At 68.6% G+C, this 53,775-nt stretch carries 50 protein-coding genes and 1 pseudogene; 29 read left to right on the top strand and 22 right to left on the bottom strand.

Annotated elements, in window-relative coordinates; all coding sequences use genetic code 11:
- Positions 1–163: 163 nt before the first annotated feature.
- Positions 164–496 (top strand): annotated as a pseudogene (locus AvAM_RS01350) (tyrosine-type recombinase/integrase); the annotation flags it as partial.
- A 12-nt stretch (positions 497–508) separates the two neighbouring features.
- On the opposite strand, the gene AvAM_RS01345 reads toward AvAM_RS01350, so the two are convergent.
- Both AvAM_RS01345 and AvAM_RS01340 read right to left on the bottom strand, forming a co-directional pair.
- On the bottom strand, positions 509–838 hold the full coding sequence (locus tag AvAM_RS01345) for a helix-turn-helix domain-containing protein (protein ID WP_011805135.1): 330 nt from the start codon (positions 836–838) through the stop codon (positions 509–511).
- Positions 835–1,218, bottom strand: a complete 384-nt coding sequence (locus AvAM_RS01340) for a type II toxin-antitoxin system RelE/ParE family toxin (RefSeq protein ID WP_011805136.1) — start codon at positions 1,216–1,218, stop codon at positions 835–837. The genes AvAM_RS01345 and AvAM_RS01340 overlap by 4 nt, the downstream gene beginning before the upstream one ends.
- A gap of 154 nt (positions 1,219–1,372) precedes the next feature.
- Between AvAM_RS01340 and AvAM_RS01335 the strand changes: the two genes are divergently transcribed.
- From AvAM_RS01335 to AvAM_RS01325, 3 genes are all read left to right on the top strand, one after another.
- Positions 1,373–1,888, top strand: coding sequence for an ABC transporter substrate-binding protein (locus tag AvAM_RS01335; protein WP_227472698.1), 516 nt, complete (start codon positions 1,373–1,375; stop codon positions 1,886–1,888).
- Positions 1,889–1,992: 104 nt separating this feature from the next.
- A complete protein-coding gene (locus AvAM_RS01330; RefSeq protein WP_227472697.1) occupies positions 1,993–3,507 on the top strand; it encodes an aldehyde dehydrogenase in 1,515 nt (504 codons plus the stop codon).
- A gap of 47 nt (positions 3,508–3,554) precedes the next feature.
- Positions 3,555–4,610 (top strand): zinc-binding dehydrogenase, encoded by a 1,056-nt coding sequence (locus tag AvAM_RS01325; RefSeq protein WP_017404448.1) that lies wholly within the window; start codon positions 3,555–3,557, stop codon positions 4,608–4,610.
- Positions 4,611–4,710: 100 nt separating this feature from the next.
- Here AvAM_RS01325 and nadC read toward each other — a convergent pair whose 3' ends face one another.
- Entirely contained in the window at positions 4,711–5,568 is an 858-nt protein-coding gene (nadC, locus tag AvAM_RS01320) for a carboxylating nicotinate-nucleotide diphosphorylase (protein ID WP_103738775.1), read from the bottom strand.
- Between the two features lie 362 nt (positions 5,569–5,930).
- Between nadC and AvAM_RS01315 the strand changes: the two genes are divergently transcribed.
- The 12 genes from AvAM_RS01315 (at position 5,931) to AvAM_RS25575 (ending at position 18,527) form a co-directional block, all read left to right on the top strand.
- The gene (locus tag AvAM_RS01315) at positions 5,931–6,392 is read left to right on the top strand and encodes a bacteriohemerythrin (RefSeq protein ID WP_088167133.1); all 462 of its coding nucleotides are present in this window, start codon (positions 5,931–5,933) and stop codon (positions 6,390–6,392) included.
- Between the two features lie 44 nt (positions 6,393–6,436).
- Complete coding sequence (locus tag AvAM_RS01310; RefSeq protein ID WP_137745378.1) at positions 6,437–7,756, top strand: Rieske 2Fe-2S domain-containing protein; 1,320 nt, start codon at positions 6,437–6,439, stop codon at positions 7,754–7,756.
- 4 nt (positions 7,757–7,760) lie between these two features.
- Complete coding sequence (locus AvAM_RS01305) at positions 7,761–8,750, top strand: ABC transporter substrate-binding protein (protein WP_026062142.1); 990 nt, start codon at positions 7,761–7,763, stop codon at positions 8,748–8,750.
- Between the two features lie 32 nt (positions 8,751–8,782).
- The gene (locus AvAM_RS01300) at positions 8,783–9,760 is read left to right on the top strand and encodes a tripartite tricarboxylate transporter substrate binding protein (RefSeq protein ID WP_017404443.1); all 978 of its coding nucleotides are present in this window, start codon (positions 8,783–8,785) and stop codon (positions 9,758–9,760) included.
- Positions 9,761–9,769: 9 nt separating this feature from the next.
- Positions 9,770–10,747, top strand: a complete 978-nt coding sequence (locus AvAM_RS01295; RefSeq protein WP_017404442.1) for a PDR/VanB family oxidoreductase — start codon at positions 9,770–9,772, stop codon at positions 10,745–10,747.
- Positions 10,744–11,922: a Gfo/Idh/MocA family protein gene (locus tag AvAM_RS01290; RefSeq protein ID WP_026062141.1), complete on the top strand. Its 1,179-nt coding sequence runs from the start codon at positions 10,744–10,746 to the stop codon at positions 11,920–11,922. The genes AvAM_RS01295 and AvAM_RS01290 overlap by 4 nt, the downstream gene beginning before the upstream one ends.
- Positions 11,923–12,134: 212 nt before the next feature.
- Positions 12,135–13,028 (top strand): LysR family transcriptional regulator, encoded by an 894-nt coding sequence (locus tag AvAM_RS01285; RefSeq protein WP_229883141.1) that lies wholly within the window; start codon positions 12,135–12,137, stop codon positions 13,026–13,028.
- Positions 13,029–13,207: 179 nt separating this feature from the next.
- Entirely contained in the window at positions 13,208–14,182 is a 975-nt protein-coding gene (locus AvAM_RS01280; protein WP_026062140.1) for a tripartite tricarboxylate transporter substrate binding protein, read from the top strand.
- A gap of 9 nt (positions 14,183–14,191) precedes the next feature.
- Positions 14,192–15,361 carry an alpha-hydroxy acid oxidase gene (locus tag AvAM_RS01275; protein WP_059400358.1) on the top strand — a complete coding sequence of 390 codons (1,170 nt, stop codon included), beginning with the start codon at positions 14,192–14,194 and terminating at the stop codon, positions 15,359–15,361.
- Between the two features lie 675 nt (positions 15,362–16,036).
- Positions 16,037–16,540 (top strand): MarR family winged helix-turn-helix transcriptional regulator, encoded by a 504-nt coding sequence (locus AvAM_RS01270; RefSeq protein ID WP_017404454.1) that lies wholly within the window; start codon positions 16,037–16,039, stop codon positions 16,538–16,540.
- Between the two features lie 376 nt (positions 16,541–16,916).
- Positions 16,917–18,200, top strand: a complete 1,284-nt coding sequence (locus tag AvAM_RS01265; RefSeq protein ID WP_017404455.1) for a citrate/2-methylcitrate synthase — start codon at positions 16,917–16,919, stop codon at positions 18,198–18,200.
- A gap of 171 nt (positions 18,201–18,371) precedes the next feature.
- Positions 18,372–18,527 (top strand): hypothetical protein, encoded by a 156-nt coding sequence (locus AvAM_RS25575; protein ID WP_158276426.1) that lies wholly within the window; start codon positions 18,372–18,374, stop codon positions 18,525–18,527.
- Positions 18,528–18,543: 16 nt separating this feature from the next.
- On the opposite strand, the gene AvAM_RS01260 is transcribed toward AvAM_RS25575, so the two are convergent.
- The 4 genes from AvAM_RS01260 to AvAM_RS01240 all read right to left on the bottom strand — a co-directional run bounded on the left by AvAM_RS01260 (position 18,544) and on the right by AvAM_RS01240 (position 24,481).
- Entirely contained in the window at positions 18,544–19,593 is a 1,050-nt protein-coding gene (locus AvAM_RS01260) for an alpha/beta fold hydrolase (protein ID WP_199227645.1), read from the bottom strand.
- A 575-nt stretch (positions 19,594–20,168) separates the two neighbouring features.
- Positions 20,169–21,671 (bottom strand): aldehyde dehydrogenase family protein, encoded by a 1,503-nt coding sequence (locus AvAM_RS01250; protein WP_017404458.1) that lies wholly within the window; start codon positions 21,669–21,671, stop codon positions 20,169–20,171.
- A complete protein-coding gene (locus AvAM_RS01245) occupies positions 21,668–23,476 on the bottom strand; it encodes a thiamine pyrophosphate-binding protein (protein WP_059400360.1) in 1,809 nt (602 codons plus the stop codon). The genes AvAM_RS01250 and AvAM_RS01245 overlap by 4 nt, the downstream gene beginning before the upstream one ends.
- Before the next feature lie 12 nt (positions 23,477–23,488).
- On the bottom strand, positions 23,489–24,481 hold the full coding sequence (locus AvAM_RS01240) for a tripartite tricarboxylate transporter substrate binding protein (RefSeq protein WP_026062146.1): 993 nt from the start codon (positions 24,479–24,481) through the stop codon (positions 23,489–23,491).
- A 925-nt stretch (positions 24,482–25,406) separates the two neighbouring features.
- Here AvAM_RS01240 and AvAM_RS01235 point away from each other — a divergent pair.
- From AvAM_RS01235 to AvAM_RS01210, 6 genes are all read left to right on the top strand, one after another.
- Positions 25,407–26,528: a porin gene (locus AvAM_RS01235; protein WP_026062147.1), complete on the top strand. Its 1,122-nt coding sequence runs from the start codon at positions 25,407–25,409 to the stop codon at positions 26,526–26,528.
- A gap of 908 nt (positions 26,529–27,436) precedes the next feature.
- Complete coding sequence (locus tag AvAM_RS01230; RefSeq protein WP_059400362.1) at positions 27,437–28,414, top strand: tripartite tricarboxylate transporter substrate binding protein; 978 nt, start codon at positions 27,437–27,439, stop codon at positions 28,412–28,414.
- A 21-nt stretch (positions 28,415–28,435) separates the two neighbouring features.
- On the top strand, positions 28,436–28,960 hold the full coding sequence (locus AvAM_RS01225; protein WP_017404464.1) for a cupin domain-containing protein: 525 nt from the start codon (positions 28,436–28,438) through the stop codon (positions 28,958–28,960).
- A 119-nt stretch (positions 28,961–29,079) separates the two neighbouring features.
- A complete protein-coding gene (locus tag AvAM_RS01220; protein ID WP_017404465.1) occupies positions 29,080–29,871 on the top strand; it encodes an amidohydrolase family protein in 792 nt (263 codons plus the stop codon).
- A gap of 55 nt (positions 29,872–29,926) precedes the next feature.
- Positions 29,927–30,928 (top strand): tripartite tricarboxylate transporter substrate binding protein, encoded by a 1,002-nt coding sequence (locus AvAM_RS01215; protein WP_017404466.1) that lies wholly within the window; start codon positions 29,927–29,929, stop codon positions 30,926–30,928.
- Between the two features lie 13 nt (positions 30,929–30,941).
- A complete protein-coding gene (locus AvAM_RS01210) occupies positions 30,942–31,679 on the top strand; it encodes an aspartate/glutamate racemase family protein (protein WP_017404467.1) in 738 nt (245 codons plus the stop codon).
- A 155-nt stretch (positions 31,680–31,834) separates the two neighbouring features.
- Here the strand turns inward: AvAM_RS01210 and AvAM_RS01205 are convergent, their stop codons facing one another.
- The 9 genes from AvAM_RS01205 to AvAM_RS01165 form a co-directional block, all read right to left on the bottom strand.
- The gene (locus AvAM_RS01205) at positions 31,835–32,836 is read right to left on the bottom strand and encodes an aldo/keto reductase (protein ID WP_017404468.1); all 1,002 of its coding nucleotides are present in this window, start codon (positions 32,834–32,836) and stop codon (positions 31,835–31,837) included.
- Positions 32,837–32,914: 78 nt separating this feature from the next.
- A complete protein-coding gene (locus AvAM_RS01200; RefSeq protein ID WP_059400363.1) occupies positions 32,915–33,874 on the bottom strand; it encodes a Gfo/Idh/MocA family oxidoreductase in 960 nt (319 codons plus the stop codon).
- Positions 33,875–33,914: 40 nt separating this feature from the next.
- Complete coding sequence (locus AvAM_RS01195) at positions 33,915–34,787, bottom strand: class III extradiol dioxygenase subunit beta (protein ID WP_059400364.1); 873 nt, start codon at positions 34,785–34,787, stop codon at positions 33,915–33,917.
- Position 34,788: 1 nt separating this feature from the next.
- Positions 34,789–35,238 (bottom strand): protocatechuate 4,5-dioxygenase subunit alpha, encoded by a 450-nt coding sequence (ligA, locus tag AvAM_RS01190; protein WP_059400365.1) that lies wholly within the window; start codon positions 35,236–35,238, stop codon positions 34,789–34,791.
- Positions 35,239–35,250: 12 nt separating this feature from the next.
- Positions 35,251–36,171, bottom strand: a complete 921-nt coding sequence (locus AvAM_RS01185; RefSeq protein ID WP_059400366.1) for an amidohydrolase family protein — start codon at positions 36,169–36,171, stop codon at positions 35,251–35,253.
- Complete coding sequence (locus tag AvAM_RS01180) at positions 36,168–37,100, bottom strand: DUF1932 domain-containing protein (protein ID WP_017407889.1); 933 nt, start codon at positions 37,098–37,100, stop codon at positions 36,168–36,170. The genes AvAM_RS01185 and AvAM_RS01180 overlap by 4 nt, the downstream gene beginning before the upstream one ends.
- Before the next feature lie 11 nt (positions 37,101–37,111).
- On the bottom strand, positions 37,112–37,795 hold the full coding sequence (ligK, locus tag AvAM_RS01175; RefSeq protein WP_059400367.1) for a 4-carboxy-4-hydroxy-2-oxoadipate aldolase/oxaloacetate decarboxylase: 684 nt from the start codon (positions 37,793–37,795) through the stop codon (positions 37,112–37,114).
- Position 37,796: 1 nt separating this feature from the next.
- Entirely contained in the window at positions 37,797–38,831 is a 1,035-nt protein-coding gene (locus AvAM_RS01170) for an amidohydrolase family protein (protein WP_059400368.1), read from the bottom strand.
- 33 nt (positions 38,832–38,864) lie between these two features.
- Entirely contained in the window at positions 38,865–39,524 is a 660-nt protein-coding gene (locus AvAM_RS01165; RefSeq protein ID WP_017404923.1) for a substrate-binding domain-containing protein, read from the bottom strand.
- A 125-nt stretch (positions 39,525–39,649) separates the two neighbouring features.
- Here AvAM_RS01165 and AvAM_RS01160 point away from each other — a divergent pair, with 125 nt between their 5' ends.
- The 3 genes from AvAM_RS01160 to AvAM_RS01150 all read left to right on the top strand — a co-directional run bounded on the left by AvAM_RS01160 (position 39,650) and on the right by AvAM_RS01150 (position 42,761).
- Complete coding sequence (locus tag AvAM_RS01160) at positions 39,650–40,561, top strand: LysR substrate-binding domain-containing protein (protein WP_017404924.1); 912 nt, start codon at positions 39,650–39,652, stop codon at positions 40,559–40,561.
- A gap of 331 nt (positions 40,562–40,892) precedes the next feature.
- Positions 40,893–42,059, top strand: a complete 1,167-nt coding sequence (locus AvAM_RS01155) for an ABC transporter substrate-binding protein (RefSeq protein WP_026062255.1) — start codon at positions 40,893–40,895, stop codon at positions 42,057–42,059.
- Positions 42,060–42,464: 405 nt separating this feature from the next.
- Positions 42,465–42,761 carry a hypothetical protein gene (locus tag AvAM_RS01150; protein WP_017404926.1) on the top strand — a complete coding sequence of 99 codons (297 nt, stop codon included), beginning with the start codon at positions 42,465–42,467 and terminating at the stop codon, positions 42,759–42,761.
- Between the two features lie 55 nt (positions 42,762–42,816).
- On the opposite strand, the gene fahA is transcribed toward AvAM_RS01150, so the two are convergent.
- The 5 genes from fahA to AvAM_RS01125 all read right to left on the bottom strand — a co-directional run bounded on the left by fahA (position 42,817) and on the right by AvAM_RS01125 (position 49,472).
- Positions 42,817–44,139 carry a fumarylacetoacetase gene (gene fahA, locus AvAM_RS01145; protein WP_017404927.1) on the bottom strand — a complete coding sequence of 441 codons (1,323 nt, stop codon included), beginning with the start codon at positions 44,137–44,139 and terminating at the stop codon, positions 42,817–42,819.
- Complete coding sequence (gene hmgA / locus AvAM_RS01140; protein ID WP_026062256.1) at positions 44,136–45,422, bottom strand: homogentisate 1,2-dioxygenase; 1,287 nt, start codon at positions 45,420–45,422, stop codon at positions 44,136–44,138. The genes fahA and hmgA overlap by 4 nt, the downstream gene beginning before the upstream one ends.
- A 95-nt stretch (positions 45,423–45,517) precedes the next feature.
- On the bottom strand, positions 45,518–46,654 hold the full coding sequence (locus AvAM_RS01135) for a porin (RefSeq protein ID WP_017404929.1): 1,137 nt from the start codon (positions 46,652–46,654) through the stop codon (positions 45,518–45,520).
- Positions 46,655–46,820: 166 nt separating this feature from the next.
- Positions 46,821–47,816, bottom strand: coding sequence for a tripartite tricarboxylate transporter substrate binding protein (locus tag AvAM_RS01130; RefSeq protein WP_017404930.1), 996 nt, complete (start codon positions 47,814–47,816; stop codon positions 46,821–46,823).
- A 39-nt stretch (positions 47,817–47,855) separates the two neighbouring features.
- On the bottom strand, positions 47,856–49,472 hold the full coding sequence (locus tag AvAM_RS01125) for an FAD-dependent oxidoreductase (RefSeq protein ID WP_017404931.1): 1,617 nt from the start codon (positions 49,470–49,472) through the stop codon (positions 47,856–47,858).
- A 92-nt stretch (positions 49,473–49,564) separates the two neighbouring features.
- Here AvAM_RS01125 and AvAM_RS01120 point away from each other — a divergent pair, with 92 nt between their 5' ends.
- From AvAM_RS01120 to AvAM_RS01110, 3 genes are all read left to right on the top strand, one after another.
- Positions 49,565–50,455 carry a LysR family transcriptional regulator gene (locus tag AvAM_RS01120; protein WP_108499579.1) on the top strand — a complete coding sequence of 297 codons (891 nt, stop codon included), beginning with the start codon at positions 49,565–49,567 and terminating at the stop codon, positions 50,453–50,455.
- Between the two features lie 353 nt (positions 50,456–50,808).
- Positions 50,809–51,129 (top strand): hypothetical protein, encoded by a 321-nt coding sequence (locus AvAM_RS01115; protein WP_103738494.1) that lies wholly within the window; start codon positions 50,809–50,811, stop codon positions 51,127–51,129.
- Positions 51,126–51,410 (top strand): DUF2798 domain-containing protein, encoded by a 285-nt coding sequence (locus tag AvAM_RS01110; RefSeq protein WP_017404933.1) that lies wholly within the window; start codon positions 51,126–51,128, stop codon positions 51,408–51,410. Before AvAM_RS01115 ends, AvAM_RS01110 begins: the two co-directional genes overlap by 4 nt.
- Positions 51,411–51,456: 46 nt before the next feature.
- On the opposite strand, the gene AvAM_RS01105 is transcribed toward AvAM_RS01110, so the two are convergent.
- Positions 51,457–52,596 carry a citrate/2-methylcitrate synthase gene (locus tag AvAM_RS01105; RefSeq protein WP_137745377.1) on the bottom strand — a complete coding sequence of 380 codons (1,140 nt, stop codon included), beginning with the start codon at positions 52,594–52,596 and terminating at the stop codon, positions 51,457–51,459.
- A gap of 153 nt (positions 52,597–52,749) precedes the next feature.
- Between AvAM_RS01105 and AvAM_RS01100 the strand changes: the two genes are divergently transcribed.
- A partial coding sequence (locus AvAM_RS01100) for a DUF4158 domain-containing protein (RefSeq protein WP_137745376.1) occupies positions 52,750–53,775 on the top strand: 1,026 nt, incomplete at its 3' end.

The following is a 53,775-nucleotide window of genomic DNA, read 5'->3' as shown; positions in this document are numbered from 1 at the left end:
ATCCCCAAAAACGTTGTGTGCCAACCCTGCATCGTGAACCTCAAAAGTGGGAGGCCACCATACCCGTTTACAAAGCGAACAGGAAAGTCAATGAAATCAACGGTCTACCCAGACCACCCCCGCGCCAGTGCTAGCTTTGCGTACCGTCACTTATTGCACTGAAAACGAGGAGACCCCCATTGGCAGCCTCGATCAAGAGAGTACAGCGGGCATCACCGCGACGCGGCTGTGGAGTGTGATGCGACGCTTTTTCACAAAGGTCGCCGAAGTCATTGAGAAGGACAGCCCGGCCACGGCCGAGAAACTGCGCCGTGCCAGCCCACATTGGATGCGCCACACCCATGCTACGCATGCATTGGCGCGCGGGGCCGAATTGACCACCGTGCGCGACAACCTGCGGCACGCATCGATTTCGACGACCTCAATCTACCTGCACGGCGACGAGGTTAAGCGGGCGCGGGAGATGGGGGAGGCTTTCGCAGCCCGGCGATCTTGACGGGTCGCAGCGTCAGGCGAACTGCAGCTCGATCTTACCGGCACGCCGCCGTACTGGACCGACCACGATCTTCACGTCATGCCCCAGCTTGGCCACCAGTTCCAGCAGCTTCGCCTCGCTGACCCCGCGAAACTGGCCGCGCGTGATGCGGGAGATCTTGGACTGATCGATTTCCAGCAGCGCGGCGGCTCCCTGTTGCGTCAGGCGTCGCGCCTTGATGGCGCGGGCAATCTCAGCCGCGAGCTGCGACTTGCGCTGCATTTCCGCAGCGTCGGCATAGCCCAGGTCCGCGTAGACGTTGGTGCTGCCTTCTTCGATGGTGATGTGGCTGTTCTGGCTCATCGCTTTACTCCTTGCTTTGCTTGCCAAGCCTCAAAATCCTGCACCGCAGCCTTCAGCCGTGCCTTGATCAGGTCCAGGTCCTCCTTCGGCGTCTTGATGCCGCTCTTGGACTTCTTCTGAAAACAGTGCAGCACATAGACCCAGCCCGCGAACTTGACCGTGTAGACCGCCCGGAACGTGTCGCTCCGGAAATCCTCGACCACTTCCAAAACCGCGGCGGAACCAAACCCGCTCAGCGCCTTGGCGTCCGGGTGCTTGCCACCGGCTTGCGCCAGGTCGATCGCATGGCCGAACACGTCTTGGACGTCCTCGGGCATTCCGTCCAGATCCCGCTTGGCCGAGCCGACCCATTTGAGCGGTTTGCGCGGCTGGGTGGACATTAGTGGTGATTATGCCAATTTAGGCATAGACCGTCAAACCGAACTGAGCCCGGTGGGACGATGGCGGTGACATCTGATGAAAGGGAGCCGCAACCCTCAAAGCGCACCAATCTGCACGCAAAGGACGGCGCGCCGGAAATTCAGATATTCACAAGTGGTTGTTTTTGAAAGAACTTTTTTCGCGAAGCGCACCAATTTGCACGGAAAGTACGATCACCCCTTCACGGCCTTCACGCTGGACCAGCTCAACCTGCCGAGCCTGCAGGCCGCGGGCGTGAAGGGCGTGCTTGGCTCGGAAACAGCCGACTTCTGGGCGGCGGACCTGGACAACGCCGAGAACAAGCGCTTCGTCAAGGAATTCAATGCCAAGTACGGCCGCCTGCCGTCGAACTACGCCGCGACGTCCTACGACATGGTCACGCAGCTGAAGGCCGCCGTGGACGAACTGGGCGGCAACACCAAGGAAGCCGCGAAGCTGAGCGCGGCGCTGCGCAAGGCGGCCTACCGGTCCGTTCGCGGGGTCCAGTACCGGATCGGAAAGAACGGCTTCCCGGTCGACCGGTTCGTCGCGGTCGAAGTCGATGGAAGCGGACCCGTCTGGAGCCTCAAGTCCAAGGAGGTCGTGCTCGAGGGCACGGCCGATCCGCACCTGGCGGCTTGTCCGCTGTAGGCGAGAGGCGGCCGTGCCCGGTCGGGTGGCGCCGCCGCGCGGCGCGCCCCCGCAAGGGCCGCCCGTGTCCACCCCGTTTGTTCAGAAAGAGGATCCGAGCCACCATGTCGCAGTCAACTTCGCTGCCGAATCACGAGATGGGCGCCCGCAGCTACGGCCTGCACATTGCCGGCGAGGCCGTCGCGGCCGAGCCGGGACGTACCTTCGAGTCCTTCAACCCCACGACCGGGCGGCGCTGGGGCGACTTCGCCATCGCCGGCGCCGACCAGGTGGACCGGGCGGTGACGGCGGCCGCCAAGGCATTCCGCGGCCCCTGGTCCCGCATGTCCGCGACCGAGCGCGGCCGGCTGCTGATGCGCTGGGGCGACGCGATCGCGGAGAACGCGATGCACATCGGCGCGCTCGAGGCGACGCAGAACGGCAAGCTGGCCTCGGAGATGCAGACCCAGGCGCGCATCGTGCGCGACTGGCTCTGCTACTTCGGCGGCATGGCCGACAAGATCGAGGGCGCGGTCATTCCGGTCGCGCAGACGTCGGTGCTCAACTACACGCTCAAGGAGCCCCTGGGCGTGGTGGCCGTCATCGTGCCCTGGAACTCTCCGACGCTGCTGATGATCGAGTCGGCCGCGCCCGCGCTCGCCGCGGGCAACACCATCGTCGTCAAGCCCAGCGAGGTGACGTCGGCCTCGGCGATCGAGATCGCCCGGCTGGCGGAAAGCGTCGGCATCCCCCCCGGCGTCCTCAACGTCGTGACGGGGCTGAGGGAAACCGGGGAGGCGCTCGTCGGACACCCGCAGGTCCGCAAGATCTCCTTCATCGGCAGCACGGACGTGGGACGGGCCATCGCCGCCGAGGCGGGCAGGAAGCTCGTCCCGTGCACGCTCGAGCTGGGCGGCAAGAGCCCGAACATCGTCTTCGAGGACGCCGACATCGACCGCGCGGAAATCGGGGTGCTGGCCGGGATCTTCGCGGCGGCGGGCCAGACCTGCGTGGCGGGCTCGCGCGCCTACATCCACCGCCGCATCTACGACGAACTGGTCTCCCGCCTGGTGCGGCGGGCGGGCCGGATCGCGGTCGGCGACCCGCTGGCGCAGGCCACCCAGATGGGGCCCGTCGCGAGCAAGGCCCAGCTGGACAAGGACCAGGCCATCGTGCGCGAGGCCGTGGCCGCAGGGGCCAGCGTGCTCTGCGGGGGCGAACGCCTGGCGGTGCCAGGCTTCGACGGCGGCTACTTCTTCGCGCCCACGATCCTGGGCGGGGCGGATGCGGCCAATCCGGTGATCTGCAAGGAGGTCTTCGGGCCGGTCCTCGCGGTCATGCCCTTCGAAGACGACGACGAGGTCCTCGCCCTGGCCAACGATTCGGAGTTCGGGCTGGCCGCGGGGGTGTGGACCAAGGACTTCCGGCGCGCGCACCTGATGGCGCGGCGGCTCGAGGCGGGAACGGTCTGGCTCAACACCTACCGCACGCTGGCCTTCAATTCGCCCTTCGGCGGCTACAAGTCCAGCGGAATCGGGCGCGTCAACGGCACCGAGGCCGTGAACCACTACCTGCAGACCAAGAGCGTCTGGTGCGAGCTCGGCGACGAGGTGCGCGACCCGTTCGCCTTCAAGGCCTAGGCACCCTCCCGGCCGCACAGCCACAGATCCATCGCATAGGAGCCACGATGAGAGGTGTCGTATTTCCCGGGAACCGCAAGATCGAGTACCTCGAGGTGCCGGACCCGACGCCCGGGCCGCTGGACGTCGTCATCGAGATGAAGGCGTCCGGCATGTGCGGCACCGACCTGCAGAACTACCGCAGGCCGCTGGACCAGCCTGCCTACATGCCATCGCTGATCGGCCGCCCGCCCATCGCCGGCCACGAGCCCGCGGGCATCGTCTGCGCGGTCGGTTCGGCCGTGCCGGCGCAGCTCGCGCGGGTCGGGCAGCGGGTCATGGTGCACCACTACCAGGGCTGCAACGCCTGCGCGCACTGCCGCACCGGCTGGCAGCAGCTGTGCCGCAACGTCCAGCCGATGGTGCGCGTGTACGGCAACAACGACGACGGCGGCCACGCGCCCTACCTGAAGGTGCCGGCGAACACCGTGGTCACGCTGCCGGATTCGCTGAGCTTCGAGGCCGGCGCGGCGATCGCCTGCGGAACCGGCACCGCCTACCAGGCGCTGCGGCGCATGCACCTGTCCGCGGCAGACACCATCGCCATCTTCGGGCAGGGGCCCGTCGGCCTGTCGGCCACGCAGTTCGCGCGGGCCATGAATGCGCGCGTCATCGCCATCGACACGAACGAGCAGCGGCTCGAGCACGCACGCCGACTGGGCGCCGACGTGGCCTTCGCCCCGTCGGGCGACGGCGATGTCGCAGAAGCCATCCTGGAGCTGACCGGCGGGCAGGGCGTCGACAAGTCGCTGGAGACCTCGGGGGCGGCATCCGCGCGCAGCGCGGCCATCCGTGCGGCCAAGACCTGGGGGACCTGCTGCTTCGTCGGCGAGGGCGGCGAGGTGCGCATCAACGTCAGTCCGGAGCTGCTGCGCCGCCAGATGACGGTCATGGGGTCGTGGACGTTCTCGACGACCGGCCAGGCCGAGTGCGCCGCCTTCGTCGCCGCCAAGGGGCTCGACGTCGGCCAGCTGTACACCCACCGCTGGACGCTGGACCGGGCCGAGGAGGCCTACCGGCTGTTCGACCAGGGCGTGGGCGGCAAGGGCGTGTTCCTGCTCTGATGGCGGCGGGGCGCCGGTACCGGGGGCGTATGCGGGCCACGGCCCGGCGCACGGGCCCGTCCGGTCGCCGGCATGCGCGCCGACGCGACGCGGTCCCGGCTCAGGCCTCCAGCGGCCGCTCGCTGAAGCGCATCGAGAAGTCGACGGCCGTCACGTCCTTGATCAGCGCGCCCACGGAGATGCGGTCGACGCCGGTCTCCGCGTAGGCCCGCAGCGTCTCGAAGGTGACGCCGCCGGAGACCTCCAGGCTGCAGCGGCCCTGGGCCAGCCGCACCGCTTCACGGACGGTCTCCAGGGGCATGTTGTCCAGCAGCACCATGTCCACGCCCGCGTCGAGCGCTTCCTGCAACTGCCGCAGCGTCTCGACCTCCACCTGGATGAAGGCCACGCGGCCCTTGAGCGCCTGCGCCGCGCGGAACGCGGCCGTCAGGCCGCCCGCTGCCGCGATGTGGTTCTCCTTGATCAGGACGGCGTCGTACAGGCCCATCCGGTGGTTCTGGCCGCCGCCGCAGCGCACGGCGTACTTTTGCGCGGCGCGCAGGCCGGGGATGGTCTTGCGCGTATCTAGGACGGCCGCGCGCGTGCCTTCGACCACCTTGACATAGCGGGCGGTCTTGGTCGCCACGCCGCTGAGCGTCTGCAGGAAATTCAGGCAGGTGCGCTCCGCGGTGAGGAGCTCGCGCGCCACGCCTTCGATCACCACGACGGCCTGCCCGGGCACGCAGGTGCCGCCATCGGGTACGCGCCAGTCGGCCCGCGCCGTCGGCGCCAGGCGGTGCAGTATCTCCTCGACCCAGGGCCGGCCGCAGACGACCGCCGCCTGGCGGCACGTGATGGTGGCCGTGGCGCGGGCGGTCGCCGGGACCAGTTCCGCGGTCAGGTCTCCCGGGCCGACATCCTCGTCCAAGGCACGCTCGACGTCCTGGTGCACCTGCTTCAGAAACTCTCTCTCACTCACGTTCAATCCTTTTTGTTCATCCTGGGGAGGCCGCGTCCCGGCGCGGCCGTGCCGCCTGTGCTTGCGTGGGCCGGCGGAGCGCCAGCCACCGGGGCCACCGGCGCCGGAGCATGGCTTGCGGCCTCACCTCGCTCATGCGCGCGACTGGAGGAGACGTTTGCCCGTCGGCCGAACCGGTGCGCACGCACGCACACGCACCGCCATGCGTACACATCGAGTCCGAGTTTACAAAATTATTAGAGACCAAATGATTCTAGGGAAACCCCGTAGGGAAAACCGTTGCCCGGATCAACGTGTGCCCCTAAAATCATTAGGCGAATAACAAAACGGGGCACCGCCAGACGGTGCCCGCATTCCCCGCCATGAACCCCACTGAAACCTCGGCGCCGATCTGGTCAGACTCGCTACTGCTCGGGCATGCGGCGATCGATGGCGAGCACGAGCAACTGGCCGAGCTGATCGAGCGCATGCGGTGCGCCGCCGCGCCCGAGATGGCGCAGGCGCTGGACGCGGTGCTCCAGCATGCGGCCTCGCACTTCGCGGCCGAGAACGAGTTGATGCGCACGACGGCGTTTCCGCCGCGCGACTGCCACATCAGCGAGCACGAAGCGGTGCTGTCCACGCTGCGCGGCGTGCGTGCCCGCCTGGCGCGCGGGGAGGTCGAGGTGGCCCGCCGCGTGGCGGACGAGCTGGCGGCCTGGTTTCCGCCCCACGTCCAGCACCTCGACTCGGCACTCACCCATTGGCTCTGCAAGCTGCAGCACGGCGCCAAGCCCGTGGTGCTGCGCGTGGGCCGAAAGCCCGAGGCCGCCCTGGCCTGCTAGTTCAACCCCCCTGAAGCAACCACCACTAGAGATGAGATGACATCATGATGACTCACGAAGAGAACGAACTGCTTTGCCGCGTCGAAGGCGACGCCCCGATGGGACGCCTGATGCGCCGCCACTGGATGCCCATCTGCCTCGTGGAAGAGGTGATCGAACCCGACGGCACGCCGGTGAAGGCGCGGGCGTTCGGCGAGGACCTTGTGGTCTTCCGCGACAGCGACGGCCGGGTCGGCGTCATGGATGAGTACTGTCCCCACCGTCGCGCGTCGCTGGTCTACGGCCGCAACGAGGAGGGAGGGCTTCGCTGCCTCTACCACGGCTGGAAGATGGACGTCGACGGGAACGTGCTGGAGATGGCTTCCGAGCCGGCTTCGAGCGGCATGGTCGACAAGGTCAAGCACACCGCGTACCCCACCAAGGAATGGGCTGGCATGGTGTGGGCCTACATGGGGCCCAAGGAGACCATGCCCGAATTCCAGCCGCCGCCGTGGGCGCCGACGGCGGACACGCGGGTGAGCATCGCGAAAGTGCTGCTGCCGTGCAACTGGGCGCAGATCCTCGAGGGTGCCATCGACTCCGCGCACAGCTCCAGCCTTCACTCCTCCGACATGGTTCCTGCGCGCGTGGACGGCGCGAAGGCCACGGACAAGACCTGGCTGCGCCCGTCCACCGACAAGGCGCCGCGCATGCAGGTGCAGCGCACCGGCTTCGGCTTCCGCTATGCCGCGCTGCGCCGCCCGATCACGAACGCCGCGGAGAACGACTACGTGCGCTCGACGGTGTTCGTGGCACCGGCCACGGCCCTGATCCCGCCCAACAACCTCTACAACGTGGCCAACATCAACGTGCCGATGGACGACACGAGCACGGCGTTCTATTTCATCGCCTGGGGCCACCCGTCGCAGACGCCGGAGACCGACACCTGGCGCAAGTTCCTGCGCCAGACGGTGGGTGTCGACCTGGACCAGAACTACCGCCCCCTGCGCAACGAGGCGAACAGGTTCTGGCAGGACCGCAACGCCATGAAGGCCGGCAACTTCACGGGCATCACCGGCTTCCCGAACCAGGACGTGGCGATGTGGCTGACCATGGGCGCCATCGCCGACCGCACGCATGACCGTCTGGGCGCCAGCGACTTGGCGATCGTGGAATTCCGCAAGCAGATGCTCGAGGCCGTGCAAGCCTTCGACCAGGGGGCGCCTGCCATCGGCACCGGCGCCGAGGCGGCCACGCCGGCCGTCTGCTCCTTCCAGGCCATCGTCCCCAAGACGACCGACTGGCGCACCTACGAGACCCGCTATGTCTGGCTGGACGGCGAAAACCGTCCCGAGTTCGAACCCTCCTATTCCGTGAAGTCCTGATCCCGTGAGCAAACTCCAACTCTCCGTCGCCATGGGCGACTACGACCGCACCCGCGCGCTGTTCGACGGCCGCGTTCAGATCGACGGCGTCGATCCCGTGTACATGCTCCTCAATCCCGAGGAGATGTTCTTCCGGGCGATGCGTAGCGTCGATTTCGACATCACCGAGCTCTCGTTCTCCAGCTACCTGGTGAAGCACTCGCGGGGCGAGTGCCCTTACATCGCGCTACCGGTGTTTCTCTCGCGGGCGTTCCGGCACACGTCGATCTACGTGCGCAAGGACCGCATCCGCGAGCCGGCCGACCTGAAGGGCAAGCGCATCGGCTTGCCCGAATACCAGCTCACCGCCAACGTGTGGGCGCGCGCGATCCTGCAGGACGACTTCGGCGTGCGCCCCTCCGACGTGACCTGGGTGCGCGGGGGCATCGAGACGCCGGGGCGGCCCGAGAAGGTCAAGCTGCAGCTGCCGGACGACGTCCGGATCGAGCAGGCGCCCGAGGGGGCGACGATCTCGCAGATGCTCGACCGCGGGGAGATCGATGGCTTCATGGCGCCGCGCCCGCCGAGCCGGTCGGCGCTCGCCAACCCGAACATCGGCTGGCTGTTCGACGACCCGACCGCGGTGGCCAAGGACTACTACCGGCGCACGGGCGTGTTCCCGATCATGCACGTGGCGGCCGTCAGGAAGGAACTCGCCGCCAAGCACCCCTGGCTTCCCGCCGCGCTCGTCAAGGCCTTCACCCAGTCCAAGGCCGCCGCGCTGGAGCTGCTGTCGGACACCTCGGCCACCAAGGTCACGCTGCCCTTCGTCGAGGAGCAGCTGCAGGCTGCCCGCGAGGCGATGGGGGACGACTTCTGGTCGTACGGCGTGGCGGCCTCGGCCAGGACGCTGGAGACCTTCGTGCGGGCCCACTACGAGCAGGGCCTGTCATCGCGCCACGTGCCGGTCAGCGAGCTCTTCCACCCCGCGACCTACGAGACCTACAGCATCTGATCCCGCACCACCCACAACTGGAGACACCCACCATGAAGCACAAGATCCCCGCCTGGCTGGTTGGCCTGGCCTGCATCGCCCAACTCGCATTCGGCTCCCTGGCCCATGCCCAGGCCTATCCGAGCCGCGCCATCAAGCTCGTCGTTCCCTATGCCGCCGGCGGCCTTCCCGACACGGTGGCGCGCATCATCGCCAAGTCGCTGGGCGATACGCTGGGGCAGGCGGTCTACGTCGACAACCGGCCCGGTGCGGGTGGCTCGGTCGCCGCCTCCGCGATCCTGCAGTCCCCGGCTGACGGCTACACGCTGCTGGTGACCGATGGGCCGATGCTGTCGATCACGCCGTTGATCAACAAGAAGATCACCTACGACGCGGCCAACGACTTCGTGCCGATCGCCCTCGTCGGCAAGGCCCCGCTGTTCCTCGCCGTCAACGCGAACGTCAAGGCGAACACGCTGGACGAACTCGTCGCGCTGGCCAAGGCGAAGCCAGGGGGCCTCAACTACGGCTCCGCCGGCAACGGCAGCATCCACCACCTGACGATGGAGGCGATGAATGCAAGCCTGGGCATCTCGATGACGCACATTCCGTTCAGGGGCAGCGCCGTCTCGGTCCCCGCGATGATCGGCGGACAGGTGGACATGGTGTTCGCTTCGCCGCCGTCGCTCATGGGCTTCGTCAAGTCGGGCCAGGCGCGCCTTCTGGCCACCAATTCGACGACGCGTTCCCCGCTGGCACCGCAGATGCCTACCCTGGCGGAAAAGATCCCCGGCTTCGATTTCGCATTCACGGTCGCGGTGTTGGCGAAGACCGGTACGCCGAGCGAGGTCATCTCCAAGGTCAATGCCGAGATCAACAGGATCGTGAAGGTCCCCGAGGTCATCGAGCAGCTGCGCACTGCGGGCGTCGACCCGGCGGGCGGAACGCCCGAACAGCTCGCGCGGGCGCTGCGTGCAGAGAAGGCCCAGGTGACCGACGCCGCCGCGCGGGCGCAGCTGAAGGCCGAGTAGTCGCGCGTCATGACGCTCACCACACCCCAAACCCATTCCGACACGCAGATGCCGTTGCGCGTGGCGCGGATCCTCGACGTGGCGCGCGACATCCGCAGCTTCGAGCTGGTACAGCCCGATGGCAGCGAGCTGCCGCCGTTCACGCCGGGATCGCACGTCAAGGTCCAGGCCCCCAATGGCATGCTGCGCAAGTATTCGCTGTGCAACGATCCCGCGGAGCGCCACCGCTACGTCATCGCCGTCAAGCGCGATCCGGAGGGGCAGGGCGGCTCGCTCTCCATGCACGAGGAACTGCATGAGGGCGATACGCTGCCCACGTCGCTGCCTTCGAATGCCTTCCCGCTGGTCGAGAACGCCAAGGGCTACCTCTTCGTCGCGGGCGGCATCGGCATCACCCCGATCCTGTCCATGATCCGCTCGTTCGGCGAACTGCCGCCGGCACCGTGGAAGCTCATCTACCTGACGCGCTTTCCCGAGACTGCGGCCTTCCGCGAGGAGCTCGGCGCCCCCGAGCTCAAGAGCCGCGTGCGGATCCACCACAGCCACGGGGACCCCGCGCGCGCCTTCGACCTCTGGCCGGTGCTGGAGAAGCCCAACACGGCCCACGTGTACTGCTGCGGCCCGCGCGCGCTGATGGAGGCGGTGCGCGACATGACGGGCCACTGGTCGCCGGCCAACGTGCACTTCGAGAGCTTCAACGAGGGCGGGGGCGTGCGGCCCGACGACAAGCCCTTCTTGGTGAAGCTGGCCAGCTCAGGCGCGGCGTTCGAGGTGCCCGTCGGCAAGTCCATCCTGTCGGTCCTCCACGAGCACGGCTGCAACGCGGCGTCCTCGTGCGAGAGCGGCACCTGCGGCACCTGCCGCACGAAGCTGCTGAGCGGCGAGGCCGACCACCGAGACATGGTGCTGCTGCCCGAGGAGATGGACAGCCAGATCATGATCTGCGTCTCCCGGGCCAAGTCCGACGAACTGGTGATCGACCTGTGAACGCCGGCCGCCCACTTCGACTCGGCGTCGCCGGACTCGGCCGCGCCTTCACGCTCATGCTGCCCACGCTCCAGCGCGACGCGCGCGTGCGGCTGGTGGCGGCCTGCGACCCGCGCGAGCCGGCGCGCGAGCGCTTCGCGAGCGACTTCGATGCGCCGGTGTACCCGGACATCGAGGGCCTGGCGTCCAACCCGGACGTCGAGGCGATCTACATCGCCAGCCCGCACCAGTTCCACGCGGAGCAGGCGCGCATCGCCGCCCGGCACGGCAAGCACGTGCTCGTGGAAAAGCCCATGGCGCTGTCCCTCGGCGACTGCAACGCGATGATCCGGGACTGCCGGGACGCCGGCGTGCACCTCATCGTCGGCCACTGCCACAGCTTCGACACGCCGTACCTGCGCGCGCGCGAGATCGCCCTGGGCGGTGAGTTCGGGCGGGTGCGCATGATCCACGCGCTCAACTACACCGACTTCCTCTACCGGCCGCGGCGTCCCGAGGAGCTGCGCACGGAGGAGGGCGGCGGCGTGGTGTTCAGCCAGGCCGCCCACCAGGTCGACATCGTGCGCCTGCTGGCCGGCACGCGGGTCAGCCGGGTGCGCGCGATCACAGGCGACTGGGACCCCAGGCGCCCGACCCAGGGCGCCTATTCGGCCCTGCTGTGGTTCGAGGGCGGGGCGTTCGCCAGCGTCAGCTACAACGGCTACGGGCACTTCGACTCGGACGAATGGTGCGGCTGGATCGGCGAGATGGGCGCCGAGAAGTCGCCCGAGGCGTACGGCGCCGCGCGCCGCAAGCTGGCGACCGTGGGTTCGCCGGAGGAGGAGGCGCGCCTGAAGGCGGCCGGCACCTATGGCGGGCCCGGCTACGTGCCCGCGTCCGCGGGCGCGCCGCCGGCGTGGCACCAGCATTTCGGGCCGGTCGTGGTGTCCTGCGAGCGCGGCGATATCCGTCCGTTGCCCGACAGCGTCTGCGTGTACGGGGACCTCACGAAGGAGCGGCGGCCGCTGGGCCGGCCCGCGGTGCCCCGCTTCGAGGTCATCGACGAACTGTACGAGGCCGTGGTGAACGGGACCGCGCCGCTGCATGACGGCGAATGGGCGCGCTCCACGCTGGAGGTGTGCCTGGCGCTGCTCGAGTCGGCGGGCTCGGGCAAGGACGTGGAGCTGCTGCGCTGAGGCGGCGCCCTTGCGTGCGCCGTGGCGCTCCGCGTGCAGGCCGTGGCCGGAGAAGGCACCGGCGCGTGCGGGCCGCCGGGGGCGGTCCAGGCGCCACGGCCCGCACCTCGCGGCGGCCCGGATTTCATGGCGCGCCGCGCCAGACCGGGGAGATTCCCATCGATCCAGCCAAAGGGTAGGCCAAGATGCAACCGTCCCACGAGGACCTCAATTTGCTCGTCGTCTTCGAGGCGCTCATGGAGACCCGCAGCGTCTCCAAGGCCGGCGAGCGGCTGCAGCTGAGCCAGCCCTCGATGAGCCACGCGCTGTCGAAGATGCGCAAGGCGTTCGACGACCCCATGTTCGTGCGCGTCAAGAACGAGATGCAGCCGACGGCAAAGGCGCTGGAAGTCGCGGAGCCCATCCGCCAGGCCCTCGAGCTGGCACGCCGCCAGATCTTCTCCAAGGTGGCGCTGGACCTGCGCACCTCGTCGCGCCTGTTCACGATCTGCATGACGGATGTCGGCGAGACCTGCTATCTGCCGATGGTGATCAATGCCGTGCGCAAGCAGGCGCCGTGCGTGCGGCTGCGGACGGTCTCGCCGATCGTGGAGAAGCTGGAGGAGGGGCTGGAATCGGGGGGCGTCGATCTCGCGATCGGGTACTTCCCCGACATTAAGAACGGCGGCGTCTTCCAGCAGCGGCTCCTGCGCAACAGCGGGTTCATGTGCATCACGGGCAACAAGGAATTCGCCGCGCGCGGCGAGCTGGACCTCGCTTCCTTCCAGTCGGCGCTCCACATCGCAGTGCGAACGGAAGGCCGCAGCCAGGAGGTCATCGAGAAGGCCATGGCCGCGATGGGTATCCACCGCAACGTGGTGGCCACGATTCCCCACTACCTCGGCCTGCTGACCATCATCCCGCAGACCGGCCTGACGGCCATCATTCCCATGGACCTCGCCGGCGCGTTCGAGGGCAAGGAAGGCATCGCGGCCCTGCCGCTGCCGTTCGCATCGCCCAGCGTGGAGGTGATCCAGATATGGCACAGGCGCCAGCACGAGGATCCGGCGCACCGCTGGCTGCGGACACTGGTGCGGGACACGCTGCAGAGGCGGGTGCTTGACTAGGAGCGTGCCGTCATGCAGCCGGCCACCTTCCCCACGCGTGCCGCGGGCGGCGCTTCGCTTGTTCCCAGGTCGGCGGGCCAGTCCGCTGGACCGAGCATCCGGGATCGCCCCGGAGGCACCCGGCCGGGCGCAAGCGCCGGGATCCTTTCCGCTTCCAAGAACCATTCAGGAGATACCTCATGAGATTTCGCATGCTGTCGCTCGTCGTCGCGAGCCTGGCCTTGCAGCTGCAGCCGAGCGCCCAGGCGCAGAGCGCCGCCTACCCCACGAAGCCGATCCGCCTGTTCGTGGGCGCGCCGGCCGGCGGCCCCACGGACGTGATCGCCAGGTCGCTCATCCAGCAGATGGGGGATTCGCTGGGGCAGCCCGTAATCGTCGAGAACCGGGGCGGGGCCGCCGGCACGCTCGCGGCCGGCATCGTCGCGAAGTCTCCGGCCGACGGCTACACGCTGATCGTGACGCCCTCGGCGCACGCCTATGCGGCGAGCATGTACGACAAGCTCCCGTTTGATCCCGTGAAGGATTTCCGGCCGGTGGGGCAGATCGGCATGATGCCCCTCGTGGCGATTGCGAACAAGGCCTTCCCGGCGGGGTCGCTGCGCGACCTGGTCGAGCGCGCCAAGGCCCAGCCCACCGCCGTGAACTACGGCTCGAGCGGCACGGGTTCCGCCCATCACCTGGCGGGCGAGCTATTCAAGCTGCGCACGGGCATCCAGATGACGCATGTGCCCTACAAGGGCAGCGCGGGATCCATCACGGACCTCATCGCCGGCCAGATCCAGGTGATCTTCGAGCCGCTCGTGTCGGCGTTGCCGCAGATCCAGGCCGGCCGCGTGAAGGCGCTGGCCGTCATGGGCGAGAAGCGCTCCCCGGCCCTGCCGGACGTGCCGACCCCCGGCGAGGCCGGGCTGCCCGGCGTGGAAGCCAGCGCCTGGTACGGGATCATGGCGCCGGCGGGCACGCCCGACACGGTCGTCGCCAAGCTGACCGCGGCGCTGAACAAGGCCCTGGCCGACCCTTCCACGCGCGCGAGTCTGCAATCGCAGGGCGTCGACGTCACGCCCGGGCCGCCGCAGATGTTCATGGACCTGATCACCAGCGAGATCGCGCGCTGGCGGCCGATCATCCAGGCGGCGGGAATCCGCGCGGAGTAGGCGAGGCGCATGCATTCACACCGCAAACTGCAGCCTCCGTCGGTCGTCAACATCGAGGATCTCCGCCGGCTGGCCAAGAGGCGGCTGCCGCAGGTGATCTGGGACTACCTGGAAGGCGGCGCGGAGGACGAAGTGACGCTGCGGCGCAACCGCGCCGCCTTCGACCGCTATCACCTCCTGCCGCGGATGGTCACGGGCAAGGGCTCGCGCGACCTGTCCATCACGCTGTTCGGGCAGCGGCTCGCGGCGCCCTTCATGATCGGGCCGACGGGCCTCAACGGCATCTACGTGCCGGACGCGGACCTCATGCTGGCGCGCGCGGCCGCAGCGGCGGGCGTGGCGTTCTCGCTGTCCGCCGGCTCGAACAACGACATCGAGGCCGTGGCCAGGGCATCGGCTGGACCCAAGTTCTTCCAGCTCTATCCGTGGGGCGGACGCGAGGTCGCGACCAGGCTGCTGGCGCGCGCACACACGGCCGGCTACTGCGCGCTCATGGTCACGGTCGATTCGCTGATCCCGGGCAACCGTGAGCGGGATGTGCGGAACCGATTCGCCCATGCACTGCATTTCTCTCCGCGCATCGTCTGGGACGCGGCGACCCATCCGCGATGGGTCGTTTCCACATGGTTCGCCCGCGGCATGCCGCGCTTCGAGAACCTGGCTGAGTTCCTGCCACCGGGCTCCGACGCGTACGCGCTGGCCGCCTATACCCGCGCGCAGCGCAATCCGTTCTACAGCTGGGAGGATGTCGCCTGGCTTCGCTCGCAGTGGGCGGGCCCCTTGGTGGTCAAGGGCATCCTCACCGCGGACGACACGCGCCTGGCCGCCTCCCATGGGGCGGACGCCGTCGTGGTGTCCAACCATGGCGGGCGCAGCCTTGACGGCTTGCCCGCCACGCTGGACATGCTGCCCTCGGTCGCCGCCGCTGCCGGGGGCATGCCCGTCCTGGTCGACAGCGGCTTTCGGCGGGGCTCCGACATCGTCAAGGCCCTCGCCCTTGGCGCGCGCGGCGTGCTGCTGGGCCGGGCGCCCCTGTACGGCGTGGCTGCGGCGGGGGAGGCCGGCGCAAGTCGCGCGCTCGAGATCCTCCTGCAGGAGACGGACCGCGTCATGGGCTTGTTGGGGGTGGACTCGGTGGACGCGCTGGGGCACCAGCACGTTGGCCTGCAGCCGGCATGACGCGGCGGGAAAAACTGCAGTTTCCCGGCCGGCGCCGGAGAAGGACCGAAGCAGCATCGGCGGCACAGGCCCCTTGGCAGGGGCGGCATAGACCTCCTCGGCGGGGGCGGTGATGCCGCCGGGACCGGCAGTTCGCGATACCCGCAGGCGCAAGCTGCGGGCCGCGTGTCGCAGGCACCGTGGTCTGGTCAAGAGGTGCGCAACTCCCGCACGCGCATCCCGGGCGGCGCAGCCGCGGAGCGGGGCGCTGAAGCCAATCGGCCGCCGCTGTCTCGAGCGGACGGGAAGCCGCTCGCTGAAGGTTGACGCGCCGAAGTGCGCGCGTAGCCTGGTGCCAAGCGTGCGACGCGGGGCGAAAAGTCTATGGCCTGCCAGAACGAAGGCGTTGGGCATCGTCCCGGCATTGCCCGTGCAACCGCATGGTTTTGTGATCTGGATCAGCATGCCGCCTACTGAGAACAGCAGAATGTACGGTGCTATATTTGTGCGGTCCGCTTGGCCTGGGCAGCACCTTTTCAACCTCCTCCCGCTTCTTCGTGTCCGTCGGCTCGTTCATGTACGCCGATCGCCGCTGTCTTGCAGGGGGTCGGCCGGGCAGAGCGTCCGTTGGGATGCATTGAGGAATGAAAATTGGCAAAAAAGGCAGGGAAAGAGTCGGCGGAGGTAGCGAGCCGTATGCTGCAGCACTGGCATGAGGGCGTTCCCGACGACCGTTTAGCGCATCTGGTGAAGGACGCGACGCGCTCCTTTCTTCGATCGCTGCAGACCCGTCTTGCGCGCCACGACGTCCAACTCGGCCATTGGACCTTCCTGCGGATTCTCTGGGAGAAGGATGGGCTCACCCAGGCAGAACTGAGCGCGGAGGCCGGTGTGATGGCGCCCACCACGGCGATCGCCCTGAAGGCCATGGAGGAGCTCGGGTACGTCCTGCGAAAGCAGCGTCCCGACAACCGCAAGAGCATCTACGTTTTCCTGACGCCGGCGGGCAAGCGCCTCAAGGCGAAGCTCGTGCCCTTGGCCGAGGAGGTCAACGCGCTCGCCATCAGATCCCTGACGGATGCCCACATCAGCATCGTGCGGCGCTCGCTGCTGAAGATCATCGACAACCTGGCGAGCGACGAGTGCATTCAGGATGATCCGAAGCGGACAGGCGCCGCTCAGTCATCCGCAAGACCGTAGCCCGCGCTGCCGATGGCCGCGCCCTGGGTGCGGCGCGCCATGGAAGCGCACCGCGCCTCGCGGCAGTGCCACGCTCTCCCCAATCCCTCAAATGCATCGGTCCCGCCGCGGCGCAGTGCGCCCGAGCGGCCAGCCGCGCCGCATCGGTCTCGATGTGGGTCGACGAGTCGACGATGCCACCCAGTGGACCCCGCGCGCCACAGGCGAGTGGCATGGATGCCCCATGGAACGCACGCCGGAACCCGCCGGGCCAGTGCCGCCGTCTTCTGCCTGGCAGCCTGTGAGATAATTAGAGACCTAATGATTAGACCTACGGAGACATAGCGCGGTTTCGGGATTTACGTGCCGTCGAACGCTGGAATCGCGCGGAGCCCACATGAGCACATGCCCCGATCCCACGTCGTGCCGGCAGCCGGATTTCCTGGATGCGAAAGCCAGTCTTGCCCTTCTGGGCGTCCGCCCGCAGACGCTCTACGCCTATGTGAGCAGGGGGGCCATCCGCAGCGTGCCCCAGCCCGGAACGAAGGCGCACCTGTACAGCCGCTCGGACATCGAACGGGTCATGGCGCGCGCGGCCGCCCGTGCAGGCCATGCCGCGGCGGCAGCCGGTGCGATGGACCATGGGCCGCCCATCGTCAGCAGCGGTATCACGGAAATCACCGAGGCGGGTCCAGCCTACCGGGGCTACTTGGCCTGCGACCTCGCGCGGCAAGGCGTTCCGTTCGAGCGGGTCTGCGAATTGCTCTGGGGCGCTCCTCTCGATGTCGCGAGGGCCGGCGCCTGGAGAATCCCTCCGCGCGACCAGGCACTGGCCCGCGAGGCCGGTTTGCGGATACTGCACGGTACCGATCCTCACCGCGTGTACGGATCGCTCGCGATGCTGGCTCTCCAGTTGGAGCGCAGCCGCAGGATGTCGGGCGGTGGGGGTCTGGACGCGGGCGTCGTGCAAGAGGCGCGCTTGCTGATCTGTGCCGTGGCGCAAGCGCTGGGATGCGTCGGCCCGGCCCGCGCGCTGACGCTGCCGGAGCGCTCCGAATCGATCGCTTCGACGCTGATCCGGTCCTTCGGATGCGAAACCACGCCAGCGCGGATCCGCGCGGTGAACGCGCTGCTCGTGCTCCTCGCGGACCACGAACTGCCGCCGGGCACCCTGGCCGTCCGGGCGGCTGCCTCGGGAGGCGCGAACCTTTTCGACTGCATTGCCGTGGGCATCTGCGCAAGCGCCGGGACCGAGATCGCCGGGCACTATGCGGTCGTGGACCGGTTCCTCACCGCAAGGCCGTCCGCGACGGCGCTGCGCGACAAGGCCCTGCGCCTGCACCAGCGGGCGCAGCGGATCCCCGGCTTCACGCATCCGCTCTACCTGGGCGGCGACCCGCGCGCGAAGCACCTGCTCGCCATCGCCACCGAACTGGCTGACGACTCCTTCAACATGCGACAGGTCGCCGACTTCGTCGGTTGGGCGAAGGAGAATCTCGCGGACCATCCAAGGCATGAGTTCGCCGTCGTCTGCCTGGTGCGGGCGCTCCGGCTTCCCGTCTGGTCGGCAGCGGTCTTCTTCCTGGTGGCGCGCATGGCCGGCTGGGCTGCGCATGTGCAGGAGCAGCGCGGCGTGACCGGCCTCTGGCGGCCGCGCGCCCGTTACGTCCCCCGCCCATGAGCGTGGCAGGGCCCGTGCGCGTCGCTAGCGCCGCCCTGTGTCGCTCGGAGCCGAGAGGCGATCCTCTGGAGGAGCGGACTGGACGCCGGGCATTGCGGGCCCGCGGCAACCGGCCTGCCGCTGCGAACTCGTGCGTCTCCCTCTTTGCGAGGGGCAGCCCCGATGACGGCGATGGCCACTCCGCATTTGCGCTGCCGCCTGCTAAGCGGTGCGTCCGCGCGGTGGTGGTTGGAAGAGGGCATGGTGCGGGTGGAAGACCTGCCGCGCGTCACCGACCTGGCCTACTCCAACAGCCTGCGCCGCTGGATCACGGCGGAGTTGGCCTGAGCACTGCCCGGAGGTACTAGGACGCCGAGGCGCTGAATTTGCCGGTCTGCAGCCAGGCGGCAATACCGGCTGCCAACTGGTCGCTGTTGCTCTCCATCATCATCATGTGGCCGTTGCCCTGGATGCCCCGGTCGCCCAGCGGAATGAATTCCGCGCGCGCCCCGATGTCGTTCAGCCAGTCGACGATGGGCTTGTCGATGGCGGCCGTGTGGTCCGCGTCGTTGGTGCCCATGATCAGGGCCACGCGCTTGCCCTTGTAGCCCGAGGGGTCGGTCACACGGGGCGCGCTGTTCTCATAGTTCACCCGCTCTAGCAGCAGGCGGGGCGGAATGACGGTCAGGCTGGCCAGGTAGCTGTCCAGGTGCTCGCGCGGGAAGCGCGTGCTGCTGCCGACCAGCTTCTTCGTGGCCCAGCCCGGTTCGGCAACGAAGGGCAGCTTGCGGCTGAGCTTGAGCACCGGAGCGCCGGGTGCCAAGCGGACTTCCACGTCGTCCGACGTGCTGGACAGGAACTCGGTCGGCGCGCTGACGTTGGCCGGCCCGCCAGGTGCGATTGCCACCAGGGAGACGATGCGGTCGCCGAAGAGTTCGAGCAGCTTCCAGCCGAAGGGGCCCGACATCGAATGCGTCATGACGATCGCCGGGCGGTCCAGCGTGGCCAGCACCTTGCCAAGGCCCTTCACGACCGTCTCGCCCGACAGGTCGTCGTAGGGGATGTAGCCGCTGCGACCGGTGCCTGCCCAGTCAGGGACCACCACCTGGTAGCCCTGGGCTGCGAAGAAGGGCGCCCAGCCCGGGCGGCCATCGGCGGTCGCCATGTAGCAGGAGCCGGTGTGCGCCCCGCCGTGGATCAGCACCATGGGCGGCTTGCGGGTCTTCGCGACCGGCTCCAGAACCTCGTAGTAGGTCGAAGGACCGGCCACAAAGCCGCTGCGCACCCGCACGGCGGCGTGGGGGGGCGTGCTGGCGCCGGAGGCGCCGGTGCTGGTGGCCGCGGCTAGGACGGCACCCATGCCAGCACTGGTGCGGAAGAACCTCCGGCGGGAGGCGGGGGGCGTGTTGTGCATCTTGTCTCCTGGTTCTCTGTGGCATTGGCATCGACTCTGGCAGTGCAGGACGGTCGCCGGAGCGTCTGGCGAGGACGGCCCAGCGCGGCCAGGCCATGCCGACCATTATTGTTAATCGACTAACAATATGAAAGCTGGGGCGAACCCTGTTGTGCGCTGTCCAGCCGCCGCGACAGCACCTGCACCTCCTCACTGAACGTGGGCGGAGCGACGCCCTGGCCCCAGACCTCGAGGAGCTGTGTTGCGTCGTCATGCCGCAGATGTCGATGGGCTCGAGGAGCGACCTGGCCGGCTACTCGCAGGAGAGATTTCCCGAGGCGATATGCGAGTTGCGCTTGGGGGCAGGCCGTACGGTGGATGGGCGCGGCGGAACCAGCGTTCCGCATGGCGCGGGCCCCTTTAGCATTCCGGCGGGCCGGGCGCTGGACAGGGTGGTCGCTCGACAGGCGAAGGAAGACCTGTGTTCATACGGATCGTGGCTGGAGAGCGCGTCGCATCTTGCCCGGTACACGAAAGCGCGCAATCCACGATGCCGACGACGAGCCTCTTGGCAACCTATCGAGCAACCATGGTCTCTAGCCGAGCTTCACGTTGACGTTCTTGAGCTGCGTGAACTCCAGCAGTTCCTCCTTGGACTCCTCCCTGCCGACGCCGGACTGCTTGTAGCCGCCGAACGGCGCGCCAGGGATGTGCACCGAACACTCGTTGACCCACACGTAGCCCGACTGGATCCGCTTGGCGGCGCGCAGGCCGGTGTTCAGGCTCGTGGTCCACACCGAGGCCGTCAGTCCGAGCTCCGTGCCATTGACCTCGACCAGCATCCGGTCCTCGTCGTCCCAGGAAAACACCGAGAGCACGGGGCCGAAGATCTCCTCGCGCGCGATCCGCATGTCGGGCCGCACGCCCGTGAAGATGGTCGGCTCGATGAACAGGCCGTCCTTCAGCTGCGCATCGCGCGCCGCGTGGCCGCCGGTCAGGAGCACGGCGCCCTCGTCGATGCCGGCCTGGATGTAGTGCAGCGCGCGGTCGTACTGGGCGCGGCTCGCCAGTGCGCCCATCGTCGTGTCCAGGTGGGTCGCGATGCCGGGCCGGTGTTTGCGCGCCAGTTCCTCGGCCATGCGCTGCATGAATTCATCGTGCAGGGAGCGGTGCACGTACAGGCGGCTCGTGGAGCCGCACGACTGCCCGCACCACGTGAAGTTCATGCCGCGCACGGCCCCCTCCACCGCGCTGCGCAGGTCCGCGTCGGGATAGATGACCATCGCGTTCTTGCCGCCCAGCTCCAGCAAGGTGCGCTTCATCGTGTCCGCGGCGGACCGCAGCACGGCCTTGCCGGCGCCGACGCTTCCGATAAGCGCGACGGCGGCCACATCCGGGTGCGCGGACAGCGCGGCACCCGTCTCGCGTCCGCCAGCGATGCAGTTCAGCACCCCCGGGGGGAACAGGCCGTCCAGGATCTCCATCAGCCGGATGGTCGACAGCGGCGCCTGTTCCGGCGGCTTGAGGATGACCGTGTTGCCCGCCGCGAGCGGCGCGGCGATCTTGCCTGCCGCGAACATGAACGGGTGGTTGAACGGGAAGATCCGTGCGACGGGGCCGAGCGGCTCCCTGAGCGTGTAGTTCAGCGCGCCGTTCGCGGTCGGGATGGTCTCGCCCTTGATCTCGAGCACCAGCCCCGCGAAATAGTCCAGCTGGGTGGCCGCGATCTCCGCGTCCATCTGCATGGCGCGCACGGGATTGCCGCAGTTGGCGGCGTCCAGCAGCGCCAGTTCCCGCGAATGCAGCCGCACGCGGCGCGCGGCCTCCCGCAGCAGCGCCGCGCGCTGCAGGGGCGGGGTCTCGGCCCAGGCCGGGAAGGCGGCCTTCGCCGAGGCGACCGCGGCGTCGACCTCCGCCGAACCCGCCGAGGTCACGTCGGCCAGACGCTCGCCCGTGGACGGGTTGAAGGTCGCGATCGCCTGGTCCGCTCCTTCATGCCAGCGGCCGTCCCAGAACAGCCCGCTCGACCGGGGCAGGACTCGCTGGACGTAGGGGCTCAGGTCGCCGCTGTCCGGCAGGACGATGGGGGCCGCTGTCATGGCTGGCCTCCTTCCTGGTCCTCATGGGAGCGGGTCATGCCGGAGGCCATCGCGGCGCTGTAGCCCGGCGTGACGTGCACGTCGACGACGACGGTCGCTCCATCGCGCACCGCAGCGACGGCGCGGGCCAGGACCTCGTCGAGCTCCGACGGGCTGTCCGTCGGTCCGAGGCCCTGCAGCCCGAGCCCGCGCGCGAGCGCGGCCAGATCGGGGTCCGGATCTCCGATGCGCTGCCCGATCCACCGGTTCTGCACCGGGCGGTCGCGATCGCGGGCCACCCGCTCCTGGTGCAGCTCGTCGTTGAAGAACGACCGGTTGTTGCAGACGATGGTAAGCAGGGGAACGCCAGCATTGGCGGCGGTCCACAGTGCTGTCATGCCCATCAGGTAGTCGCCGTCGCCGGTCATCAGCACGGGCAGTCGGTCGGTTCCACGCAGCGCCAGCGCGGCGCCGACGGCCATGCCCGGCCCGGAGCCGATGCCGGCGCCGCCGTCCATGCCCAGGTAGTCCAGCGGATCGCGGAAGTGGCCCATCTCGCCGCTCCAGCCCAGTGGCACACGGATCAGGGTGATGGGCTGCGTGCCCGCGGCCCGGCGCAGGGCGTCGGCGACCATCGCGATGCTGATCGTCCCGTCTTGCGGAACCGGGGGCATGGCCATCGGGCTCTTCGGGGCCTGGAGGGCCGAAGGGCGCTCGGTGCAGGCAGCGCAGAGAAGGGGCACGGCGACGTCCGGCTCCACCGGCATGAACACGTCCACCGGCGGCAGGCCCTGGTGGTCCATGCTCCAGCCCCGGTGGCTGTAGTGGTCGAGCGAGACCTGGATCACCTTGGCGCCGACGCTCTCGTTGCGCCACGCCTGCTGCAGCGTGCCGTTCAGGTCGTACCAGTCCAGGCTCAGCACGACGTCGGCGGCGCGCAGCGTGGCGGCCGCGTCCGGGGTCAGGAAGACGCCCGGCACGGCCGCGTGCAGCGGATGGTCGGTGGGGAACGATGCGCCGGCGCGCAGGTCCGTAAGGACCTGCGCATTCAGCTTCTCGGCCAGCTCGATGCGCTGGCGCCAGCCCTCGCTAGACCTGGAGACCCGCCCCATCAGAATGACCGGGCGGGCCGCGGAGGACAGCAGCGCTGCGGCTCTGGCCAGCTCATCGCTGCCCGGCACGGCGGGGGAGGGAACCTGGTAGCGGCTGACGTCCGGCAGCGCCGGGATCGCATCGATGCGCGTCTCCTGCAGCGAGACATCGAAGCACACGTAGGTGGGGCCGGCGGGTGCGGTCAGCGCGATCTGCTTGGCCCGCAGCAGCGCCTCGTACGACGCGGCGACGGAAGCCGGCTGCGCGTCCCACTTGCTGAAGTCGCGCACCAGCGCGCCCTGGTCCTGCGCGGTGTGCATCCAGTCGATCCAGGGGCGCCGCTTGGCCGCATCGACCGGGCCCGTCGCGCCCAGGACCAACACGGGCACGCGGTCCACCCAGGCGTTGAAGATCGCCATGGACGCGTGCATCAGGCCCACGTTGCTGTGAACGATCGCCGCCAGCGGCTTTCCGGCGACCTTCGCGTAGCCATGGGCGATCGCGACGGCATGCTCCTCATGGAGCACGACCAGCATCTGCGGGTCGATGTTGCCGAGGTGGTTCACCAGGCTGTCGTGCAGACCGCGGAAGCTCGACCCGGGGTTCAGGAGGACATAGGGGATGTCGAGCGCGCGGATCATCTCCGCGATGGCGTCGCTGGCCCACAGGCTGCCGGCGCCGGCGCCCGCTGCGGGAATGTCGCGGCGCAAAGGAATGGCTTGCTTCGAATTCAATGGGTGCTCCGCTCAATCGGCCTTGATGCCCGCGCTCTTGATGACGCTCGCCCACCGCGCGGTGTCCTTCTCGACGAGCTTGGTCATCTCCTGCGGCGTGCTCGGCCGCGTCTCGATACCCTGCTCGGCGAGCTTCTCCTTCACCTCGGGCTCGTTCAGGATCTTGGTGACATCGGCGTTGATCCGCTTGATGACCGCCGCAGGGGTCCCCGCGGGGGCCGCCAGGCCGAGCCAGATCTCGCTGTCGTACTGGGGCAGGCCGGCCTCGGCCATGGTCGGGACATCGGCCAGCAGGCTGGCGCGCCGGGTGCCACCCACGGCGAGCGCGCGCAGCTTCCCGGTGCGGATGTGCGGCAGCAGCGAGTTGATGGCACCGAACTGCAGATCGACCTGCCCGGCCAGCATGTCGGTGATGGCCGGCGCCGCGCCCTTGTAGGGGACGTGGGTGATGTCGGTGCCCGTCATCGCCTTGAAGAGCTCCGCGGACAGATGCTGCGGGCTGCCGGAGCCCGACGAGGCATAAGTGAGCTTGCCCGGAGTGGCCTTCGCGAGCGCCACGAGTTCCTTCACGGTCGTGGCCTTCACGTTCGAGTTCGCTACCAGCACGACCGGCACCGCGCCGAGTTGCGTGACCTGGGCGAAATCGCGCGCGACGGCGTACGGCGTCTTCGGCAACAGCACCGGATTGATGGACATGGTGTTGTTGTTGGTGATCAGCAGCTTGTAGCCGTCCGCAGGGGCCTTGGCCACGTGGTCGGTCCCGATGCTTCCGGCCGCGCCTGCCTTGTTGTCCACGATGACCGGCTGGTTCCAGATCTGGCTGAGCCGCTGGCCGATCACGCGGGCGATGACGTCGTTGCTCCCGCCGGGAGTGAAGGGCACGATGAGGGTGACCGGCTTGGTGGGATAGTTCTCTTGTGCGATGGCCGAGTGGCCGAAGCCTGCGGCGATCATGGCGGCGGCCGCGAGCAGCGAGCGCCGAGTGGGGCTTGATGGATTCTTCATGGTGTCTCCGGTTGCAGGCAACTACACGTGCCCTAAGAAGATCCCGATCCTAGGAACAAGGTTGATGTGCATCAAGCTTGAATGCGCGGTCAACCTATGAAGAAGCAACGCGGCGTGGCAGCCCGCGTGGCGAGCTAGGGTTCATCCCGAGGTTGATCGATGGTTCAACCGGCGCCGCCCGGTGGCCATCCTGTCCTCCAGGGTGCGCAGGGCTCTCGCGCCCGGAGGTGCGCTGTGCGCCCGCATGGCCAATGCGCTCGGCTTCCATCGTGCCTCGCGGGCATTGGTGAAGACGCCGCACTGTCCTGACAACCGGTCCGCATGTCCGTGTGCCGCTGCACGGTGACCACGGTCTCGCGCACCGGTGCAGCGGGCCGGCGATGGCCCGATAAGCAGCGCGTGGAACTTGGAAGAACGCCGCTGGCGGACGTGCCCGCGTGCCCGTGAACGGCGGGCAGAGGCCGGCGCGCGACTGGCTCGCTGGCCAGGCACCCCATCGGTTGTGAATCGACGTTGCACCGTCTTCGTTCGTCCATTGCTCCTTGCGGCGACAACGGGATTCGAACCCGACGGGATGCTGCGGAGTCCGGCGCGAGGCATTGATCATCCAATCAATCCGGGTTGGTTCCGATGCCGTGCGGGATGGTCTCTGCCAGTGTTTCGCGGCCACCAACGGGTCAGGCGTGAAAGCGTCGCACGCCCGCCACAGCCGGGCGTTCTGAATCCGGAAAATTTGATTAGGCGACTATCAAAAGATTAGGCGTCTATCTATACTGAACGAGCCGGAGGAACCACGATGAACCCGCGAGTCATCGAACGATGTGGTCTTTGGCGGGCTGCGCGTGGAGCTTTCCCATGAGACGCCAGGCGCAATGTGAAGAAGAGGAATCGGGGCCAAGCCCCAAGTTCAACGAAGGAGACAACTATGAACGGAATGGCCAAGCATGCGGTTGCATGCGCCGCGCTGCTGTGCGTTTGCGGCGCAGCCAATGCCCAGAGCAGCGTGACCATGTATGGGCGGGTGGATGCCGGGATGGACTCGCCGAGATCGGGGGGCTCGAGTGTCAATCGGCTGGTATCGGGCGGAAGTGCGGGGAGCAACCTGGGTTTTCGCGGCGTGGAGGACTTGGGAGGAGGGCTTGCCGCCGTCTTCCGCCTCGAGATGGGCATCAACCTCGACGACGGCACGCTCGGCCAAGGCGGTCGCGCGTTCGGGCGCGAGGCGTCGGTCGGCCTGAGCGATGCGCGGTTCGGCACGCTGCAGATGGGCCGTATTCCCACTCCGTACTACATGGTCCAGAGCAGTGTGGACGCCTTCGTCTGGGAAGGCGCCGGCGGGCTGCTCGCGCTCACCAGAAACGTCAGCCCCACCACGCAGCGCCAGGTGCTGCCGATGGGGGTGTCGGCGCGGCAGGACAACGCGGTCAACTACGTGTCCCCGCGCTGGGGCGGCATCGAGTTCCGCGGCCAGTACTCCTTCGGCGAGAACTCGACGACGATCGGACGCGGGTACGGCGCATCCGCGCGCTACCAGGCCGGGGGCTTCGACCTCAATGCGGGCTTCCAGCGGCAGGAGGGGCCGGACGATGCTGCGGGCAAGGTCTCGGCGATGGTGGTTGGCGGCTCCTACGACGCCCGCTTCGCCAAGTTCTTCCTGGGCATGACGGTGGAGAAGAACTCCTGCGCGACCTGCACCGGGGCAATCGCCCGCATGCCCGGTGCTTCGACGAGCGAATTCCGGCTGACCAACCTCGGCGTGCGCGTGCCGTTCGGACAGTTCACGGCCGTTGCCCAGTTCACCCGCGTCAACGACCGGTCCGACTACACGGCGTTGACGGGCAACCGGGACGCGAACTGGATCTCGCTTGGCGGCGACTACGACCTGTCCAAGAGGACGCGCCTGTACTTCGGCGTGGGACAGATCAGCAACAAGAACGGGTCGCAGTACGTGCTGGGCACCGGCACTGCCCAGGCCCCGGCCATGCTGGTCGGCTCGTCCAGCGGCAGCTCCCGCAACATCTACATGGGGGTCCGTCACAACTTTTGATGGCGACCGGCGGCACGCCGCTGCGGCCCCGCGATGGGCCGCGGTGGCTGGGCGCCGGGATCCCCGCATTGTTATCTCCAAGGTTTGGTGCCGGGGCAACCCGGCGCCTTTTTTTGTGCACGGGCGCCTGCCCGGGGAAAGCGCCGAGAAGGTGGGCAAGGGCATCGTCTCCCGCGCGAGGTCGGGCCGACCGTCCCGCGCCCGAGGCGGTGGCCAAGGTGGCGCGCATTGGGGGCGGCACAAGGAGCCTGCTTGGAGCTGCGCCCCGGAGCGGCGGCGCCGCCTTGATCGGCTCGCGCGGTGGCCTGGTGAGCGCGCGCCGCGGCCGAGGGCCCGTCGCGTCGTCCGTGCAGTCACTGAACATGGACTCTCCCGGACCGCCGATCCCCGGGACCGTCGGATGCGCTGGCGCGTGCCGTTCGGCCGCGCCGCCCGGGCTTTGAGCGACGGCGGGCGCCTTCTCGCGCAGGACTGCACGTTGCGCTTCGGCCTAGTGCTCAGCGATGCGGATGCGCTCGCCCGCTGCCAGGCAAGCGCGGCGGGCAAGGGCAGGACCAGGATCTCCGGAGCGCCGAACCGGTCCGCGTTGATGTCGAGCACGAACTGCGCTTCGTGCAACCGTGCCTGCACCCAGCGGTGACCATGCTGGCGGTCGTCGCCCGCGCGCCGCGTGGCGTGAACGCCTGGCCCATGCCCCTGGAGGGCGACGCGTCCCTTTGTGGCCGGCCACCGCCGACGACGGCGGAGACCTCCGAAAGGCGCGGAGCATGGCGAATTCATTTCTTCGATACAGCGAATAGGCCAGCCTGCGTTGCCGGGCACGCACCGGCCCCCCAGAATTGACAGCGGTCAACAAATCGTCCGCGACAACGAATCGCGGATATCGACAACCGCCCAGGAGACACCCCATGAAAACCTTCCAGGTCGCCGCGGCCCTCGCCGTGTCGCTCATTTGCGCCGCCATTCCGGTGCACGCACAAGCACCAGCTTCCCGTGACTATCCCAGCCGGCCGATCCGGATGATCGTACCGTTCCCCGCCGGCGGTCCCACCGACCTGCTGGCCCGCGTCGTCGGGCAGCGTATGGGCGAGTTGATGCGCCAGCCGATCGTGGTGGACAACAAGCCGGGCGCCAACACCATCATTGGCGCCGATGCCGTCGCGAAGGCGGCGCCGGACGGCTACACGCTGCTGATGGCCATCGACAACACGCTGGTGATGAACCAGTACCTCTACGCCAAGCTGCCCTACGATCCCGTCCAGGATTTCGAGCCGATCGGCAAGGTGGCCACCACGCCCCTGGTGGTCATGACCCACCAGGCCGGACCCCAGTCCATGCAGGCGCTGCTCGCGCAGTCCAAGGCCGGCGCCGCCGCAATGAGCTATGGCTTCGGCACCTTCACGTCCCAGCTCTCCGGCGAGCTGCTCAAGCGCACGCTGGGCAAGGAGGTGGTCTCGGTGCCCTACAAGGGCAGCGCGGGCACGACCCAGAGCCTGCTGACCAAGGACGTCACGTTCACCATCGACGGCATCACGACCGCCATGCCCCATTTCGAGAAGGGCACGCTGCGGCCGCTCGCGCGCCTGAGCGCCAAGCCCATCCCCACGCTGCCCAACGTGCCATCGATGGCCGATGTGGGGATCAAGCTGCCCGACATCGACGTGTGGATGGCGTTGCTGGCGCCCAAGGGCACGCCCGCTGCGGTGGTGGACGAGCTCAACCGCGCGCTGACGCAAGCCCTCGCGTCCAAGGACGTGCAGGAGAAGCTCCTGGGCGCCGGGCTGCTGGCCGACGCCAGCTCGCCGCAGGCGCTGCGCAGCTTCATCGCCTCGGAGGCCGCGAGGTGGCGTCCCGTCATCGCGGAAGCCGGCATCAGGATCGATTGACATTCACGAAGGAGATTCACCATGACCACGAACAGCCCCAGCCACAGCTTCGCCCCGATCGTCAACAGCGCCGCGGAGTGGCGCGCGGAGATGGCGCGCCTGAACAAGCCGGGCCAGCCCAGCTTCTTCCACATCCGGACCCAGTTGCCGAAGCAGGGCCGCACCAACCAGGTCCTCGGCGCGTCGCGCTACATGAACGTGGTGCTCAAGACCTACGCGAGCGGTGGCGAGAACGAGATCCACGCGCATTCCAACGAGGACCACGTGTTCGTCATCCTGCAGGGCGGCGCGGTGTTCCACGGGCCGAATGGCGAGACGCGCGAGGCAGGCAGGAACGATTGCGTGCTGCTGCCGGCCGGCACCTTCTACTGGTTCCACGCCAAGGAAGACCGCGAGGAACTCGTCATGCTGCGCATCGGCGCGCACATCGACCCCGACAGCGACGTGCTCGCGCGCATCGACCTGGAGGGCAAGCCCTTCGATGGCTATTCCGAGAAGAACAAGGAAGTGCCCGTGGTGCTGCACGAGGATCGGATCTTCGAATGAGCGGCCCGTCGCCTGCAACGAGCGCGCGAGCTTCCGCGGAGATTCCGCTGTGCCAGCCTCCCGATCCCGCTCCCCGCAAGCCCAGGCTGATCTGCCCGCCGGGGACCGCGGATTGCCATGTGCATGTCTATGGCCCCGCCGACCGCTATCCCGTGGCCGCGACGCGCGCCTTCGATGTGCCCGACGCCTTGCCGGCGCGGCTGCGCGCGCTGCACGACACCCTGGGCGTCGAGCGCCTGGTGCTCGTGCAGCCCAGCGGCTATGGCACCGACAACCGGCGGCACCTGGAGGCGGTGGCCGAGCTGGGCCGGCCGGCGCGCGTCATCGTCGCGCTGCGGGCCGAGGTGCAGGATGCCGAACTGGACCGCCTGCACGAAGCCGGCGTGCGGGGAGTGCGCTACAACATCGGCCATGCAGGTGCCGTCCCGCTGGCCGAGATGCCCGCGCTGGCGGCGCGCATCGCCCGCCTGGGTTGGCATGTGCAGCTCCACGTCATGGATGACCAGGGCCGAGCTCCGCTGGCCGAGATGGAGCCCACCCTGCGCGAACTGCCCACCGACGTCGTGATCGACCACATGGGCTCGCTCAGGCCGGGAGACGGCGTGGGGCAGCCTGGCTTCCAGGCGCTGCTGAGGCTGGTGAACACGGGGCGGTGCTGGGTCAAGCTGTCCTGCGGCTACCGGATGTCGGCGCTGCCTCCGCCCTACGAGGACATGGTGCCCTACGTCCAGGCGCTGCTGGCCGCCCGGCCGGACCGCCTGGTATGGGCCAGCGACTGGCCGCACGTCTCGTTCAAGGGCGAGATGCCCAACACCACGGACCTGCTGGACCAGATGCTGACCTGGGTGCCCGACGGAGCACAGCGCCACCAGATCCTGGTGCGCAACCCCGAGCAGTTGTACGGGTTCTGAGCGGCCCGCCCCGGCGCCGCCGACCCCCTGCGATCAAAAGAAAGAGGAGACACCCATGCCCATGTTCCATCTGCTGCGCCGCGCGGCGCAGCGCGCCACGCTGCTCGTCCCGATGCTGCTGCTACCGGTCCTCCCCGCCGCTGCGCAGGCGCAGGCCGCGGCCAGCTTCCCCGCCAGGCCGGTGCGTCTGATCGTGCCCTTCCCGGCCGGTGGGCCCGCCGACGTGCTGGGCCGAGCGATCGCGCAACGCCTGTCCGAAAAGTGGCGCCAGCCCGTCGTCGTCGACAACAAGGGCGGGGCCAACACGCTGATCGCGGCGCAGGAGGCCGCCCGGGCCGCGCCCGACGGCTACACCTTGTTCATGCCCCTGGATTCGACCTACACGCTGAACCCGGCGCTGTATTCGCGGCTGCCCTACGATCCGATCAAGGACTTCGCGTCCATCTCGATCGTCGCCCGCCAGTCCCTGGTGCTCACCGCAACCGACCGGACACCCTTCAGGGCGGTGGCCGACCTGGTGGCTGCCGCCCGGGCCCAGCCCGGCAGCATCAACTACGGCTCCAGCACCACGTCCACACAGCTCGCAGGCGAGATGTTCACGCGGCAGAGCGGGATCAAGCTGGTCCAGGTGCCGTACCGCGGCGCCTCGGAGGTCGTCAAAGGAATGCTCTCGGGGGACGTCGAGGTCAGCTTCGACGGCATCGCCGCCAATGTCCCGCACATCCAGTCCGGGAAGATCCGTGCACTGGCCACGACGGGTCCGGTCCGCTCCGCGGCCTTGCCCGACGTGCCGACGCTGGCGGAGGCCGGGCTCAAGGGCTACGAACTGTTGATGTGGAATGCACTGTCCGCGCCCGCCGGCACGCCGCGGGCGATCATCGACAAGATCCACAAGGACGTTGTGGAGGTCGTGCAGCGCAAGGAAGTCAGGGACCAGCTCATGGTGTTCGGTCTGGAGACGGCGGGCACCACGCCCGAGGAGATGGACGAGACCATCCGGCGGGAGACCGCCAAGTACGCGCCCCTGATCAAGGAGCTCGGGCTCAAGCTGAACTGAAGGGCGCATCGGCATGACCGCCCCAGCACTCGACTACGGATCGGGCGGGCGCATCGGCGTGCTGCTGCCCTCCGTGAACCAGGCCGCCGAGCCGCAACTGCGCGCGATGCTTCCCGCCGACATCGCCATCGCGGTCACGCGGCTGAAGCTCGTGGACAGTTCGGAGGCGAGCCTGCTGGGCATGGCCCGGGATGTCGAGCCGGCGGCCGAGCTGCTCGCGGACGCGGGCGTCGACATCGTGGTGTTCCATTGCACCGCCGTGTCGACCTACAGCACCGAGCTGGAGGCGTCGATTCTCGCGCGCATCCAGTCCGCGACTGGGCTGCCCTGCGTGGCCACGTCGCAGGCCCTGGTGGCGGCGCTGCAGGCCCTGCCCGCGCGGCGCGTGGTGCTGCTCTCCCCGTACACGGCGGCCGTCAATGACCGGGAGGCGGCTTACTTCGCCGAGCATGGATTCGAGATCCTCGGCAACGCCGGCCTGGATTGCCGCACCGGCCGCGAGATGATGGCCATCGCGCCGCAGGCGTGGCATGCGTTCGCCACGCGCCATGCCCATGCGCGGGCGGACGCATACGTCCTCAGTTGCACCACCGTGCGGACGGCCGAGACCATCGAGGCCCTGGAGCGTTCCCTGGGACGGCCCGTCGTCACGAGCAACACGGCGGTGGCCTGGTACTGCATGCGCAAGCTTGGCGCGCTGCCGGGGGTTCCAGGCTACGGCCGCCTGCTGGCCCGCGCCGGAGCACCCTGACGCGGTCCGGGGCGCGGCCCGACCGCCGGAGGAGGGCGGGGTGAACCTCACAACCTCGCGCCTGGGCATTCCTGCCCTCGCACCGTGTGGAACCGGCAGCAGGGCGCCCGCAACACCGCGAAGGCGGGCTCGCGGACGCCAGGGGCCTTCGCGGTTCAGAAGGCTTCGGTGTCGACCTCGTTCGCGCTCTGCGCGCTGTAGCGCTGGCCGACCACGGTAAGTTCGTTGATCAGAACGTTCAGCCGCTCGATCACCGCGGCGTGCAGCCGCATGTTGGCGGCGCCCAGGTCGTCCAGCAGGTGTTCCACGCTCGTGGTGCCGGGAATGGGGACGATGTGGCCGCCCTGGTGCAGCAGCCAGGCCAGGGCCAGCTGTGCCGGGGTGCAGCCCGCGTCCCGCGCGATCCTGCGGTAGCCGTCCAGCAGCTTCAGGTTGGCCGCGTAGGCCTCGGGCGCGAAGCGCGGCATGGCGCGGCGGATGTCCTTCTCGTGGAGCGCACCCACGTCCACGAGTTCGCCGCAGAGGAAGCCGCGCGCCAGGGGACTGAAGGCAACGAAGGCCGCGCCCAGCTCGCGGCACGCGTCGAGCACCGCGATCTCCGGGTTGCGCGTCCACAGCGAGTACTCGGTCTGCACGGCGGCGACGGGGTGCACGGCGTGCGCGCGGTGCAATGTGGCGGCGGAGACCTCCGACAGGCCGATGGCCCGCACCTTGCCTGCCGCGACCAGCCGCGACAGCTCGCCCACCGAGTCCTCGATGGGCACCTGCTTGTCCCAGCGGTGCAGGTAGTACAGGTCGATCACGTCGGTGCCCAGGCGGCGCAGGCTGTCCTCGCAGTTGCTGCGCAGCGTGGCGGGGCGGCCGTCGATCACGCGGCGCGTCACGCCGTCCTCGCCCTTCACGCCGGCCATGCCGCCCTTGCTGCACAGGGTGATGCGCTGGCGATGGGGCCGGAGGACGCGGCCCACCAACTCCTCGTTGGCACCGAAGCCGTACAGCGCCGCCGTGTCGAACAGCGTCACGCCGGCATCCAGCGCCGCCAGCAGCACGCGCTCACCCGTGTCGGCGGAGACGGGCGCGCCGTAGGCGTGCGAGAGGTTCATGCAGCCCAGACCGATGGCGCTGACTTCGAATGGGCCGAGGGTGCGTGTCTGCATTGCGCTTCTCCCAGGAAGAACGCCCGCGGCGCTTGCCGTGCAGGCAGTGGAAACGATACAGTGCCAAATGGCGCGGACTCAGTTGAGTTGCCGTTCCAGGCCGTTCAGCACCTGGTAGCACGGCAGGACCTGTGCCACGCTGGCATTGGGCTCCCGGCCTTCCTTGATCGCGGCGAAGAACTCGCGGTCCTGCAGCTCGATGCCGTTCATGCTCACGTCGACCTGGCTCACGTCCACCGGCGTCTCGGGGCCCTTGCTGTGCGACTGCACCAGGTCGTCGTAGCGCGCGATGTAGGTGGCGGTGTCGCCGATGTAGCGGAAGAAGGTGCCCAGCGGGCCGTCGTTGTTGAACGAGAGGCTGAGCGTGCAGATGGCGCCGTTGGCTGCCTGCAGCTGGATGCTCATGTCCATCGCGATGCCCAGCTCCTTGTGAATCGGGCCCTGGATCGCGTTGGCCTTCACGATCGGGCTGCCGGCCTGGTAGGCGAACAGGTCCACGGTGTGGGCGGCGTGGTGCCACAGCAGGTGGTCGGTCCAGCTGCGCGGCTGGCCCAGCGCGTTCATGTTGGTGCGGCGGAAGAAGAACGTCTGCACATCCATCTGCTGGATATTGAACTCGCCCGCCTTGATCTTCTTGTGCACGTACTGGTGGCTGGGGTTGAAGCGGCGGGTGTGGCCGCACATGGCGACGAGGCCGGTCTGCTTCTGCAGGGCGGCGACCTTCTCGCCGTCGGCCAGCACGTCGCACAGCGGGATCTCGACCTGCACGTGCTTGCCGGCTTCCAGGCAGGCGATGGACTGGCTGGCATGCATCTGCGTGGGGGTGCAGAGGATCACCGCGTCCACTTCCTTGATGGCCAGGCTGTCTTCGAGCTTGGTGGTCACGTGCTGGATGCCATACTTGTCGGCCACTTCCCGGGTCTTGGCCAGGTCGCGGCTGACGAGGGAGACGACTTCGACACCGTCGATGTTCTTGATGCCGTCCAGGTGCTTGATGCCGAAGGCGCCGGCGCCGGCCAGGGCTACTTTGATGGTCATGGTGGGGGTCCTTTACGGGTTGATTCGAAATCAGCCAGCCTCAGGCGGGCTGATTCTCCAGGATCAGGTGGCCCACCGCGGTGTTGCTGGCGGGCACATGGAAGAAGCGGTACACCACCTTGGGCGCAGGTCCGCCAGCGACGTCGGCCATGGCGCCGCGGGCGATGAGCCACATCACCAGCTCGATGCCTTCGCTGCCGGCCTCGCGCACGTATTCGATGTGCGGCACCTTGGCCAGCTCGGCGGGCTCGGCGATGAGGCGGTCCAGGAACCGGTTGTCCCAGTCCTTGTTGATGAGGCCGGCGCGCGGGCCCTGCAGCTGGTGGCTCATGCCGCCCGTGCCCCAGATCTGCACGTTGAGGTCTTCGTCGAACGACTCGATGGCCTTGCGGATCGCCTTGCCCAGCTGGAAGCAGCGGTTGCCCGAGGGCACGGGGTACTGCACCACGTTGACGGCGAACGGGATGACCTTGCAGGGCCAGCGATAGTCGGACTGGGGGGGCTGACCGAACATCAGCGACAGCGGCACGGTGAGGCCGTGGTCCACGTCCATCTTGTTGACGATGGTGAGGTCGAAGTCGTCCTGGATGACGGACTGCGCGATGTGCGCCGCCAGCGCCGGATGGCCGTGGACGGCGGGCACAGGGCGCGGGCCCCAGCCTTCGTCGGCGGGCTGGTACTCGGCGGCCGTACCGATGGCGAAGGTCGGGATCATGTCCAGGCTGAACGCGGTGGCGTGGTCGTTGAAGACCAGGAACACCACGTCGGGCTTCTGGGCCTTTTCCCATTCCTTGGAGAAGTCGTAGCCCGCGAACAGCGGCTGCCAGTACGGTTCCTGGGTCTTGCCCAGATCGATGGCGGCGCCGATGGCGGGCACGTGGGAGGTGTAGACGGATGCGGTGATCTTGGCCATGTCAGTTGCTGCCCGTGGTTTTATGGCCGGCCTTGCCTTGGGGTTGGTGTTGCGGCTGGGCGTCGCCGTCCTCGCCGAGAAAACGGTTGCCCTCCGGGGAGCGGCCGCCACCGACCATCATGTTGCGGTATTCCTCCTCGGTCATGCCGGTCATGCTGCCGGCCATCTGCTGGAAGCTCTTGCCGTCGGTGGCGCCGATCTTGGCCAGGAAGTAGATGTTGCCGCCCGTGCGCATGCACCAGTTGAGGTCGCGGGCCAGCACGGCCTGCTTCTGTTCCTCGGTCATGGCCCATTCGTCGAGGTAGGCGCGCTCGTCGGCCTTGAAGCGCTCGCGGTTCTCTGCCTTCATCAGCGACATGCAGAACTGGTTGAGCCAGTAGCCTTTGCGGGACTGCTCGGCATCGAAGATGATGGTGCCGGGCACGTCGAGGTAGGGTTTGTCGAGGGACATGGCGCGCTCTCCTTACTTCGCCTCTTCGGGCCAATACAGGCGCATGGGGTTGTCCACGAGCAGCTTCTTTTGCAGCTCGGCCGTGGGCGCGATGTGGGGGATGAAGTCCACCAGCAGGCCGTCGTCGGGCATGTGGTCCTTGAGGTTGGGGTGCGGCCAGTCGGTGCCCCAGAGCACGCGGTCGGGGAACTCCTCCACCACCTTTCGCGCGAACGGCACCACGTCCTGGTAGGCCGCCTGCTCGCCGTTGAGCGCCTTCGGCCCGGTGACCGACAGGCGCTCGGGGCAACTGACCTTGCTCCACACGTTGGGGTGCTGGCGCATGAACTTCAGGAACAGCTCGAACTCGGGCCCATCGATGGGCTTGGTCACGTCGGGCCGGCCCATGTGGTCCACCACCACGGTGGTAGGCAAGGCCGTGAAGAAATCCCACAGCTCGGGCAGGTCCACCGCCTCGAAGTAGATCACCACATGCCAGCCGAGCTTGGCGATGCGGCCGGCGATCTCCAGCAGCTCGTCCTTGGGCGTGAAGTCCACCAGGCGCTTGACGAAGTTGAAGCGCACGCCGCGCACACCGGCGGCGTGCAGGGCCTGCAATTCTTCATCGGTCACCGAGCGCTTGACCGTGGCCACGCCGCGCGCCTTGCCACCGCTGGACAGGCAGGCATCGACCATGGCGCGGTTGTCGGCGCCGTGGCAGGTGGCCTGCACCACCACGTTGCGGGCAAAGCCCAGGTGGTCGCGCAGCGCGTACAGCTCGTGCTTCGAGGCATCGCAGGGCGTGTACTTGCGCTCGGGCGCGTAGGGGAACTCCGCGCCCGGGCCGAACACGTGGCAGTGCGCGTCCACGCTGCCGGGCGGCACCTGGAAGCGGGGCTTGCTGGGTCCGGCGTACCAGTCGAGCCAGCCTGGGGTTTTCGTGAAAGTGCTCATGCGGTGGGTTCCTTGAGAGATTGCAACAGGCGGTCGGCCTCGGCGCGCCAGTCGGCGGCGCGCGCGAATCCCGGAGCGCCGCGTTCGCCGAACGACCCGGCGTCCGCGCGGTCCGCCATCCAGGCCTGGCGCTCGGCTGTGCCCTGCGCGGAGAAGGCGGGCATGCCCGCTTCGCGCACCGTGTTCGCGGACTCGTGCATCTCCTCGCTGCGGCGGCGGCCATGCTCGATCACGCGCTGGAAGAAATAGGCGCCCTGCTTCTCCCAGTCGATGCCGGGAAAGGTCTCCTGGAGCGAGGCGATGACCGCGTCCTCCACGCCGTAGTGCCGCGCGGCCGTGAAGCTCTCGATCACCATCGCCTCCAGGCCCTTGACCATCACGCTGCGGCACATCTTGGTGGCCGAGGCCACGCCCAGCCGGTCGCTGACGACCTTGGCGACGAAGCCCAGCGGCGCGATGGCCTCGGCCAGCGCCCTGGCCGAGGCGCCGCCCAGCAGCAGCGGCACCTTGATGCGGTAAGGTGGAATGCTGGTCATCACCGCGCCTTCGACGTACCGGGCACCGGCCGCATCAATCAGCGCGCCGGCCGCCTGCTTGGCACCCGGGGAGGCCGAGTTGAAGTCCAGATAGAAGGCTTCCTTGCGCACCTGCGGAGCGCACGCCCGGGCCACGTCCAGCGTCTGGCTGGCGGTGACGGCGCTGATCACGAAGTCGGCAGTGGCCGCGAGCCGGGCGTGGCTGTCGAGCAACTCGACGCCATGGGCCCGCGCGTGCTCCAACAAGGGCCGTTGTAGCGCACCGCCGAGCTTGCGGTCGTAGGCCGAGACGCGCAGCCCCTGGGCGCGCAGGTCCTCGCAGAGAATGCGGCCGACCTCGCCGTAGCCGACGAGGCCGATGTGCCAGTCCTGCGCCGATGCGGGGATGGGCATGGCGTAGGTCCTCAGTCGATGTAGCGCAGCCCGGCCTTTTCGAGCCCGGGGCGCATGTTGTACATATCCAGGCCGAGCACGCCCGAGGCGAGCTTGGCGCGTTTCTCGCCCTCGAAGCTCTCGCGCTTGCGCGCGGCCTCGAGCGTCTCGGCGGCGCGCGCGGCGGGCACGCAGACCACGCCATCGTCGTCGGCCACGATCACGTCGCCCGGCGTGACCCACATGCCGGCGCACACCACCGGGATGTTGACCGAGCCCAGCGTGGCCTTGATCGTGCCCTTGCTGGAAATGGCGCGGCTCCACACGGGGAAATTCATCTCCTGCAGGGTCTTCACGTCGCGCACGCCGGCGTCGATGATGAGCGCCCGCGCACCGCGCGCCTGGAACGAGGTGGCCAGCAGGTCGCCGAAATAGCCATCGGTGCATTCGGAGGTGACGGCCGCCACCACCACGTCGCCGGGCTGGATCTGCTCGGCCGCCACGTGCATCATCCAGTTGTCGCCGGGCTGCAGCAGCACGGTGACGGCTGTGCCGCTGACCTGCTGGCCGCCGTAGATGGGGCGCATGTAGGGCTTGAGCAGGCCCACGCGGCCCATGGCCTCGTGCACGGTAGCCGAGCCGAGGGCAGCCAGGCCGTCAGCGGCTGCGCGATCGGCGCGGGTGATGTTGCGGTAGACAACGCCTAATTCGTACATGTCAGAGCCCCTTTGCCTTCAGTCGTGAATCGAGTCGGGAGAACACGCGGCGCACATTGCCTTCGTAGATCTGGTGCTTGTCGTCGCCGCTCAGGATCTTCGACGCTTCGATGTAGCGCTTGGTGTCGTCGTAGTAGTGGCCGGTGGTGGGGTCGATGCCGCGCACCGCGCCGATCATTTCGGAGGCGAACAGCACGTTCTTCACCGGGATCACGGTGTTCAGCAGGTCGATGCCCGGCTGGTGGTACACGCAGGTGTCGAAGAAGATGTTGTTCAGCAGGTGGTCTTCGAGCAGGGGCTTCTTCATCTCCTGCGCCAGGCCGCGGAAACGGCCCCAGTGGTAGGGCACGGCACCGCCGCCGTGCGGGATCAGGAACTTGAGCGTGGGGAAGTCCTTGAACAGGTCGCCCTGGATGCACTGCATGAAGGCCGTGGTGTCGGCGTTCAGGTAGTGCGCGCCCGTGGTGTGGAAGCACGCGTTGCAGCTGGTGCTCACGTGGATCATGGCGGGCAGGTCGTACTCCACCATCTTCTCGTAGATGGGGTACCAGTGGCGGTCGGTCAGCGGCGGGCTGGTCCAGTGGCCGCCCGAGGGGTCGGGGTTGAGGTTGATGCCCACCGCGCCGTATTCCTTGACGCACTTCTCCAGCTCGGGGATGCAGGTCGCGGGGTCCACCCCGGGGCTTTGCGGCAGCATGGCCACGGGCACGAAGTTGTCGGGGAACAGGGTGGAGACGCGGTGGCACAGCTCGTTGCAGATGGCCGCCCAGGTGCTGGAGACATTGAAGTCGCCGATGTGGTGGGCCATGAAACTGGCGCGCGGCGAGAACAGCGTGATGTCGCTGCCGCGCTCCTTCATCAGGCGCAGCTGGTTGGTCTCGATGGACTCGCGCAGCTCGTCGTCGCTGATCTGCAAATCGGCGACCTTGGGCATGGCGGCCGGGTCCTTGATGCCGGCGATCTGCTGGTTGCGCCAGTTCTCCAGCGCCTTGGGTGCCGTGGTGTAGTGGCCATGGCAGTCGATGATGAGGCTCATTGCGTTGTGCTCCTTGGATCTTGGTGTTCGGGTTCAGGCAGGGTCCATGCCCTGGCGTTGCTTGGCTTCGGCCGCCGCTGGCGATGCGAAGAAGTCGAGCAGCGCCTTGGCGGCCTCGGGCTGCTGGCTGGAGGCAGCGACGCCCGATGAAAAAATGGTGGTGATCTGGATCGCAGGCGGCAGCGGGCCCACGATGGTGATGCCCTCCACGTGCAGCAGCTCGCTCAGTTGCTGGAAGCCGAGCTCCACATCGCCACGTGCCACCAGGGAGCCCACGGGCACGCCGGGCGGGGCCTGCACCATGCGGCCGGCCACCTGGTCGGCAATGCCCCAGCGCTCGAACAGTTTCGCCAGCGCCACGCCGCTCGGGCCGGTGGAATAGCTGATGCTGCGCGCGGCCAGCACGGCACTGCGCACTGCGTCTTCCGAGCCGATGTCGGGCAGCGGCGCGCCCGCGCGCACCGCCACGGCCACGCCGGAGCGCACCCAGTCGGTCCTGCTGCCGGCCACGACGGCGCCGGCCGCGATGAGCTTGTCGATGGCGTCAGAGGCAAGCACCACCACGTCGAAAGCCTCGCCGGCCTGCACCCGCTTGGCCGCGTCCACGCCGCCCACGGCCTCGATGGCTGCGCGCTGGCCGGTCTGCTGCTCGTAGGCGGCCAGCAGCTCGGCCAACACCTGGCGGGTGGCCATGGAGGAGATTCCACGAAGCGGAGCATTCATAGGATTGTTTGGTGGCTAAGTATTTTGGGGTATTCTGCTGCAATTCCAGCTATACAAGAAGTGGCGGATTGGTCTACCAGATATCTCATTTGTCGATGGATCTGAAGCAGCTCGAGTACTTTGTGCGGGTCGCCGAAATGGGCAGCTTCACCCATGCCGCGGCGGCCCTCGGCATGGCCCAGTCGGCCCTGAGCCGGCAGGTGCGCCTGCTGGAGGTGGAGCTGCGCCAGAACCTGCTGGTGCGCAATGGCCGCGGCGTCACGCCCACGGAGGCGGGCCGGTTGCTGGTCGACCATGGGCGGGGCATCCTGCACCAGATGGCCCGGGCGCGGGAGGACATGGAGCGCCTGCGCGGCGGCGTCTCGGGCGCCGTCGCCATCGGGCTGCCCAGCAGCGTGGCGCGCGCGATGGCGGTGCCGCTCATGCGCGCCTTCCGCAAGGAATTGCCGGAGGCTCGGCTCTCGATCAGCGAAGGGCTTTCGAGCGAACTCCTGAGAGGACTGGTCAGCGGTCGCCTGGACATCGTCGTGCTCTACAACGGCCAGCCGGTGCGCGATGTGGATGTGTCGCACCTCATGGACGAGGATCTGCTGCTCGTGCGCGCCCGCCCGCGCGGGCTGGCCGAGGACCCGCCGCCCGGCCCCATCGCGCTCGCCGAGCTCGCGCGGCTGCCGCTGGTCATTCCCTCGCGCCCCAACGCGATCCGCATGCACGTGGAAGCCGAGATGGCGCTCATCGGCTGCCGGCCCGAGATCGCGCTGGAGATCGACGGGGTCGCCGCCATCCTGGACATGGTGGCCGACGGGGCCGGGTACGCGGTGCTGCCGCGCAACGCGCTGCTCAATTCGCCTGTTCCTTCTGCCTACAGCGCCCAGGTCATCGGTGCGCCGCCGCTGCGCATAGCGCTGTCCCTGGCGACCAGCCTGCAACGCCCCGCCACGCAGGTCCAGAAGACCACGCTGGACCTGGTGCGGCTGACGGTCTCCGAAGTCCTCCGGCCGGCGTGAAGGCCCGGTCGGCCCGGCTCGGCGTGTCCGATGCCCGCCGGGCCGTCCGTGGTGACAGCCTTGCAGGCCACGGCCTTTCGGCGCATATGGCCCGGTGCGGCGCAGCCGCCCTCGGCGAGATGCAGGACGCATGCGGGCAGTACCCCGCCCGGCGATGCAGGCCTCTGTCCGTGCGGAAGTCGCACCCGCGCGGCGGACTCACATTGACTGAGACTCAATCTATCAAGCGCGCGACAAAGTGTTTAGAGTCGCCTCGCAAAAAGTCAGCGCGACCGGCCGGCGTGGGGCTGCGGCACCGATCGCGCGCACCAATGATGGAGAGAGGCAGACAATGAACACTGAACCTACGGGTACCGACCGAGCGCGGCGCCGCACCTTTTCGTGCATCGGAGGGGTGCTCGCAGCGGCGGCCGTCGGATTGCCGTTCCGAGCGCGGGCGGCGGCGCGCGAGATCCAGATCGCGATGCTGCTTCCTTTGCAGGGAGGACAGGCGCGCCAGGCCGAGATGATCAGGCAGGGCGTGGACGGAGCGCTCGAACAGGCGAACCGCGCTGGAGGGATCCGGGGGCAGCCCGTCAAGCTCCTGGCCATCGACAACGGGTACCAGGCCGAGAAGACCGTCGAGGCCATCGGGTCGCTGGCGGCAAGGGAATCCGTCGTCGCGGTGACCTCTTTGTTCGGCGGCCCGATCATCGGCGCCGCCATTCCGGCGGCGACCCGCGCGGGCGTGCCGATCGTCGGCGTGCTGCACGGAAACGATGCATTCCGCCGCCCGGGGACCGAGATCGTCACCCATGTGCGAGCGACGTTCGACGCGGAGACCCGCGCGATCGCCGCGTTGTTTCCCACCATTGGCCGGAGCCGCTTCGCCGTGCTGCACGCGACCGACAACTCGGGCACGGCGTTCCGCGCGCAGTTCGAGTCGGTGCTGAAGGCGCAGGGACTGCCGCTCGTCGCCGCCGTGCCCTATGCGCGGGACGCCACCGACTACACCGAGCAGGCGCGGAGCATCGAGCGCAGCGGCGCCGACGTAGTAGTGGTCGGTGGCGTGACCGCGACCGGGATCGCCGCCATCCGCGCCAAGGTGGCGACGAAACTGTGGGCGCAGATGGTCTGCCTTTCCACGGTCGATGAGCGCTCGGTGTGGGAGCAAGTGGGCGCCGATGCGGTTGGCACGGCCTTCTCCAGCGTCGTGCCGAACCCCTATGCGACGCTGCTTCCCCTGGCGCGCGAATACCAGGCAGCGATGAAGGCCCGGAACTACGACCGGCTGTCCCTCAGTTCGTTCGAAGGCTACATCAACGCGCAGGTGCTGCTGGAAGGCCTGCGGCGCGCACCCGGGCTGACGCGCCCCGCGCTCCAGGCCACCCTGCGCGCGATGCAGGGGGTGTCCCTCGGCGGCGTCTCCTTCTCCGCGCCGACCGAGGGAAAGATCGCCAGCGGCATCGACGTGGCCGACATCCTGGTGATGACGCACAACGGACGCATGCTGCGCTGAGTACGCGGCCGGGACGGCTCGGATCCCAGCGCCGCTGCGCATTGGCGGCCGCGCCGCCGCGCGTGGAGCGACCGGCCATGTGCCCCGGCCGTACCTGCATGTGCCTCGGGGCGCGGATGGGTCTGCGGCGCACGACATCCGCCGGCGGGAGAGGAGGGCCGCAGCGGTGGATCGCTTCCGGCCGTACCCGCGGATCCCCCGCGTCGGAGGGCGGCGCGGGTGCGTCCGGGTTTGCGCGAGATCAACATTCGTCCAGGACGCCGCCCGCGGCGGTTGACGGCCGGCCGCGGCAGGCCTAGATTAATAGTTAGGCGACTAACAAAAAATCGCCTGCGCCTGCGGAGACGGCAGAACCTGCAGGGCCGCCCAGCCTGCATCCGCCGACGATGGCAGAAAGGAACGATCATGGACAAGCTTCTGGGGATTCTCGTGATTTTGACGCTTCTTGGCGGTGCGGCCACGCTGCTGTGGCTGAACCTGCAACCCGAGTGGTGGAGGCTCCGGCATCCCGGCGCGCTGGAACTGCGGAAGTTCACCGCCCGGCGTCAGGTGCAGGCGGCAAGGACCCAGGACGACCTGCCGGCGACCCGGGCGGCGGAAGTCCGGTGCACGTTCTGCGACCACGCGCCGGCATGCGCGCAGCGCCTGGCGGCCGGGCACACGACGCCGGTCAGCGAGTGTCCCAACCTGCCTCGCCGCTGAATTGCAGGACGCGCCCGGGTGCCAGCTTGGCAGTGCAGGGCAGCGCGCGGCGAGGCTAGGGTGCGCGCTTCGGCGCGTGGATGGTGCTGGCGCATGCGCCGAAGCCGATGCGTCGCGCTCCGCTGCGTTCGCACCAGGCGCGCAGGATGACGGTGTCGCCGTCCTCCAGGAAGGTTCTGTGCTCGCCCGAGGGCAGGGCGATGGCCTGCCGTCCACCGGCAGTCCGCTCGAGGAGCGAGCCGGCCTGTTCTGGATGTGGCCCGGACAGCGTGCCCGATCCGAGCAGGTCGCCAGGCGCGAGGTTGCAGCCGCCGACCGTGTGGTGGGCCACGAGCTGGGCGGGGGTCCAGTAGGCGGCCTCCACGAAGCTCGAGCGCGACAGGCGCGCTGGCAGCAGGCCCGACCGGGCCATCGCCTCGGTCTGGAGCAGCACCTCGAGCTGCACATCGACCGAGCCGCTGGCCCGGTTCCGTTCGGAATTCAGATAGGGCAATGGCTCGGGGTCGCCGGGCGCACGCGGACAAGCGGCCCGGAACGGCGCCAGCGCCTCAAATGTCACGACCCACGGGGCGAGCGTGCTGCCGAAGTTCTTGGACAGGAAGGGCCCCAGCGGCTGGTACTCCCAGGGCTGGATGTCGCGCGCCGACCAATCGTTGAACAGCGCGACCCCGAACAGGTGGCTCTCGGCGCTGCCGATGGCAATGGGCTCGCCGCGCCGGTTGCCCGGGCCCACCAGGAAACCGAGCTCCAGTTCGTAGTCCAGGCGCCTGCTCGGACCGAATTCCGGGTCGCCGGCCTCGGCCCTGCTCTGGCCGAGCGGGCGGTAGATCGGTTCGCCGCTGACGACCACGGAGGAACTGCGGCCGTGGTACCCGATGGGAACCCATTTGTAGTTCGGAAGCAGCGGTGCGTCCGGCCGGAACAACCGGCCGACGGCGGTGGCATGGTGGATGCCGATGTAGAAGTCGGTGTAGTCGCCGATGGCCGCGGGCAGGGCGTATTCGGCCGAGCGCTGGGCAAGAAGGCATCCCTCCAACCTGCCGCGCTCCGTGGCTCCCGTGCGCAGCGCGCGCGAGAGCGCCAGGCGCAGCGCCGACCACGCGGCGGGCCCCATGGCCATGAAGTCGTTGAGGCGCTTGCGCGAGGCGGCCACCGCGGCATCCCGCGCATCGCCGGCGAGTGCGCCGCTGGCGGCCGCGGCGGCCAGGTCGAGGATCTGGTCCCCGATGGCCACGCCGCCCCCAAACGGCCCGGAGGAGCCGCGCCGGCGGAAGACGCCGAAGGGCAAATTCTGGATCGGGAAATCCGTCGTGTCCTCGTTCGCGGACCCGACCCAGCTGCGCAGGTCCGGCGCGTGGGTTTCGTTCACCCGCGTCATGGCCGCGCCGGATCGAAGTGCTTCCCGAGGTTCTGCCAGCAGCGGAAATAGTCCTCCTGCAGCTGGGCGGTCTCCAGGGCGAACGTCGTCGGCCTGAAGACGTCGCACGACTCGAACATGAAGGCCATCGTCTCGGTGAGGTAGTCCGGCCGGGAGGTGTCAGCGGCACTGGCCTTGGCGAAGGTGTCGGCATCCGGTCCGTGCGCGCTCATGCAGTTGTGCAGGGACGCGCCGCCGGGCACGAAGCCCTCGGCCTTGGCGTCGTAGGCCCCGTGGATCAGCCCCATGAACTCGCTCGCGACGTTACGGTGGTACCAGGGCGGCCGGAACGTGTTCTGGGCCACGAGGATGCGCGGCGGGAACACCACGAAGTCGATGGTGTCGACGCCCGGGGTGTCGCTGACGGACTGCAGCACCAGGAAGATGGACGGATCGGGATGGTCGTAGCTGATCGAGCCGATGGTGTTGAACCGCCGCAGGTCGTACTTGTAGGGCGCGTGGTTGCCATGCCAGGCGACCACGTCGAGCGGGCTGTGGCCGATGCGCGCGCTCCACAGGTTTCCCTGGAAGCGCGCGACCAGCTCGAAGTCGCCTTCGCGGTCTTCGTAGGCCGCGACCGGCGTGCAGAAGTCCCGGGGATTCGCCAGCCCGTTGGAGCCGATGACACCGAGGTCCGGCAGCTTGAGGGCGGCGCCGAAGTTCTCGCACACGTAGCCCCGCGCCTGGGCGTCCAGCAGCCGCACCTGGAAGCGCACGCCCCGGGGGATCACGGCGATCTCCTGGGGCTCGAGCTGCAGACGGCCCATTTCCGTTGCCAGCTCGAGGCGACCAGCCTGGGGCACGAGGAGCAGCTCCGCGTCGGCGTCGTACAGGAACCGCGTCTCCATCGACCGGTTGGCGGCATAGAGGTGGACCGCGCAGGACGCGTTGCACGCCATCGTCGTCATGCCCTCGATGAAGTCCGTCGGCCGCTCGGGCATAGGAAGCGGGTCCCAGCGCAGCTGGTTGGGCGTCACGGGGCCGTCGCCGGCCCGGCTCGTCCACCGTCCCGCATCCACGAGGGCGAAAGGATGGTGCAGCGTCGAAGGCCGGATGCGGTAGAGCCAGGCGCGGCGGTTGGCGTGGCGCGGCGCGGTGAACGCCGTGCCGGAGAGCTGCTCGGCGTACAGGCCGTACGGCGCGCGCTGCGGGGAGTTGCGCCCATGGGGGAGCGCCCCGGGGAGGGCTTCGGTGGCGAACTCGTTGCACATGCCGGTCTGGTAGGCGGGTTGTGGTTCAGTCATGGCGATGGCCTGTCCTTGGTTTGATTCAACATGCGGCGGCGCTCCTGCGCCACGCAGGCGCCTGAGCGCACGACCTGGGCGTCTGCCGTGTCTGTTCAGAACGCGTGGCGCATGCCCAGTGTGAGCGTGGTGGAACGGTGGTCGCCCGCTCCCCCGAGCCCTGCGGGCTGCTGGGCCGATCCGGAACCCAGCGCGTAGCGCGAGCCGTTCTGGTTGCCGACCGCGCCCAGCGAGGCATAGGCCATCGTGCGCTTGGAGAGCGTGTATTCGCCGCCGATGGCCAGCCATGTGGCGTCCCGTTGGCCGGTGGCCGCCGCGTAGGCCGAGCGGTCGGAAATCCGCACGGCCTGCACGATGGCGGTGAAGGCACCGAAGGGCACGCGGGCCCCGAGGTTGATCAGGCGGAACTCGCTGGCCGCGGCGCCCGTGACGCCCTGGGCGCGGGCGAGCGCGCCGGTGCAGGTGCCGCAGCTGTTCTTTTCCGCGGTGTAGCCCGCGAAGATCTTGGCGGCGCCGAAGTCGTAGCTGCCCCCGGCGACGACGGCGTCGATCCGGCCGTTCGCGTTGTCCGCGCCCTGCTGTCGTGCCCAGGCCAGCACCGCGTCGACCGGACCGTTGCGGTAGGTCGCCGAGGCGCTGTAGGCGCGTCCAATGGTGGGCTGATTCTCCCCGGCCGCGGCCATGGCGCGAAACGTCAGCGGTCCCAGCCTGGGCGTCACGTAGCCCACCGCGTTGTCGAAGCGGGCGCTGACGGCCAGGGGCAGCAGCTGGCGGGTCGCGTCGGTGCTGCGCGTGATGGCCAGATGCCCGCCGCTGCCCATCCACGAGAAGGCGTCGACGCCGGACTGGGCCACGTAGTAGGGCGTCGGCAGGCGCCCGGCCGTCACGGTGCCCCAGGCGGTGCTTGCCAGGCCGACGGAGGCTTCCCGGCCGAATGCGCGGCCGCCCTGGCCCAGGGTGCCATCGTCCAGATTGATGCCTTGCTCCAGGCGAAAAACCGCGGACAGGCCGCCGCCGAGGTCCTCGACGCCGCGGAAGCCGAGCCGGCTGCCCAGCGCGCCGCCCGACACCAGCCGGCGGGACGAGCCGGCGCCGTTGTTAGACCATTCGACCCCGGCGTCGGCCACGCCGTAGATCGTGACGCCGGACGCCGGCGCGCCTCCTTGCGCATGCGCGGGTGCGAGCCCGAGCGCGAGCAGGCCTGCGGCCGCCGCGGAAAGGGAATGCTTCATGGTTGTCTCCTCGTTGTGATGGGATGGGGCCTGACGGGCCACGCTGCGGGCGATGCGCTGCCCGGCGGGCGGGTGCTCCGCGCCGTCAGCCAGCTGCAATCGGGTGTTAGAGGGCGGCGCGGCGGCGCCGGCGGCGGCGATCAGCCGCCGGCCTCGCCGCTGCGCCTCACTCGGCGCGTGCGCCGGTGTCCTTGATGACCTTGGACCAGCGCGCCATGTCTTCCTGCATGAGTGCCTGGAGCGCGGCCGGCGTCGATGGGGCGGGCTCCAGGCCCTGGGCTTCCAGCGCCGCCTTGACCGCCGGATCCCGCAGTGCCCGGCCCGCCGCCTCCTCGATCTTGGCCACCACGTCGGGCGGCGTGCCCGCCGGCGCGACCAGGCCGATCCAGACCTCGCTGCGGAAGGCCTTGAAGGGGCCGCCCGCGCTGGCGACGGTCGGGACGTTTGGCAGGTAGGGCAGGGGCTGCTCGCCGGCCACCGCGAGCGGGCGCAGGGCGCCGGTCTTGATGTGCGGGAGCACCGAGTTCGCGACGCCGAAGAGCACCTGGATCTGTCCGCCGATCAGGTCCGTGACCACGGGCTGCGCGCCGCGGTAGGGCACGTGCACCATGTCGATGCCGGCCAGGCTCTTGAAGAGCTCTCCGGTCAGGTGGTGCGGCGTGCCGACGCCGGCGGACCCATAGGACAGCTTGCCGGGCTGGGCCTTGGCCAGGGCGATCAGCTCCTGGGTCGACTTGGCGGCGAGGCCGGGGTGGACGACCAGGACGAAGGGCACGCGGCCCAGCTGCGTGACGGGAACGAATTCCTTCACGGGATCGTAGCCCGCGCGGCCGTCCGGATAGAGGAAGGGGTTGGTGACGAAATTGTTGGCCACGACGAGCAGGGTGTGGCCGTCGGGAGCCGCCTTGGCCGCCTGCTTGGTGCCAACGTTGCCGCCCGCGCCCGGGCGGTTGTCGACGATGACGGGCTGCTTCCAGTACTCGCCGAGCTTCTGGCCCACCGTGCGCGCCAGGGCGTCGTTGCTGCCGCCGGGCGTGAAGGGCACGACCAGCGTGACCGGCCTGCTGGGATAGCCGTTGGCATGTGCGCACAGTGCGATGCACGAGCCGAGAAGGGCGGCGGCCATCGCCTTGATCGCGCGGCCGGGCAGTTCAGTCTTCATGGGGTTGTCTCCTTTTTGTTTCGTGGAAGGGGCTTGCGGCTAAGCGGCGCCGCGGACCGTGTCGACCACCTGGCCGGCGTGCTCCACGTGCGAGCCGCGCCATGCGACATGCCCGTCGGGACGCACCAGGACCAGCGGGCGTTCGTAGGCTCTCGCCACGTCGGCCTGCTCGATGGATTCGAGGCGGAACGGAACTCCCCTGGCGGCAAAGGCCTGCGCGAGCGTGTCCGCCTCGCCCCGCAGGCCGCCGTCGAAGCACAGGAGCACGAAGGTGCGGCCGAACAGGTCGAGCGTCGAGCGGCCGTCGCTGAGCCAGACGTGGGGCGCGCGCGCGCCGGGCCGCGTCGTGGGGATGTACGTCGAGTACTCGTCCGGGGTCGGGGGCGTGCCGTCGGAAACGCAGATCGGCGAGCCCTCGTAGCGGTGGCCGATCTGCAGGCCCAGCGACTCCCACTCCACGCGCGTCGACTCGCGCAGGCGCCGGCCGAGGTCCCGGCGCACCTGCTCGCCTTCGGCGCTCAGGTCGCACACCGCCGCCGGGCTGGGCGTGTCCTGCCAGGCCCTGAAGTTCTGCGTGGAGAAGCCGATGTTGCGCTGCGCGACGGGCCGGCGCTCGGTCTCGTAGCTGCGCAGCAGGGCCGGGCCGCCCCAGCCGTTGAGGAGGCCCTCGAGCTTCCAGCCGATGTCCAGCACCTCCTGCGCCCCGGTGTTCATGCCCATGCCACCGGTCGGAGACATGGTGTGGGCGGAATCGCCCACGAGCGCGACGCGGCCCTCGAAGTAGCGATCGGCGAGCATCTCGCTGCGCCGCCAGGGGATGGCCGAATCGACCACGAACTCCACGTCGTCGCGACCGAGCGCGCGCCGGACCCAGGCGGCGGGGTCGAAGTTCGCGAGGTCCATCTTCTCTTCCGATCCGAGCACCGTCAGGCGCCAGATCTCGTTCCCGTCGACGACGGTCAGATTGCCCCACGTTCCCTCCGGGCCGACGAAGAGGTAGCGCTCGGCCGGCCCCATCTTGTGCTCGTGCACCAGTCCCGGCGCGTGGATCAGGACGTTCACCGAGTAGCTGAGCAGCCGGCCCTCCATCCTGATGCCGACCTGCTCGCGGACCTGGCTGGTAGCGCCATCGCAGCCGAGCAGGTAGTCCGCGCGGATGGTGACAGGCTCGCCCGTGTTCAGGTCGGTGACGGTCGCCGTGACGCCCTCGCCGTCCTGCTGAAGCGAGACGAAGCGGTGCTTGAACAGCAGCCTGGCCCTGGGTTCGGCGCGGGCGGCGTCGGTCAGGATGGGCTGCAGCCACAGCTGCGGGCAGCGCTGCTTCTTCTCGGGCGTCTCGGGCGGCGTGGGCGCGTCGCGCATGCTCGGGTAGCTCTCCCGATCGAGCAGCAGCCCGTTGAGCGACGTGCAGAAGACCATCGAGAGGTCGTAGTCGTCCGGGAATCCGCAGTCGCGCACGCGCTGCGCCAGCCCCCAGCGTCGGAACAGCTCCATCGTGCGCACCGCGATCAGGCCGGTGCGCGGGTGCTCGATCGTGCCGTCGCCCTCATCCACGAGGATCGACTCGATCCCCCTCCATCCCAGCTCGATGGCCATCGACAGGCCGATGGGCCCTCCGCCCACGATCAGCACGGGCGTCTTGATCTCTGTCCCCATGGGGTCTCATCCTTTCTCGTTTGGTTGGGGAAATGATCACCGGCACGCTCATCATTGTCTAATCGATATTGGAGAGAAATAGAATTCAGGATATGAATATCAAAACGTTCGACCTGAACCTGCTGCGGGTCTTCGACGCCATCTATGCCGAGCGCAATGTGTCGCGGGCGGCGAGCGTCGCGGGCCTGTCGCAGCCCGCAATGAGCAACGCGCTGCTGCGGCTGCGCAAGGCCTGCTCCGATGCGCTGTTCGTGCGGACCACCGGCGGGATGGAGCCGACGGCCCTGGCCGACGAACTCATCGGCCCGGTCCGCCAGGCGTTGGCGATCCTTCAGCAGTCGTTGGAAAGACCGAACGGCTTCGAGCCGAAGGCGTCGGAGCGCACGTGCAAGATCCTCCTGTCCGACGCGGGGGAGGGCATCGTTCTGCCGCGGCTGATCTCGGCGGTGCTGCGGGAGGCGCCGCACGTGCGCATCGAGGCGCTGCGGCGGCCCAACGACCAGTACCAGCAACTGCTGCAGAGCGGCGAGGCGGATCTCGCGATCGGCAACCTCGCCTTTCTGAAGTCGGGCTTCTACCAGCAGCGCCTGTTCGGCGATCCCTACTGCTGCCTGGCGCGCAAGCGGCATCCGTTCATCGGCCCCGGCTTCCCGCTGCAGGCGTTCCTGACGGCCCAGCACGTCGCCGTGGCCACGGGCAATGCGGACGACCTGGTGGAGCGCGCGCTCTCGAAGATGCGCGCCAAGCGCGACGTCATCCTGCGCGTGACCCACTACCACGTCGCGGCGGATGTCGTCGAGCGCTCCAACCTGGTCGTCACCGTGCCCCGCAACGCGGCGCGTAACGCCCGTGGCGTGCAGATCCTGCCGGTGCCGCTGAGCATTCCCGCGGCGGACGTGCGCCAGTTCTGGCACCGGAGGGCGCACAAGGATCCGGCCAACCAATGGCTGCGTGGCACGCTCGCCAAGCTCGCGTTCGACTAGGCCCGACGGGCAGGCTTCGGGTGCGGCGGAGCCAGTGCCCGGATGCGGCCGACCCCGCTCGAACGATGCCGGCGGCGAACCGGGGCTCTCCCCGTGGCTTGAGGCTGGCTCGACGGCGAGCCGTCGTATTGCGGATGCCCACCCATCGCGAACCGCGATCGCTGGGCAGGCGTCCCTCCGGCACCGCGCTTTGACCTTCATCAGAGGACCCGCGTATTCTTTCTTCGGCCTCCGCGACAGCTCGCTTTGCGTGTTGACACCTCCACCCTCGCCGGGTAACTTTGGTTTGGCAACTAACAATAGCGCTGCCATTGCTGGGCAGCGCAACGAAACAACCCGATGAAGGAGGATCCATGCAGACGAAGGACCAACCCGATGCCCAGGGTCAGATGCGGCGCAGTACAGACAAGTCCTTCGCGCAGGACCGGCAAGCAGCAGGAGCGGTGCATTTCCTGAGCGCGCGGCGGCTTCCCTCCCGCGCGGACACCTCCGCCATCGGCAGCCGCGACCGGCGCGCGGCATGCGGCGCTTCGCCGCTGCGCCGCAACCACGCCAGGATGACGGGCGGGCGTTCCATGGCCGTGTGCTGGAACGTCCGGCGCTACGGCAGTCCGGACTGCGCCATCCGCAGTCCCGAGGGCAGTGCAGGCCACACACCACGGGCCTACCCATGAAAAACGAGTGTCCTCCTTCGGCGGCGCAGGCCCGCACGGTGTTCGGCTTCGCCAAGCTGCCAGCCGCCTACGCGACGCTGGTGATGCCGCTGCTGCTCTCGATCCTGATGACCTTCGTGGTGTCGGCCGTGTCGACCCTGCGCAGCATCGGCCTGGCGCCCGGCTTTCTCTACATCTGGCTCAGCGCGTGGGCACTGTCATGGATCATCGCCTTCCCGACGCTGCTCTTCGCGCTGCCTCTGGTGCGCAGGGCCACCGCAGCGCTCGTGATGCGGGACTGACCGGAGGGAACCTCCTCGCCCACGCCCGCCGCGGCCGAGGGCTGCCTTACCGCGGAAGGTGCTGGCCCATGTACTTCGCGCGCGGCCGCAGCATGGCGCCCGTCAGGCGCTGCTCCATCGCGTGGGCGATCCACCCGCTGGTGCGCGCCAGGGTATGCAGCATCGCGCCGCTGCCATTGGGCAGACCCATCGCCTTGCACAGGATCACGAGGGCGGCGAAGACGTTCGGGTGCTGTCCCGCCTGCCGCGCGCCGGTCACCAGCGCCTGCACCTTCGGCAGATCCGGTCCGTGCGCGCTGAGGTCGTCTACGAGCTCGAGCAGCACGGCCGAGCGCGGGTCCTCCCCATCGTAGAGGGGATGGCCGAAGCACGGCAGCTCATTGCCCTTGAAACCCGAGGCCGCCGCCAGCGGCAGGGCGTCTTCGGGCGCCAGGCCGCAGGGCAGGGCGTCGATGAGCGCCTCGACCTCCACGGCGCCCCCGACCTGCATCGGCCCGGACTGGGTCAGCATCGCCGTGGCGACGCAGGCGTGCAGGTCCGCGCCCGTCGAGGCGCAGATCCGCGCCGCGAAGGTCGGTGCCGACAGCTCGTGTTCGGCGGACATCACGAGCGCGGCGTCGATGGCCCGCACGGCATCGGGCCGATCGCCCAGGCCCAGCCCGCGGGCGACGCACTGCGCCACGAACTCGCCGTCGCGGGGCGGGGAGAAGCGCGGCTCGGGGCCGAAGACGCCAGCCGTGCCCGCCAGCCACTGCAGCAGGCGGCGGCAGGCCGCGAAACCGGCCGCCTCCACGTCGTCCTCGGCCCGCTCGAACGCGGACAGCGAGGTCGTCAGCATCGCCAGGAGCTTGAGCGGCGTGACGTGCTCGGCCGATTGCAGCGCCATGCGGACCAGCGACTCAGGCTGCCGGGTGTCCTGCGGGGCCGGCCACGGGACATCGCGGGTGCGCGGCAGCCCCGTCCAGATGAGCTCGCTCGCGAACTCGAACGACCGTCCGTCACGCACCAGGTCGCGCGCGAGCACCCCCCGGTAGCGTGGGCCCTGGGCGGTGAGCTCGCTGATCCACGTCTGCGCGATCGGCTCGCCGTAGCGCAGCGACTGGGAGACCTGCGGCCCGCCCGAGCGGGCGACGGCCCGGCTCCTGAGCTTCTCGACGTCGGCCTTGCGGTAAAGCTTGGCCTTCACGCCCGGGCGCTGCTTGGGGTGATCTCACTTTCCGTGCAGAAAACCCGGTTAAGAGCTACGGGTTAACCCGCATTTTTTATTGTCTGGAATTATCAGTAGCGAATACGTAGACTGCAGCAGGCTTGCGACCGCGCCAGCCACGGGAGGACCAGCTTGTCTAGCTACTACCTACGTTTTGTTGGCGCCGATACCCTGCCCAAATCGCTATCTAAGCGGGAGGTCGAAGAGTGCTTTGGGCTGAGTGTTGAAGACATCCAGGAGCTGCGTCCGCCCCGGTTCAGAGGAACTGCACGCCTTGGCGCCGCAGTGCAATTGGTCATGTTGCGCGCTACGGGGCGGCACCCCGATGCCTTTTCAGGCATCCCCTCCGTCCTGCTGCGGTACCTGACCTCAGCGCTTGGCATGAACGCGACGGACATCGCATCGGTGACCTCGCTGTACAAGGACAAGGACACACGATACGAGCACCAGCTCTGGGCTCGGGAACGTGTTGGCTTCGCGGTAGTGGACGACGCCACAAAGCCGCTCCTGGCCGATGCTCTGGCTGAGCTTTCCGCCTCAGCGGTATCAGTCGATGACTTGATCCACCAGTCAGAACACTGGCTCTTTGATCGACGGCTTGTCCTGCCTGGTGACCGGACACTGCGCGACATGGCGCGGATGGCCTTCGCTGAACAGGAAAATGCCGCAATCGCTGCGATCCGCACCTGTGCGCCACCCAAACAGGTTCAGGCGGCGCTCTCGCACGCGTTCTCCAAGCGATCAGGGCCTGGCGGTCACACCGTGCTGGAGTGGCTGCGCACACCCCCAGGGAAGCACGGGCAGCTCACGCTGAGCGAGGTCACCAAGAAAATCGAGTGCCTCAAGTCACTGCAAATTCACAAGTGGAAGCTGTCGGCGATTCCATTGAATCGTCTCAGGGCGTACAGCCAAGAGGTGATCAATCGTCCACCCTCCGCGACGAAGTTTCTCTCTGAGGACCAGCGCGATCTGCGCATAGTTTCTTTCCTGCATGTCACCCTCTTGGATCAGACCGATCTCGCCGCAGACATCGGTGCGCGATGTCTCACAGATCTTTATCACAAGGCTTCTGGCAAGGTCCTAAAGAAGCAGGCCGAAAGTGCTGTGGATCTGCGTGCTGAGCGCGTCAAGCTGAAGGACATTCTCTACGACACGCAG

The sequence above is a fragment of the Acidovorax sp. NB1 genome, from assembly GCF_005405905.1.
Lineage (GTDB): Bacteria > Pseudomonadota > Gammaproteobacteria > Burkholderiales > Burkholderiaceae_C > Acidovorax.
The sequence above is the reverse complement of the archived record's forward strand: the minus strand, read 5'-3'. Positions and strand labels throughout refer to the sequence as shown.

Excerpts from the sequence above, each read along its gene's own strand:
- AvAM_RS01345 (WP_011805135.1), bottom strand. The coding sequence starts at position 838 with ATGAGCCAGAACAGCCACATCACCATCGAAGAAGGCAGCACCAACGTC.
- AvAM_RS01340 (WP_011805136.1), bottom strand. The coding sequence starts at position 1,218 with ATGTCCACCCAGCCGCGCAAACCGCTCAAATGGGTCGGCTCGGCCAAG.
- AvAM_RS01330 (WP_227472697.1), top strand. The coding sequence starts at position 1,993 with ATGTCGCAGTCAACTTCGCTGCCGAATCACGAGATGGGCGCCCGCAGC.
- AvAM_RS01325 (WP_017404448.1), top strand. The coding sequence starts at position 3,555 with ATGAGAGGTGTCGTATTTCCCGGGAACCGCAAGATCGAGTACCTCGAG.
- AvAM_RS01315 (WP_088167133.1), top strand. The coding sequence starts at position 5,931 with ATGAACCCCACTGAAACCTCGGCGCCGATCTGGTCAGACTCGCTACTG.
- AvAM_RS01310 (WP_137745378.1), top strand. The coding sequence starts at position 6,437 with ATGATGACTCACGAAGAGAACGAACTGCTTTGCCGCGTCGAAGGCGAC.
- AvAM_RS01300 (WP_017404443.1), top strand. The coding sequence starts at position 8,783 with ATGAAGCACAAGATCCCCGCCTGGCTGGTTGGCCTGGCCTGCATCGCC.
- AvAM_RS01295 (WP_017404442.1), top strand. The coding sequence starts at position 9,770 with ATGACGCTCACCACACCCCAAACCCATTCCGACACGCAGATGCCGTTG.
- AvAM_RS01280 (WP_026062140.1), top strand. The coding sequence starts at position 13,208 with ATGAGATTTCGCATGCTGTCGCTCGTCGTCGCGAGCCTGGCCTTGCAG.
- AvAM_RS01275 (WP_059400358.1), top strand. The coding sequence starts at position 14,192 with ATGCATTCACACCGCAAACTGCAGCCTCCGTCGGTCGTCAACATCGAG.
- AvAM_RS01270 (WP_017404454.1), top strand. The coding sequence starts at position 16,037 with ATGCTGCAGCACTGGCATGAGGGCGTTCCCGACGACCGTTTAGCGCAT.
- AvAM_RS01265 (WP_017404455.1), top strand. The coding sequence starts at position 16,917 with ATGAGCACATGCCCCGATCCCACGTCGTGCCGGCAGCCGGATTTCCTG.
- AvAM_RS25575 (WP_158276426.1), top strand. The coding sequence starts at position 18,372 with ATGGCCACTCCGCATTTGCGCTGCCGCCTGCTAAGCGGTGCGTCCGCG.
- AvAM_RS01260 (WP_199227645.1), bottom strand. The coding sequence starts at position 19,593 with ATGCACAACACGCCCCCCGCCTCCCGCCGGAGGTTCTTCCGCACCAGT.
- AvAM_RS01250 (WP_017404458.1), bottom strand. The coding sequence starts at position 21,671 with ATGACAGCGGCCCCCATCGTCCTGCCGGACAGCGGCGACCTGAGCCCC.
- AvAM_RS01240 (WP_026062146.1), bottom strand. The coding sequence starts at position 24,481 with ATGAAGAATCCATCAAGCCCCACTCGGCGCTCGCTGCTCGCGGCCGCC.
- AvAM_RS01235 (WP_026062147.1), top strand. The coding sequence starts at position 25,407 with ATGAACGGAATGGCCAAGCATGCGGTTGCATGCGCCGCGCTGCTGTGC.
- AvAM_RS01230 (WP_059400362.1), top strand. The coding sequence starts at position 27,437 with ATGAAAACCTTCCAGGTCGCCGCGGCCCTCGCCGTGTCGCTCATTTGC.
- AvAM_RS01225 (WP_017404464.1), top strand. The coding sequence starts at position 28,436 with ATGACCACGAACAGCCCCAGCCACAGCTTCGCCCCGATCGTCAACAGC.
- AvAM_RS01215 (WP_017404466.1), top strand. The coding sequence starts at position 29,927 with ATGCCCATGTTCCATCTGCTGCGCCGCGCGGCGCAGCGCGCCACGCTG.
- AvAM_RS01210 (WP_017404467.1), top strand. The coding sequence starts at position 30,942 with ATGACCGCCCCAGCACTCGACTACGGATCGGGCGGGCGCATCGGCGTG.
- AvAM_RS01205 (WP_017404468.1), bottom strand. The coding sequence starts at position 32,836 with ATGCAGACACGCACCCTCGGCCCATTCGAAGTCAGCGCCATCGGTCTG.
- AvAM_RS01200 (WP_059400363.1), bottom strand. The coding sequence starts at position 33,874 with ATGACCATCAAAGTAGCCCTGGCCGGCGCCGGCGCCTTCGGCATCAAG.
- AvAM_RS01195 (WP_059400364.1), bottom strand. The coding sequence starts at position 34,787 with ATGGCCAAGATCACCGCATCCGTCTACACCTCCCACGTGCCCGCCATC.
- ligA (WP_059400365.1), bottom strand. The coding sequence starts at position 35,238 with ATGTCCCTCGACAAACCCTACCTCGACGTGCCCGGCACCATCATCTTC.
- AvAM_RS01185 (WP_059400366.1), bottom strand. The coding sequence starts at position 36,171 with ATGAGCACTTTCACGAAAACCCCAGGCTGGCTCGACTGGTACGCCGGA.
- AvAM_RS01180 (WP_017407889.1), bottom strand. The coding sequence starts at position 37,100 with ATGCCCATCCCCGCATCGGCGCAGGACTGGCACATCGGCCTCGTCGGC.
- ligK (WP_059400367.1), bottom strand. The coding sequence starts at position 37,795 with ATGTACGAATTAGGCGTTGTCTACCGCAACATCACCCGCGCCGATCGC.
- AvAM_RS01170 (WP_059400368.1), bottom strand. The coding sequence starts at position 38,831 with ATGAGCCTCATCATCGACTGCCATGGCCACTACACCACGGCACCCAAG.
- AvAM_RS01165 (WP_017404923.1), bottom strand. The coding sequence starts at position 39,524 with ATGGCCACCCGCCAGGTGTTGGCCGAGCTGCTGGCCGCCTACGAGCAG.
- AvAM_RS01160 (WP_017404924.1), top strand. The coding sequence starts at position 39,650 with ATGGATCTGAAGCAGCTCGAGTACTTTGTGCGGGTCGCCGAAATGGGC.
- AvAM_RS01155 (WP_026062255.1), top strand. The coding sequence starts at position 40,893 with ATGAACACTGAACCTACGGGTACCGACCGAGCGCGGCGCCGCACCTTT.
- AvAM_RS01150 (WP_017404926.1), top strand. The coding sequence starts at position 42,465 with ATGGACAAGCTTCTGGGGATTCTCGTGATTTTGACGCTTCTTGGCGGT.
- fahA (WP_017404927.1), bottom strand. The coding sequence starts at position 44,139 with ATGACGCGGGTGAACGAAACCCACGCGCCGGACCTGCGCAGCTGGGTC.
- hmgA (WP_026062256.1), bottom strand. The coding sequence starts at position 45,422 with ATGACTGAACCACAACCCGCCTACCAGACCGGCATGTGCAACGAGTTC.
- AvAM_RS01135 (WP_017404929.1), bottom strand. The coding sequence starts at position 46,654 with ATGAAGCATTCCCTTTCCGCGGCGGCCGCAGGCCTGCTCGCGCTCGGG.
- AvAM_RS01130 (WP_017404930.1), bottom strand. The coding sequence starts at position 47,816 with ATGAAGACTGAACTGCCCGGCCGCGCGATCAAGGCGATGGCCGCCGCC.
- AvAM_RS01125 (WP_017404931.1), bottom strand. The coding sequence starts at position 49,472 with ATGGGGACAGAGATCAAGACGCCCGTGCTGATCGTGGGCGGAGGGCCC.
- AvAM_RS01120 (WP_108499579.1), top strand. The coding sequence starts at position 49,565 with ATGAATATCAAAACGTTCGACCTGAACCTGCTGCGGGTCTTCGACGCC.
- AvAM_RS01115 (WP_103738494.1), top strand. The coding sequence starts at position 50,809 with ATGCAGACGAAGGACCAACCCGATGCCCAGGGTCAGATGCGGCGCAGT.
- AvAM_RS01110 (WP_017404933.1), top strand. The coding sequence starts at position 51,126 with ATGAAAAACGAGTGTCCTCCTTCGGCGGCGCAGGCCCGCACGGTGTTC.